The organism is Halorussus salinus (genome assembly GCF_004765815.2).
GTDB classification, from domain to species: Archaea; Halobacteriota; Halobacteria; order Halobacteriales; family Haladaptataceae; genus Halorussus; species Halorussus salinus.
Genome location: NZ_SBIS02000008.1, coordinates 334983 through 391355 on the forward strand (window position 1 = coordinate 334983; position 56373 = coordinate 391355).

Sequence of the window (56373 nt, forward strand, 5' to 3'; positions counted from 1 at the left end):
GCTCAAGTCCGCACCCGCCAAACACGAGGTCCACCCCCTCGACTCGATGGGCGGCCCGGTCGAACTCCCCCGCGTGTGGGCGTTCCAAGCCGACGACCGCGACCCGAGCGTCCCCGGTCCCATCCTCCGAACGACCGAGGGCGAGGACATGGAAGTCACGCTCGACAACACCGACGGCAAGCGACCGCACACCGTCCACTTCCACGGCGTCCAGAAGACGTGGAAGAACGACGGCGTGCCCACGACGACCGGCATCACGGTCGAACCCGGCGAGAAACACACCTACCAGATTCCCGCGAACGTGCCCGGCACCCACCTCTATCACTGCCACTTCCAGACGCCGCGGCACATCGAGATGGGGATGTTCGGCATCCTGCGCGTGGACCCGAAGGGGTACGAACCCGCCGACAAGGAGTACTTCATGACGGTGAAAGAGTGGGACTCGTCGCTCTCCCGGATGATGGCCGGACAGAGCGCGAGCTACAACCCGCGCAAGCGCAACCCCGACGTGTTCACCGTCAACGGGAAGTCCGCTCCTCGGACGCTCCACCCCGAGGACGGCTCGCCCATCATCGTCAAACAGGGCGAGACGGTGCGCCTGCACCTCGTCAACGGCGGGTACATGTCCCACCCGATGCACATCCACAACCACCGCTTCGAGCGGGTCGAGAAGGACGGCGGCCGGATTCCGGAGGCCGCCCGTCACGGCATGGACGTGACCAACATCGCGCCCGCCGAGCGCCACACCATCGAGTTCGAGGCCAACGCCGACCCCGGCATCTACCTGATGCACTGTCACAAAGTCAACCACGTCATGAACGGCCGGAGCTACCCCGGCGGGATGCTCAACGGCGTCGTCTACGAGGAGGCCATGGACACGGACATCTTCAAGCAACTGATGCAGTACGCCGGATACGAGGGGTGAGACGATGACCACTACTGACGAAACGATGGCAGACGGAGAGGCGACGCGACCGACCGCGACGAGACGGACCGTACTGAAAGCGGGCGCGGCGGCGACGGCGACGGCGGCCGGGACCGCCGGACTCGCCGGGTCGGCGAGCGCCCAGTCCGGTCTCGGTTCGTGGTTCGAGAACGTGTCGAACTACGACGGCGTGGTCGATAAGACCGGCAACAGCGAGGTGACGATAGAAGTCGGCGCGACGGGCAACCAAGGCAACTTCGCGTTCGGTCCCGCGGCGGTCCGCGTTGACCCCGGCACGACGGTCGTCTGGAAGTGGACCGGGAAAGGCGGGTCGCACAACGTCGTCGCCGAGGACGGTTCGTTCGAGAGCCAGATGACGGGCAGTTCGGGCCACACCTTCGAGCAAACCTTCGACGAGGAGGGCGTCACGAAGTACGCCTGCACGCCTCACAAGACGATGGGCATGAAGGGTGCCGTCGTCGTCGGGAGCGCCGGAGCGTCCGCGGGCGGCGAGTCGAGCCACGGGATTTCGCTCTCGGCCGACGAGTACGCCGTCGGCGGGAGCGTTCTCCTCGGTCTGCTGTCGCCCATCGCGTTCGGCGCGGTGCTGTTCGGACGCGACCCGGACGGCGACCTCCGTCGGCCGTGAGAGCGGAGCGTCGCGGGCGATAGTCGTGTTTGGGTTGGGTATTCGGTTCGGGTTCTCCTCTCTCGGTTTGAGATATGTTCATCAGTGTTAGGAGTGGTTGTGGATATTTTGTAGCAGTGTATAAGTACCTCAAAGATAGAAATAGTAGTGCTACCAGAATACGGTAGAAATTGAATCGAAGCGAACTACTGCCGACTCAAAGGAGTCCGCCCTACAGCACTGCAACAGCCTCACACCTCCCCAACCGATTGCGTTGCTCGCTTCGCTGCGCGACTCATCCCTCGCGCGCCTAGGCGCGCTCACGAGAGAGCGCGCCCCACGCGCCGGTCGAAAAAGAGTCACGGAGCGCGCCCAAAACCAAACACGTCCGAAAATCAGTGAGCCGAAATCCGGCTCAGTAGCCCGTCGCGTTGCCGTCCTTGCGCGGTTCGGTCGCGCCCGAGAGGACCGGCTCGCCCGAGTCGAGACCTTCGATGCGGCTAATCTGGGCACCGCCGAACATCACCGGCGGGAGGACGCGCACGTCGTGGCCCTTCCGGGCGAGTTTCGACTGCGTGGCCCCGTCGAGTCGCCCCTCGACCGCCAACTCGCCCGACTCGCGGTAGCGCCAGCGCGGGTGGTCGAGCGCGGCCTGCAGGGGCATGTCGTAATCCACGATATTCGAAATTAGTTGGACGTGGCCCTGCGGTTGCATGTACCCGCCCATCACGCCGAAGGCCGCCCAGTCGTCGTCGCCGAACTTCGCGAGGCCCGGAATCAGCGTGTGGAACGGGCGTTTGCCCGGTTCGAGGCTGTTGGGGTGGTCGGGGTCCAGCGAGAAGGAGGCCCCGCGGTTCTGCAACGCGATGCCGGTGTCGCCCGCGACGAGTCCCGACCCGAAGCCAGCGAACCGCGAGTTGATGAACGAGACCAGATTCCCCTCGCTGTCGGCGACGGTCAACAGCACCGTGTCGGCGTCCTCGGCGTGGGCGTCGGGCACGCCGAACGTCACGTCGTCGTCGGCCGTCTCGCCGATGCCCGCCGCGCGCTCCTCGGCCCACGATTCGGACGCGAGGGGCGGAATCTCCTCGTATTCGGGGTCGGTGATGTAGCGGTGGCCGTCGTGGAACGCCCGCTTCATCGCTTCCGCGAAGTAGTGGATGCGCTCGGGCGAGTCGAGCGGGTAGTCGCCAGCGCCGACCTCCTCGGCGACGTTGAGGGCTTCGAGCGCGACGAGACCCTGATTGTTCGGCGGGAGTTCGTAGATTTCCGCGCCGTTGTAGGTCGTCGAGACCGGGTCGAGGAACTCCGGTTCGAAGTCGGCCAAGTCCTCGACGGTCATGAACCCGCCCTGCGCTTGGACTTCATGGGCGATTTTCTCCGCGATTTCGCCCTCGTACACCACGTCCGCGCCCTCCTCGGCGATTTTGCGCATCGACTCGCCGAGTCGTGGGAGGGCCATCCGCTCGCCGACCTCCGGCGCGCGACCGTCTTTGAGGTACGCCTCGCGGGCGTGGTCGTCGGTGAACAACTCCTCCGCGCCGGTCCAGTGAGACGCGATGATTTCGGAGACGGGGTACCCCTCGGTCGCGTACTCGATTGCTGGCTGGAGTGCGTCGGCGAGCGACAACTCGCCCAACTCCTGCACGGTGGCCTCCCACCCGCGGGCCGTGCCGGGCACCGTGACCGCGTGGGGACCGAGGAACGGCATCCCCGCGTCGGCATCGGCGTCGGTCGCGTAGCCCCGCGATTCGGGGTAGTACTCGGCGGCGTCAGCGTCGGCCTCCAGCGCCGCCTCGACGTTCTCGATGGTCGCCTCCGCGGGCGCGCCGCCGCAGGAGCGCATCGCGCCGACCTCGCCGTCGGCGGTCCGGTAGAGCGCGAACACGTCGCCGCCGAGGCCGGTACTGGTCGGTTCCACGACGTTGAGCGCCGCGGCGGTCGCCACCGCGGCGTCGAAGGCGTTGCCGCCCTCGCGCAACAACTGGACGCCCGCCTCGGCGGCGAGCGGTTGGCTGGTGGCGACGAGTCCGTTCGGCGCGTGGACGGTCGAGCGTCGGGACGTGAAGCGGTCGGGGTCCGGGTCCGAGTCGGTCATGGTTCGGGATTGCGTGGCGGGGGTCAAAAACGACCGGGAAGGGGCAGGACAGGACCGTTTTCTGCGGCCGGTTCCGGAACCGCGACTCGAACCGCTCGCACGGCGTCGCCGCACTCAGTTCCGAACGACGCCCTCCGGCCCGCGCGCAAGATACTCCCGGCCGCCTTTCTCGACCTGCAACTCGCCGTCCTCCACGACGACCTCGCCGCCGACGATGGTGTGAGTCGGGAGACCGGTTAGCTCCTCGCCGTGGAACGTCGAGTAGCGCGGTTCCATCGTGTGGTAGAAATCGTCGTCCACGACCGCGGACTTTTCGAGGTCCACCAGCACCATGTCGGCGTCCGACCCCTCGACCAGCGCGCCCTTCCGGGGGTAGAGACCCCACCGCCGGGCGTTGTTCTCGCAGGCGACTTCCACGAGACGCTCCATCGAGATGCGGTTTCTGTTGACGCCCTCGCTCATCATCACCGGCAGGAAGTACTCGATGCCGTTGTTGTCGCCGGGAATCGCGTCCCACACGTCGCCGTGCTTGCCCTCGCCCTTCTCCTTGAACTCGATTTTGTGCGGGCAGTGGTCGGTCCCGAGGTACTCGACGGTACCGGTTCGCAGGCCCTCCCAGAGGCGCTTCCTGCTCTCCTCGCCCCGGAGCGGCGGCGAAATCTTCCCCCAGACGCCCAACTCGTCGTCGTCTTTCGTGTGGCTGAGGAACGCGGGCAGGGTCTCGGCGTGGAGGTTGACGCCCCGCTCCTGAAACCGCTCGCAGATATCCACGCCCTCGCCCGTGGACATGTGGACGATGTACGCCCGCGAGTCGGTGTACTCCGTGAGGCGGCCGATCTGCTCTATCTGCATCGCCTCGCAGATGTTGGGTGCAGATTCCGACCACGCTTCGAGGTCGTTACGCCCCTCGTCCCGTAACTCTTTCCGGCGCTCGACGGCCAAGTCCTCGTTCTCGGCGTGGAACATCACCACGCCGTCGTTAATGTCCGACACTTTGTCGAGGACCTTGTAGACTCGTCCGGCGTCGGAGTGGTCGATGCCCAACTCGGGCGAAGCGTGCTTGTACCAGTTGAAGAATACCTTGAACGAGCGAACGCCCTCGTCGGCGAGGTCGCGTATCTCCTCGACGTGGTGGTCCTGATGCACGATGGCGTGGTACGCGAAGTCGATGTAGGAGTTCTCGCGGCCGACCTCGCGGAAGAAGTCCATGTCGGGCAGGTAGGGTTCGGGCTGGAGGAGAAAGTTGACCACGGTGGTCACGCCGCCGTGGACCGCTCCTCGGGTCTCGGTCTCGAAGTCGTGGGCCAGCCCCTCGTGGTAATCGTACTCGTAGCGCGACAGCCCCCAGTGGACGTGCGGGTCGATGAAGCCGGGAATCAGGTAGTTGCCGTCGGCGTCGATGGTCCGGTCGGCCTCGGGGAGATTCCGGTCGCTCCCGACCGTGACAATTCGGCCGTCTTCGGCCGCGACGCCGCCGTCGATGGTCCCGCTGGGCGTGACGACGCGGGCGTTGGTGACTCGGAGGTCTGCATGAGTATCCATAACATGTGTCACAGACGGCCGGGACTTAGAGTTACGGGTGCGCTAGGGCCGACTCGGGACGAGGAGTGGAATCGTCGGAAGGACCGAAATAGAGATCAGGAGCAAGGAGAATCGAGATGGAGGGACAAAGAGAGTTGAGAGGGAGAAACGAGGAGAATCGAGATGAAGCGAACTGATGCCGACACCACGGAGTCACTGCGCCGCGACCACACGAACCCGCGACCGCGGGCCTCACACCTCCCCAACCTCGTCGGCCGCATCCGCGGCCGACATCCCTCGCGCGGATGGGCGCGCTCACGAGGGAGCGCGCCCGCACGCGCCGGTCGATTAACGCAGTTTCCGGATTCGGTGGACAAACTGGGAAGATTGCTCGGATTTGCTCGTCGCCGGGACTCACGCCGACTCGTCGTCCTCGCGCTCATCGCTCGACTCGATGTCCAGCAGTGGCCGAAGCGCCTCCGCGAAAGCGTCCGTGTCGGCCGGGAAGACGGAAATCGGCTTCGCGCGACCTTCGACCCGGATGCGGACCTTCCCGCGCTTGCGGTACGTCCAGTAGAGGCTGACCGCGCCGAACGCCGCGAACGCGAGTCCGAGGAGCGCGCTTCCTCGAACCGAGTAGAGCCCGTAGCCGACCAACAGGACGCTCAAGACGGCGAGGAAGGTGTCGAACTCCTCGACCGTAACCTCGGCCACGTCGTCCAGCGCGACGCGGGTCAGGTCCGGGTCGTCCGAGTCCGCGTCGGTGACGACCAGCAGGTAGTCGTCGGAGAGCGCGACGGACCCGCCGGTCCGGAGCGACAGGCGCTCGCGGACCGACTCGCCGTCGGGGAGCGCGTCGGAGATGGCAGTCATCGTTTGGGGTTGTAATCGGGGTGGCAAAAAGTGTGGGTTCGCGGTCGCGAGTCAGGAGTGATTTGGAGGTAACCACGAGAGTCCCCGAAGAAGGAGTTTAGAAAGCCCCCCGCTCGCGGTCACTCCGCCCACACAATCGGGTGATCAGTCGAGCGTCTGCCGGTGGTCTGGTCAATCGAGCGTCCGAGAAAGAGGAGAAAAGGTCGAAACGAAGGCTCAGGCCGCTTCCTTTAGCTCCTCGTACTGCTCCTCGAAGCGGGACTTGCACGACGAACAGCAGAACTGGTAGAGGTCGCCGTCGATGCGCGCCGACTCGCCCTCGCTGGTGACGGAGTTGCCACACTCGTCACACTCCAGCGCGAACTCGACGCCGCGGGGGTCGGGGTGCCACGCCGAGTCCGCCAACAGACGGACCTCGTACTCCCGGATGTCGTCGGTGTCCAGCACGTCGTCCAGCAGGGGTTCGACCGCGCCGTCCTGCAGGCGCGCGTGGAAGACGACGTGTCCGTCCGCGGTCACGAAGACGTGTTCGACGCCCTCGATTTTCTCGACGCCGTCCCGGACCGAGGAGACCCGGCCGGGTTCGACGTGGAGGTCCACGAGGACCGCCACGCCCTCCGAGAGGAGCGAGCGGTCCACGTCCACGGTGAATCGCTCCACGACGCCGATTTCGCGCAGTCGGTCGATGCGGTCGGAGACCGTCGGCGGCGAGAGGTTCACCGCGTCGGCGATCTCCTTGTACGGTCGGCGGGCGTCGGCCACGAGGAGTTGCAGGATTTCGAGGTCGGTCTCGTCGAGTTCTCGCATTATCAAACGAGTTGTCTGTCCACGATAGAAACACTTTTCGTCATCTTTCGGCCGCGAACGTACGAAAAAAGTCGCTCGGCGGGTCAGCGGGCGCGCGACGACCGGCCGCCGCTCAGTCGTCGGCGACCGCCGCGTTCGCCTCGGTCTGCGCCTCCGCGATGCGGGCCTGCACGTCCACGGTCCGACCCGTCTCGGCGGCCTCGTAGGCGGCCTCAGTCAGCGCCGTCACCTGCAAGCCGAACGACCCCGGCACCGCGGGGTCCGAGTCTTCTTCGACCGCGCGCACGAAGTCCGAGAGCTTTCGCCGGGTGAGCGCGAGGAAGTCCCTGTCGCCCGAAACCTCGCCCTCGTAGGTCGCGCCCTCCTCGGAGACGGTGAGGCGGTCCTCGTCGTACCGGACGTGGCCCTCGGTGCCCCAGAACACGATTCCCTCGTCGGGGTCGCCGTGGGTGCCGTCGCCGACGACGCCGACGCTGGCCGTGACGAGCGAGAAGGGCAGTCGCTCCTCGCCGTCGCAGTCCTCGTCACTGTGGCCGTCGCGGGCGTCCTCGCGGTCGCCGTTACGGGCGACTCCGGCATCGCGGTCCAGCGTGACCGCCAGCGCAGAGTTCACGTCTACCTCCTCGCCGCGGTCGTCGGTGACTGCGGCGACGCGTCGGGGTTCGGCGTCGAGCGTCCAGAGGAGGGCGTCCAGCAAGTGGCTCCCCGAGTCGTAGAGTTGGCCGCCGCCAGAGAGGTCGGGGGCGGTGCGCCACGTCCCGCGCTGGAGGGCTATCCAGTCCTGCCCGAGGTAGGCGTTGACGGCGTGAACGTCGCCGATTCGACCCGAGGAGACCACGCGCTTGAGTTCCCGGAACAGCGGGTCGAAGTGGCGCTGGTAGCCCACTTGGAGGATTCGGCCCTGCTCGTCGGCCGCGGCGACGAGCGAGACGGCGTTCTCGACGCCGGTCACCATCGGCTTTTCGAGGAACACGTCCGCGCCCGCCGCGAAGCAGTCCATCGCCTGCTCGTAGTGGAGCGTGTGGGGCGTGACGATGCTGACGGCGTCGAGGTCGTGGGCCGCCAGCATCTCGTCGTGGCGCTCGTAGGTCGGCGCGTCGGAGGTCGCGGCGAACTCCTCGCGGGCCTCCTCGGACACGTCCGCGCCCGCGACGACTTCCACGTCGTCCATCTCGTCGTACAATTCGAGTTCGATGCTCCCGAGACCGCCCAACCCGACGGCCCCCAGTCGTACTGTCATACCGTCCGCGGGGTAGTTCTTCAATGTAAATCCGTCGATTTAAATTAGTTGCCGGTGATAAAGCGTTCGCGCTGTCAACCCGAACGGCTAACGGTCTCCGGCGTCGCGTCACTTTCCGACAATACGTTCGTCGCGTTATACCCGCTCGTACCCGGCCGGTGACGTATCGCGCTTCGCCCAGAATGCCTAACTTCGGCCGGGCGTTGGTTCTCACAGGAGACCGATACGATGGGGGAAATTGCCGTTATTCATATGGATCTGATGTCCAAAGGGGGTGGCGAAGCGGTCGCGATGAACGTCTTGGAGGCACTACAGGACGACCACGACCTGACGGTCCTAACGCTGACCGACCCCGACCTCCGGGAGTTGAACGACTACTTCGACACCGACGTTGACCCCGCGGCCCTGAGCGTCGAACGGGCGGGCCTCCTCGCGCCGTGGCTCAACGACGAGTTCGGCCTCAAATACTACGTCCTCCAGAACGCCCTGTTGGGTCGCTACGCCCGGCGGCACGGCGACGAGTACGACCTCCTCGTCAGCACCATCAACGAGTTGGGACTCGAATCGAACTCGGTCCAGTACGTCCACTTCCCGTTCGACTGGACGGTGAGTAGCGACGAGCGAGACCACATCTTCCACCCGACCGTCGAGGAGGACTCCCTCTACGAGCGACTGGCGACGCGGGTCGCTGGCGTCGAGCGCGAGGACATCCAGCAGAACGCCCTGCTGGCCAACTCCGGGTGGACCGCCGACGTGGTCGAAGACGCCTACGGAACCCGGCCCGAGGTCCTGCACCCGCCGATAGACACCCGCGAATTCGAGGAGCGACCGTGGGACGACCGCGAGGAGGGCATCGTCACGGTCGGGCGAATCGAGCGGAGCAAGCGCATCAAGGAACTGATTCGAATTACCGAAGGCGTCCGCGAGCGCGGTCACGACCTCCACCTGCACGTCATCGGGCCGACCGTGGACGACGAGTACCGCCGCGAGGTACAAGCCCTCGCGTCGGGCCGCGAGTACGTCGAGTTGGAGGGCGAGGTGCCCCGCGACGAGTTGGTCGAGCGCATCTGCACCCACAAGTACGGCATCCACGGCAAGGAGTACGAACACTTCGGGATGGCCGTCGCGGAACTGGCCGCGGGCGGGGCGATTCCGTTCGTGCCGAACGAGGGCAGTCAGCACGCCATCGTGGACGACCGCGAGGAGTTACTCTACGGGAGCGTCGAGGACGCGAAAGCGAAAATCGCTGAGGTGGCCGCGGACCCCGACCTCCAGCGCGAGTTGCGCGAACCGATGGGTCCCGAGGCGATTCGCCGCCGGTTCGGCCGCGAGCGGTTCCAGCGCCGGATTCGGAAGGTCGTCGCGGAAGCGATGGACCGGCCCGCCGGACGGGTCTCGGAGACGCCGACCGACGCGCCCGCGGAACGACCGGCCAGCGGGGACTGATTTCTCAGACGAGTTCGCGGTACGTCGCTTCCAGCGCGTCGGCCGTCGAGTCCCACGTGTAGTTCTCGCGAGCGTGGTCGCGGCAGGCCCGACCCGCGGCCGCGCGCTCGGCGGGCGCGAGCGCGGCCCACGCTCGCATGCGCTCGGCCAGCGCGTCGGCCGTGACCGATTCGACGACCTGCTCGGTCGGCACCCTGTCGTCGTCCGACAGTCCGGCCAAAATCTCGGTCGTGCCGCCGACCGGCGTGGCGACGACCGGCGTGCCCGACGCGAGGGCTTCGAGCGTCGCGAGACCGAACCCCTCCAACTCGCGGGTCGGCAGGACGAAGCAGTCGGCCGTGGCGTACGCTCGGGGCAGGTCCTCGTCGGGCACGTAGCCCAAGAAGGTCACGTCGTCGGCGATACCGAGCGTCGCGGCCTTCTGTTCTAGCTCCTCGCGGAGCGGCCCGTCGCCCGCGACGTAGAGGTGGGGTCGGTGGTCGGAGGCGCGCGACTCCTCGGCGCAATCGGCGAGGACGCGCTCGAACGCCTCCAAGAGCATCCCGTGGCCCATCCGAGGAGCGAGGCGTCGGACCGTCAGGAAGTCGGTTGGACTCGCCGGGCCGCCGTCGGCCGCCGCGTCGGGGGTCGCGGGGTCGCGCTCGACCATCGGGTCGTAGACGCCCGCGTCGGGGCGGTAGCGGTCCGCATCGACGCCGCCGGGGACGACGGCGGGGTCGGGAATCCCGGCGTCGGCGGCCGGGCCGTGGACCGCCCGGAGTTTCCCGGCCATGAACTCGCTCAGGGCGAGGACCTGCTGGCAGTCGGCGAGGACCGACCGCTCGATTCGCTCGCGGAGCGCGGCGTTGAGGCGTCGGCGCGGGGCCGAGAGCGCGGCGTCGTCCGGACCGGCGGGGTCCGTCGCGGGACCGGTCTCGTCCGCCACGTCGTCGGCGCGGTCGGCCGCGTGGCCCGCGCGGATTCGGTACTCGGTCGGCCACGGGCTGTGGAAGGTGGCGCTCCGGGGCACGCCATCGGACACGAGGAGGTCCGCCAGCGGGTCGGTGACGGTCCCCTGAAGGCTCAGGAGGTCGGGGTCGGGCAGGGCCGCGAGGAGGTCCCGGACTTCCCGGACGGCGCTCGGGAGTTGGCGGGCGATTGCCGGTGCCGAACGCTCGGCGATGTCGAGGTCGTAGCGCGCGACACGGACTCCCGCAATCGTCTCCCGGCGGGGGACCTCGCCCCGGCGGCGCGTCAGGACCGACACGTCGTGGCCCCGCGACGCGAGGCGGCGGGCGGTCTCGTGGACGTACCGGCCGGTGCCGCCGGAACCGGGGTCGGGGTAGAAGTCGTGCGCCGCCACGACGAGGTGCATGGAGGAGCAACGCCGGAGGCGGCCAAATGCTCGGCGGCCGGAGCGGGAGTACGATTTATCCGTCGGGAGTGAGACGCGCTCGATATGCTATCGTCCCCGAAGCGGTTGGCCCTCGAAGCCCTCCCGGTCGCCGGAATACTGCTGTTCTGGAACCTGCTCGCTGGCATCGCGCACTTTCAGAACGTCGGCGGTTCGGTCGGGAGCGCGGGCGTCGTGATGGCCGCGCTCTACGTCGTGGTGCGCGGCGTGGCGCTGGCGTCGGACGTGCTACCTCCGGCGACCGACAACGTGGCCACGATTCTCTACCAGAACGCCCTCCTCGCGCTCCCGGCCGGAGCGTGGTTCGTCGCCGCGATGGTCGTCGGCGCGGTCGAGGCGTACGTCTACGAGTTCACGTGGGTCCTCGCGTCGGTCAAGACCGCGCTCGGCGGCGCTGGCCTCGGCGTCGTCGGTCTCTACGCCGTCGCGGCCGGGCACCGCGAACTCGTCGGCGAGGAGCCAACGGGCGGGCGACCGTCGCCGGACCGGGAGGGCGCGGACGGCGAATCGAGGAGCGGAGGCTCCTCGGCCGACGACTGAACGGTGCCGATTTCGCGCGTGTTCGTCCCTTAGCGGTCGCACAAACCGTCGCTTTCCACCGGTCGCGGGGACCGCAGACCGCCACGGGACGCGCCGCGCCCGAGCGAGCGAAGCGAGCGGCGGCGCGGCGGGGAGGTACGGGGCGCGGTCCGCGGTGCGGCGCTGTCGCGGTCGGCGGCGCTGTCGCGGTCCGATAGGCGTCGGCGATGGTTCACGATGCGGACGCGGTTCGCAGGCGACGGGGCCGCCGTCCGGTCACGGGTGACGCCATCGAGGCAAAGACAACTCTACAATTCCATCGAAATTCTATAGAGACGTTACGAGATTACGAAGGTATGTCTGAAGATTACATATCGTTCTCGGAGTCCCGTCGGTAGTCGTCCAGCCACGGCGGCGCGGACCGGCCGCCCGACCACTCGAACACGTCGCGCTTCTCGTTGGCGTAGTAGCGCCGGTAGGCCTCCACGTAGTCGTCGGCGGTCCACTCGCCGGTCACCTGCGGCGGGTCGCTCGGCTCGCCCGGCCAGTCGAGGTCGGCCAGAAGCGACTCGTCCAGCGATTCGACCGTCGCCCAACTGCCGTGGGTCTCCTCGGGCGGGTGGTCCCACCGGTAGCGCCACTCGTCGTGAGCCGCCGCGGTGTAGGCGTAGAGGAGGTCCCAGTTGTCGCGGTGCGCGGCGGCCCACCGCGTGAGCGGGTGGTCGGCGTGAGTGTAGTAAAGGTCGTCAGATTCCGGGTAGCCGTTCAGTTGGACCGCCGTCGTCAGGACCATCGCGTTCTCGAACACCGACGAGAGGACGTGCGGGTCCGCGAGCCACCGCGCCGTCCGGTCCAAATCCCGGTCCAGCCAGAAGGCGTTGACCATGAAGCGAGGAGGCATCCGAGCGGCTTAGGCACGGCGGCGTCAGTCCGCGCCGGACGGCGCGGACCGACCGAACTCCGCGGGCGAGTGGTCGTCGCCGGTCTCGTCCCGACCGTCCGTAGCATCGAGCGCGTCGATGTTGGCGAACAGGAAGCCAGCGAAGCCGACTCGAATCAACAGGGCGATGTACTGGTTGAGGACGTTCCCGCCGAACGTCGTGAACAGCCCCGTCAGCGAGAGGAAGGCGAAGGCGATGAGCATCCCGATGAGGAACAACAGGAGGTTGCGCGACTTCCAGTGGAGCAGTCGCCGCTCGTCGGGGAGCGCCTGCGCGGTCCGCCAGACGGGACCCACGAACAGGTACGCGACGACGAGATGGCCGCCGATGACGACCACCGTCGAGACGAGAGCTATCAGCCCGCCCATCGGAGTGCCGAACTGGAACGCCACGACCTGCACGAACGGGAGCGCCGTGACGACGGCGAGCATCCGACGCGAGACCCCCGCCAGCATCGCGGTGACGAACCACAGCACCGAGTAGGCGACGACATCGTTGACGAAGGTCGGGAGGAGGACCGTCTGCCCGCCGACCGCGACCCCGCCGAGTCCCGCGGCCGCGAGGAAGCTGGTCGCCCCGCCGAGACCGACCACGAGCAACAGGAGGTGGCAGTATCGCCGGAGCCGGTCCGGCACGCTCCGAGTCCGCAGGAGCAACACGACGAACGTCAGGACGTACACGCCGCCCGAAATCGAGTGCAGCGCCGAGACGCTAATCATCGTCACCACCCCCGACGCCGCCGGGAGCGGTCCGAGGAGGCCCGGCGCTGGTACCGTCGTCCCGGTCGAGGCGCGTCGGTTCCTCGTCCCGGTCGAGGCGGGCGGTCCCGTCGCCCGTCGCGTCGTCGCGCGTCTCGAACGCGGTCAGCATCGAACGCAGGTCCTCGGTGCGGTCGGCGAGCGCGTCGGCGCGCTCGCGCACGTCGCCCATCGTCTCGACGGTCTCGTCGGCCGTCCGCGCGAGTTCGTGAGACCGGTCGGCGACGTTCGTCGCGGCCTCGCGGACCGTCTCGACGGTCGCGGCGACCTCCTCGGTCGCGGCCGCGCCGTCGTCGGTCGCGCGACTGATCTCCGACATGGCGTCGTCCACCTCGCCGACCGTCGTGGTCAGGTCCTGAAGCGTCTCGCCGGTACCGGTCACCGTCTCGACGCTCGTGTCGATTCGGGACCTCGTGACGGCCATCTCGTCGGTCACGTCGGTCACGTCGGCGCGAGCCCCCTCGATTATCGCGTCGATCTCGTCTATTGCGTTCTGCGTCTCGGTCGCGAGGGCCTTCACCTCGTCCGCGACGACGGCGAACCCGTCGCCGTCGGCGTCCGCGTGGGCGGCCTCGATGTTGGCGTTCAGCGCGAGCATGTTGGTCTGTTCGGCGATGTCGTCGATGAGACCAGTCGTCGAACCCACCTCGTCCATGCGGTCGTCGAGTTCGTCCACCAACTCGGCGAGCCCCGCGACGGCCTCCTCGATCTGCTCGATGGCCTCGATGGCCTCGGTCGCGCGTTCCGCGCCCGTCTCGCCGACCTCGGCCGCGGCGGCCGCGTCCGTCGCCACTTGGTCGGTCGTCGAGGCGACCTCCTCGATGGTGGCCGAGAGGTCGTTGGCCTCCTCGGCGACGTTCGCGAGCTGGTCGGTCTGGTCGGTGATGGCGTCCGCGAGTTCGCGGATGTCGTCCGCGAGCGCCTCGTGGGACTTCTCGACCGCGGCGGCGTCGTCCGCGACGGCGTTGCTGGCGCGTTCGACCTCGGCGGCGAAGTCGAGAATCTCCTCGATGGTGGCCGAGAGCGACACCGCCATCTCGTCGTACGCGCCGCCGATTCGGTCTATCGCCTCGATTTCGCCGTCCGTGTTCAGTTCGGTCGTGAAGTCGCCGTCCGCCGCCGCCGACATCGCGTCGCCGATCTCCGCGGCGCGGTCGAGGAGCAGTTCGTTTCGCTCCTCGGCCCGGCGCTTGGCGCGTTCGGCCTCCGTGCGAGCCGACTCCGCGCGTTCGCGCTCGTTCTGGGCCTCGGCTCTGGCGGCCTCCGACTCCTCGAACGCCTCGTCGAGCGACCGCCGCATGGTGTCGAACGACGACGCGAGCCGTCCGAACTCGTCGGCCCGCTCGCTCTCCGGTGCCACGTCGAGGTTCCCCTCCTCGATGGCCTCGGCGGCGTCGGTCAGGTCCCGGAGTTCCACCCCGACGCTACCGCCGAGGACGATGCCGAGGAGTCCGACGTGAAGCGCGACGACGAACAGCGTTCCGGCGACTGCTTGGACGGCGTTACCCCCAGTCCGTGCCGCGTCCATCGCAAAGAGGACGCCGAAGGCGATAGTCACCGCGAGCGTGACGCCGAGCGTAGCCCCGATTCGACGACTGTACTTTCGTAAGACCCACCGAAGTGGCGACCGTAGCTCCATCGACAGTCGCTTTTTGACAATTGTATTTATAATCCACGGACGACTTATCACGCGATATAACATCGGTTTCAAGCCCCTGAAAACGCGTTTTCTGGCGGATGCCGAGCTAGTTCCAGTCCAGTAATATTAATTTGCCTTAATTATAGTGTGGGTAACAAACAGTTTGCGCGGAACTGGTGCGTGGACGACGAAGGGACCGAGAGCGTCCCGACCGGCGGCCGACGGCGAACAGCGTTTTACCCGTCGCTATCGTGCATCTGCAGGAGACTATGGCGGAGTACGACTTCGACGGACGGGTAGCGTTCGTCACGGGAGCGGCGCGGGGACAGGGGCGCTCGCACGCCGTCCACTACGCCGAGAACGGGGCCGACGTGGTGTGTGCCGACATCTGCGAGACCGCCGACGAATCGACCTACGAGTTGGGCGACGAGACCGAACTGGACGAGACCGTGCGCGCGGTCGAAGAGCGCGGCCAGTCGGCCCTCGGCGTCCAGATGGACGTGGCCGACGAGGCCGAGGTCGAGGCGGGCGTCGAGACGGCCCTCGCGGAGTTCGGTCGCATCGACATTCTGGCGAACAACGCCGGAGTCGCGCCGGTCTCGGGGCTGATGGAGTTGGACGAGGAGACGTGGGACCACGCCCTCGACGTGAACCTCAAGGGGATGTGGCTCTGCGCGAAACACGTCGGCCAGCACATGGTAGAGCGCGGCGAAGGCGGGCGCATCGTCAACACCTCCTCGACCGCCGGGATGGTCGCCTCGCCGGGGTTGGGCCACTACACCGCCGCGAAACACGGCGTCTTGGGCCTGACGAAGACGCTGGCGATGGAGTTGGCCCGGTACGACGTGACGGTCAACGCGGTCTGCCCCACGGCGGTCGATACCGCGATGACCGGCGGCATCGTCGAGTCCATCGGCGAGGAGATGGCCGAAGTCGCCGAGCAGTCCGGCCCGGACAACGTGCTGGGCGAAATCGTCCAACCCGAAGACGTGAGCGCGGCGTTCATGTGGCTGTCGAGCGACGACGCCCGGTTCGTCACCGGCATCGCCTTACCCGTGGCCGCGGGGGCGACCGCGATTTGACCGACTCCGACCCGACAGGGAGGCATCATCCGTGAACTGGAACGAATTCATCGACTACGACCGGAATCGAATCGCGTGGTGGCTCTACCTGCTGGTGCTGGCGGTCGGCGTCGTCTACGTCGGCTACTCGTTCGTCGGGATGTTCGTGCTGGGCGTGTTCCTCTACTACGCCTCGCGGCCCGTCTGCGACCGCGTGAGCAGTCACGTGGACAACGACGGTCTGGCCGCGGGCCTGACGCTGGCGGGCATCGTGACGCCGATACTTCTCGTCGTGGGCTACGTCCTCTTGGCGGGACTGCGCGACGCGGCAACGCTGTCGGGAATGCCGGGAAGCGGCCTACTCGCTCCGTTGCTAAACGTGGACCAACTCACGACGAACCAGCAGAGCCTCGTCCAGACGCTCGTGGAGAACCCGTCGAGAGTGGGGTCGCTGGGTACCGACCGAATCAGACAGGTGGCGACCGCCGCGACGACCGCGCTCGGTGCGGTGTTCGGAACGCTCGTCCTCCTGTCGCTATCCTTCGGGTTGGCGTTCTTCCTCCTGCGGGACGACGACCGCATCGCGGCGTGGTTCCGCGACGAGGTGGCCTCGCCGGGGTCGGCGGCCCACGCCTACGCCTACGCGGTGGACGACGAACTGGAGACGGTCTTCTTCGGGAACGTGCTGTTCGTGGCCACGATGGCGATTCTGGCGGCGGTCGTCTACTACGGATTCAACTTCATCGCGCCGCCCGCACTGACCATCCCCTTCGCCATCCTGCTCGCGCTGCTGACAGGGGTCGCCAGCCTCGTCCCGCTCGTGGTCGGGAAAATCGTCTACGTGCCGGTGGTCGGCTACCTCGCGTGGGTCGCGGCCGGGAGCGGGAGCGCGTCGATGATATACCCCGTCGGTCTGCTGGTGGTGTCGTTTCTCGTCCTCGACATCCTGCCCCAGACGTTCCTCCAGCCCTACATCTCGGGCAACGAGATTCACATGGGCATCATGATGTTCGCGTACCTCCTCGGGCCGATGCTGTTCGGGTGGTACGGGTTCTTCCTGCTTCCCCTCTTCTTCGTGCTAGTGATTCAGGCGGTCCGCATCGTCGTGACCGACCTCATCCACGCCGACGAGTTGACGCCGGACGTAGACGCCGCGCCCTCGCTCGGCGAGCGCGACCTCGGTGACTTGGGCGACGAGGACGACGAGGACACCGACGACTCGTCGGAGGGTGCCTCGTCGGCGTCGTCGTAGCGTCTCGCCGACGCGGACGAACTTCTCTCTCCGACGCTACGGCAGGACGAACACTGGCGTCCCCGGATTCCCGGCGTCCCGGTACCCGAGCGACCGGAGCGCGTACACGAGGTCCGCCAGCGCGTAGTCTCGGCGCTCTGTCGCCGGGTTCCCCGCGTCGGTGAACTCGGCGGTGCGCGCGCGGAGCGCGTCCAAGTCCACGGTACGAGGGCGCTCGCTCGCGGACTCGTCGGCGGGCGCGTCCCCCGACGGTGTGTCGCCCGACAGCGCGTCAAGCGCGGAGCGAACGGGCGCGTCCGCGGCGTCGAGGTCGTACCGGTCGCGTTTCCGTTCGACGCGCGCACGGAGGTCGTCGTGAGTCCGACGCGAGGAGGCTTCGGGGTCCCGGACCTCCTCGACATGGGCGACGAGTCGGCGGTTCTCCTCGACCGCTTCGGTCCAGTTCTCGACCGCTTCGACCGCGAGGTCCCCCAAATCGTCCGCGTCGCCAGCGAACCGGTACTCGTCGGGCACGCAGTCGTAAATCCACGGCTCGTCGCGCACCACGAGGACCTGCCCGCTGGCGGCCTGCTCGAAGGGCGTCCGGGCCAGCGTCTCGTACTCGCTGGCACAGACCGCGAGGTCGCCGCGAGCGAGGGCCTCGTCGTAGGTCTCGCGGTCGGCCTCGGGGTACGCCTCGACCCACGGCAGGTCGGCGTAGGCGTCGGGAATCGGCTCCATGCTGGTCAGCAGGGTCTCGACGCCGAACTCGTCGTTGAGGCGCTCGCCGACCGCCAGTAGCCTGTCGGCGTGCTTCTTCTCCCAGAGCGACCCCGCGAGGTGGAGCAGTCGCGGTTCGTCGGCGTAGGACTCGGAGAACGCCGAGGAGTCGATGGGACTGCCAGTCTCGATTGCATCTTCGAGCGCGGCATCGACGACTTCGGGTCGCAGGACCTCGGTCGCGTACTCGCGGAGTCGGTCGGCGTCCACGCCCGCTTTGAACCAGATGCCGTCGGTGAAGACGCTACTGGCCATCTCCATCCGGCTCTGGAACGCGTCGCGGTGGTCGCAGTAGCGGTACTTGAACGGCACCTGCAGGTCGTGGACGTTGGCGATGACCGCGAACGGAGCCACGTCGGCCGCCCAGCGGTCGGTCTGGCGACACAGCCACTTGCGCAGGTCGAACCGGCCGGTCCGGCGCTGGTCGATGACGGCGTCGAGGTAGGCTCCTCGGTCGTAGATTTCCCGCTCGACGGCGGCGAGTTCGGCCCAACTGTAGCCGCCCTCGGTGAAGAGGTCGGCCGCGTCGGTGGCGGCCGCATCGTCGGCCGAGGAGTCCCCGTCGGGACCGAACGGCTCGGCTCGAATCGCGGTGACGCGCTGGCGGTCGGCCGCGATTGCGTCGTCGGGCACGCTCGGCGGGACCAGCCAGTAGACGTGCATCGAGGAGTCGCGGTCGAGCCACCCCCGGACCCACGTCACCGCGTCGGACAGCGTGCCGTTGGCGCTCGGGTCGTCGGGGCGATAGAGTTCCGGGATGACGAGGACGCGCATGGTGGAGCAGTCGGGTCCGCGGACGGGGAAGACGGGAGCCAGCGGTTTGTAAATCTCGGCCGGTGCGTCGGAGTTGCAGTCGGGGGCGAGAGGACATTCAAGATTCGAGTGCGAGAAGACTTTCAAGATTCGAGTGTGAGCAGGCGTTCGAAGGGAGAGAGAAGCGGGCTACTGCCGACTCCAAGGAGTCACCGCACAGCTACCGCGAGCCTCGCGCCTCCCCAACCGCCTGTGCTACTCGCTCCGCTGCGTTGCTCGTCCCTCGCACGAGTTGGCGCGCCACGGAGGGCGCGCCAGCGCGCGCCGGGTGGAGAAGTTCATCGGATGATACTGCGAGATGGTACCACCGCGATACGAGTCCCGACTTCGGAGTCCGGGACGGTAGCCCGTCGCGGACCTGATTCCGAAACCCTTAGCCACCGGAGCGCCAAGCCCGAGCCAATGAGCGACCTACTGGTCCGCGCCGCCCGAGGAGAGCGAACCGAGCGACCGCCGGTCTGGCTGATGCGACAGGCGGGACGCTACATCCCCGAGTACCGCGAGATTCGGGAGGACTACACGTTCAAGGAGGCCATCTCGACGCCCGAAGTCGCAGAGCGAATCACCCTTCTTCCGTGGGACATCTTCGAGCCGGACGGTCTCGTTATGTTCTCGGACATCCTGACGGTGCTGGAACCGCTCGGACTGGACTACCACATCGAGAGCGGGACCGGCCCGGTCATCGAGAACCCCGTGACCCGGCCCTCCGAAGTGCCGGAGGACCACACCGACGTGCGCGAGGAGCTAGATTACGTGGGGGCACTCCTCGAACGCCTCCAAGAGAGCGTCGGCGACCGGACCTCCATAATCGGCTTCGCTGGCGGTCCCTTCACCCTCGCGGCCTACGCCGTCGCTGGCCAGCCAGCGGGCAAGAAACAGAAGCCCATCCGGCGCTTCCGCGTCGAGTACCCCGAAGCGTTCCGGAGCCTGCTCGAACGCTTCGCCGATGTAGTGGTCGAGTACGTCGAGTATCAGGTCGAGGCGGGCGCGGACGTGATTCAACTGTTCGACACCTACGCCGGACTGCTGACGCCCGACGACTACCGGGAGTTCGTCCAACCGCTCCACCAGCGCATCTTCGAGGCCTGCGACGTGCCGGGCATCGTCTTCGCCCGGAATCCCGGCGGAAAGCTCGACCTGCTGGCGAACTCGGGCGCGGACGTAGTGAGCCTCGACTGGACGATGGACATGGCCGAGGCCCGCGACCAGTTGGGCGAGATGCCGGTACAGGGCAACCTCGACCCGAGCTATCTGCTGGGCGACGACGAGTTCGTCCGCGAGCAGACCGAGCGCGTCATCGAGAAGGCCGGGCCGGAGGGCCACATCCTCAATCTCGGCCACGGCATCGACCGGGAGACGCCCGTCGAGAACGCGAAGGCGTTCGTGGAGACGGCGAAGAACTGGGAGTGGTAGGGGCACGGGGAGTCGTAGGAGCAGAAGACTGACGACACCGCCAGTCACCAGCGGACGACCGTTACCGGAGCGCGTACAGCGCGCCGTTGCGACCGCTCTCGGAGACGTTTTCCGTCGCGACGAACACGGTCCGGCCGACCGACGCGACTCCTCGGACCGCGCCCCCGGCGTCGAACGACCACCGCTCGCGCCCATCGAGCGCGAACCCGAGGAGTCGATTCCGTGCCTCGCCCGGCGTGTCGGGGTCGGCGGACGTGCCCACGAGGACCGTCTCGCCGCCGACTGCGACGGCAGTGACCCAGTCGCCAGTCTCGACGCGCCAGCGTTCGGTCCCGTCGGAAAGGGAGTGGGCGACGACGGCGTGGTATCGCTCGCTGTCCTGACCGCGGCGAAGTGACGAGAAACACTGCCTGCCACGGACTGCGGGCGACCCGACCGCGACGGGAGCCTCGTCGTCCGTGACATCGACCGCGCTCCACTGGCGTTCGCCCGCGTCGGCGCGGAACGACGAGAGCGCGCCCTCCTCGGGCGCTTGTGAGTAGCTTTCCGACCCGACGAGGACGCGGCCCTCGGCGACGACCGGGGAACGCGTGAACCCCGAAATCTCGGCCCGCCAGTCCGTCGGCGGCGAACTGCCGGTGAGTACGTTGCTGACTCGTCTGGGACTGTACCGATGGAGGTCGTACGTATCCGTCACAAACAGCGACCCGTCGGCGATTGCAGGATGGGCTTGAGGGCCGCCGTCACCGGTCCAGCGTACCCGACCCGAGTCGGCGTCTAGCGCGGCGGAGTCGGGGTTTCCGCCAGCGAACACAGTCCCGTCGGCGACGGCGACGCCGTGTACGTCGCCGACCGAGGAGCGCCAGCGTCGCTCGCCGGTCGCGGCATCGAGTGCGGTGAGATCGGTCGAGTTACCCCAGCGCGCCCCGGCGTAGAGCGTGTCGCGGTGGAGGGCCAACGTCTCGCCGCCGACGCTCGCGGTCCACTCGACGCGGCCCTCCTCGGGGTCGAGCGCCGCGACGCCCTTCCCGCCAGCGTGGATTTCGCCGCCGACGTAGACGCGCTCGGGACCGACGACGACGCACTCGGGTTTTTCGACCGGGCGGGCGCGCCACGCGACCGCGGGGTCGGTCGGCGGGTCGGCGTGGCGATTCGCGGCGCGATTCCGGAGGTCGTAGCGGTCGCGGGGCCACGTGCCGAACGAGGGCCGCCCCGTCTCGATGGAACCGATACCGACGAGCATGCTGGCACCGCCGAGCGCGACGACGCCGACACCCGAGGCGAGGAGGCGGCGGCGAGAGCAGTCGGAGGGCATCGTTCGGCGTGAGACGGAACTGCGGGAAAGAGCCTTCGGTTCGCCAACAGGAAAAGGCATCAAGGGACTATGGAAAACACATGTAGAAAGCCATTGAGTGAAATCGTATAAAAAATATTGACTAATATAATATAAATCATTAACTCTCCGGTGGTATCGAGTCATCTGAATCTTTTTTCTTTGTTGTTGCTATCAATTGTAGAACTTCGTTAACTCCTGCCACAAGGAGCCGGTCAGAAAAACCAGCAACAAATGCAACCGCAAGTATAAATCCAGTAGTCATAAACCGGGTAGACAAAATTCCGGACATAATCACAATATAAAAGAACATAGCTGCGACGCCTCCGACAAGAATTCTAGCTGTTACAAGACGGAAAGCTATACTCAATTGTGGAGAACCAAAATCAGGGCTGATTTCGAAAACTTGATTTGACCATGTGCGTATATTATTTACGACCGATCCTAATAGCCCAAATAAGAATACTAAAACGAAAAATATATTATTATTTAATAGAGGCGAATAATTTAGGTTTGGTGGGCAGTTCTCTAAACCACTCGTTCCAATTATACAACTTAAATCATTAAATCGTTGAGGAGCAGCTAAAATAAGTAGAAAAAACGAAGATATAAATAAAGTAAGTAATATTATAAAGATTGAGAGAAGAGATTTAATTGTTGTAATTGCTTCTAGCTCATGAACAACCGGTTCGTAAGCTCGTTGATATTTTGACCTAAGTTCCTCGGGCGAAATATCGTCTTTAAGCTCTCCAGAGTTGAATAAACTTTCAGTTAGTTCTTTAACCTCGTCCTTATCATAATATGCAGCTGCAATTTGTGGAACTTGCTTGGCAAACGACTCTAATTTTGAATGATCTTCTATTATTTTCTCATCTAGATATTTAAATATGTATACTTTTTCTTCTGTTGACTTATAGAAATATCTAAGCGAAGACAAATAATCACCGGATTCCAGTGCAGCATCTGCCCATCGAAGAAAGCGCCTTGCCGTTTCTATAGCATTTTTTGCTTTTTCTTTAGAAGAATTATCTTGGTTATTGTCAAGTAGAACCTCATATCGCCTCAGCTCCTGTCGGTAAGAAATAATTGATGTTTCTAAATGTCTTCCTAGCCGTTGATCGCTCTTTAGTATTTCATGTTCTCGTGGCTCTTGCTCAGAGGTTTCATTATCCAATAGGGAGTCTAAGAGTTTATCCAGTAATTGAGTAGAGCCATTTCCACCATTTGATTGGTCATCTGTCATTCTTCATCTGTGAAAAGGACAACTTTTTCCAACTATTTTCTTTCGGTTGGGGTCATCCCCCCACGATATTATTTGAACTAATTTATATTTTTATTATTTATACTATCCGCGAGGAGTTCGGCTTCTCGAAGCCGACTCGGGACGCCCATCCGGGCGGTGTAGTTGGTCGCCAGTCGGACGCCTTCGGGCAACTCGACGCGCTCGATTGCGTCCCACGAGGAGTCGTAGGCCGGGAACCCCCGGCGGTGGTGAGCCACGTCCACGACCTCGGCTCGCGCGCCGGTGACCTGCTCGAACTCCTCGGCCGCAATCTCGCCCATCGTCTCGTCGCTCTCGTCCAGAATCTCGGGGTCGTGCATCCCGCCGAGGAACGCCGTGACGACGCCGCGGTCGAACATGCTCGCGTTCCACGAGACGCCCAGCGTCCGGAGGTCGGCGTCGAAGCCGACCTGATAGCCGAGTGCTGGCTCGACGCCCGCCGCGTCGAGGTCGGTTTCGAGGTAGACCATCGCCAGCGGATTGTAGTTCAGTTCGCGGAGCGCGTCCGCCGCGTCCGGTGCGAGGTCGCTCACGAGGTCGGCCGTGAGGTCCGCGGGCGTCGTGAGGACGATGCGGTCGAACTCGTCGGTCCCGTCGGGCGTGTCCAGTTCGTAGGTCGGGGGCTCCTCGCCGTCGCCCTCGTTGCCGTCCTCGTCACCGGTCTCTCCCTCTCGAATCGCCGTCACGGGCGTCTCGAAGCGGACGTTCCCGGCGTGGGCCTCGGCAAGCGCTTCCGGAAGTCGTTGGAGACCGGCGTCGAACGAGATGGCCGGGGGCGTGTCGCGCCCGCCCGCGGTCCGGTGGATGGCGGCCTTCAGCAGACTGCCGTATCGCTGTTCGAGTTTCACGAAGCCAGCGAGCGCGTGGGCAACCGGCATCTCCGCGGGGTCCGAGCCGTAGATGCCGCCGAAGAGGGGACCGAGCAAGTTCCGGTAGGTCTCCTCGCCGAACTTACGGGTGAACAGTTCGGCGGCGGACTCCTCGGGGTCGGCGGGGTCGGTGAACGGCTCCGCGAGGACCTGCCGCTTGGCCTCCGCCGACAGCAGGTCGGTCTCGCCGAACTCGGTCGGGGAGAACGGCGCTGGTCGAATCGCGCCGTCGGCGTAGACGCAGATGGGGAGGTCGGGGTCCGCGGTGCGGACCGCCGATTCGAGGTCGAGGTCCCGAATCAGCGCGTCGATGCGCTCGGTGCGCCGGACCCGCTGTGGCCCCCACTCCACGACGTGGCCGTCGATGCGGTCGCTCCGAATCACGCCGCCGGGTTCGGCCGCGGCCTCGAAGACGGTAAACTCGACGCCGCGGTCGGCGAGGTAGTGGGCCAGCGTCAGGCCGGTGATGCCAGCGCCGACGATTCCGACTGAGGTTTCCAACGGTTCGGCGACCGACGCGTCGTCGCCGTCGGTTCCGTTCTCGCCGGTCGTCATATCCGTTCGACGGGGGCGTTCAGGCACATCGCGTCGGGCGAGTCCGAACACTGACACTGGCGGTACTGGTAGTAGCCGGGGTCGAACTCGCCGACGAACGGTTCCACGAGGTCGCCCAGCACGGACCGGAATCGGTCGTCGTCGTGCGGGACCGGCACGCGGTAGAAGTCGAGGCCGACCGCTTCGGCCTCCTCGCGGAGTTCGTCGTCCAGTTCCGAGAGGGTCTCGCTCTGCTCGTGCATGAAGCTGATGGGTTCGACCACGATGCGCTCCACGGAGTCGTCCTCGCCGAGTTCTTCCACGACCTCCTCGACCTCGGGTTCGGTCCACGGGATGTCGCGGTTCTCGTGGTTCTGGTAGCCCAGCGAGTAGTCCTCGACGCCGAGTTTCCGCCCGACGACTTCGCAGAACTCCTCGACGTAGGTGTCGTAGCGGCTCCCCTCGTTCAGGTAGTGGCGCGGCGTGCCGTGGGCGGAGTAGACGAGTTCGGTGCCTTCGTCGTGGAGGTCCACCCCGTGGGCGTCGGCGAAGCGTCGGACGTTGTCGGCCCGAATCGCGTTGTACTGGGGGTGGCGGTGCCAGCCCGTAATCTCGGCGACGGGCACGTCCCAGTCGAGGTCGTCGGCCGCGTTCCGAAGCTCCTCGTTGGCCGCGATGGTCGTGGAGGCACCGCAGAGCGGGTAGATGGGCAGGGCGACGAGTTGGTCCACGCCGTCGTCGTGGGCCGCTTCCACGGCGTCGGCGATGAACGGCTCGGTGAACTGCATCCCGAGGTACGTCTCCACGTCGTAGCCCCGGTCGAGGAGTTCGTCGGCCAGCGCGTCGGCTTGGGCCTTCGCCTGCGGGTCGAGCGGGGAGCCGCCGATCTCCTCGTACTCCTCGATGAGACCGGGCGCGCGGCGTTCGGCGAGTTGGCGGGCGCGCTCGCGCTTCTCTTCTTCGGTGTCGGCCTCCTCCAGCGAGGCGTTGTTGAGGAAGATGCGTTCGAGGTAGGCGACGACGTTCTCGCGGGTCGGTTCCGCAGGCTCACCGAAGTTGAGCAAGACGACTCCTGTGGTCATAATCGGGTCTTAGGACAGTGCAATGTAATAGCTGTCGCTTGCGGAGAAGGCGTCGCGATTCGGCGCGATTATCAATCGGCTCACGGACGTATCACTTTTAATACCCCTCGGTCTAAGCTACTGTGTAGACCATCGAATGACACTCTCGGCGATTATCGAGGAGGTAACCGGAACCGAGCGAACCCTGCGGGTGTACGACCCCAGCGACGGGCGGGCCGTCTCGGAACTCGAACGTCACTTCGAGGTACAGAACGTCGCAGTCGAGGAGACCGCGCTCCCCGAGGGACCCGACGACTTCGTGGTGTTACAGGACGGCGACGAGTTCCTCGCGGCGGCCGACCTCGAAACGCTCCGGCGAGCGGTCACGTTCGAGGCGGGCCTCCTCGACGCGACCGACTTCGAGGAGACCCGAGTGCCGGACGTACTCAAGCACGTCAACGACACCACGTTCACGGCGTACGGGAAACAGCGGATGATTTTGGCCTCCCGCGAAATCGAGGAGCGGGCGTATCGCACCCGCGAGGGCGAACTCCACTCGGGGTTCCAGCGACTGTCGCTGTTGTGCGACCAGTGGGACCTCTACAATCGCATCGCCGACCGCGGCGTGGACGTTCACGTCTACGGCGTGCCCGACTGGCGACCGCCGGAGACCGACTGGCTGACCGTCCACGCCGAGGAGACCGACGAGATACGCGAGGCGTGGTTCGTGGCGTTCGACGCGCCGGAAAACGGCGACTGCGCGCTCGTCGCGGCCGAGGAGGACGACGACGAGTTCGAGGGGTTCTGGACTTACGATTCGGCGCTCACCGGCGACGTGTTGGGCTACCTGCGCGACGAGTACGGGACCGCTCGGTAGCTCTCGGGAGTGTTCTGATTCGCCGGGAGGGGAACGTACCGGTCGGAATCGGGTTTCAAGGGCGTGGCGCGTCTACGTCGGGATATGTCCACCGACGACCAGTCGCGGCGACCGACCGAGGTGCCGGACCGACGCGAGGGCGGCGCTCACTCCCGCGACCCGCTCGCCCGACCGCGCGAGGAGACCGACGTAACCGACGGCGCGCGTCACGAGGACCGAGAGGCGGCGCGACCGCCGTCGGGCGGTCGCGCCGGACGGTCGGGCGACCGCCGGGTGACGCGACCCGACGACGAGACCATCGACCGACTCCTCGGGTCGCTCCCGACGGTCCGCGTCTCGCGATTGTTCGAGGACCGCAACCGGTAGCGACCGTCGTCGTTTAACGAGTTCTGTGTTTGTGTTCCACAGAGAGAGAGAATCTATAGAAATATTTTTACGGTTCGAAGCAATCTATATGTGTCTTCGAATCGAACCCGGTACGCTCGAAGAGCAGGAACGGAGCGACGTACCGACACGGAGACCGGCGCTACGTATCGGAAGGGGACCTGAAAGTTACGTCGAATCGCGAAAAATTCGACGGCCAGTCGTCGGCTAAACTGCCTTCGACGACCGCGAGACGCCACAATCGACCGGGCACCGAAGTGTTTAGACACGTTCTTTTTAAGTCGGTCCGCCGTCGGTCGGGTCGAATGACAAGACATTTTAGTTAGTTAGCTCAGAGCTAGGTTAATTTCCGGAGTCAAAAAGAAGAAACTATGCAAGCTACACTGGATTATCGAACGAATCGGGACCTGTTCTCGAACTACTATCTCGACGAACACCTCCCGGAGACCGACGACTGGACCGCGGCCGACGAAGCCGAGGTCCGGGCGGCATACGACGAGATTCGGGACCGCTATCGGCGCGAGTCCGACCTCGTGGACGACTACAACGAGCGCCAACTCCGCGAGAACCTGCTCGACCCCGTCTTCGAGACGCTGGGACTGACGACCGCGGTCGAGGAGTCCGTCGATGGCGAGCGCCTCCGGCCGGACTACACCCTGTTCGGAAGCGAGCGCGCCAGAGCCGACGCCTTCGAGCGCCGCCGGGACGGCCGGTCGTTCCACGCGAACGCGCTCGCGGTCGCCGACGCCAAGCGGTGGGACCAGTCGCTCGACGGCGGCACGGACCGCGATTTCACCAACCCGAGCTATCAGATTCACGTCTACCTCGACGCGACGGGGCTGAACCGGGGCATCCTCACGAACGGCCGGAAGTGGCGACTCTACTACGGGCCGACCAGCCACCGCCTCGATTCGTACTACGAAATCGACCTGCCGACCCTGCTGGAGACCGGCGACCGGGAGGCGTTCAAGTACTTCTACCTGTTCTTCCGCCGGGAGGCGTTCGTCGGCGGAGGCGGCGGACAGAGCGGGACTGGCGGGGGCGGCCGGAGCGCGACCGCCGGAGACGGAACCGGCGGGCGGGCGAGCGACGCGAGCGCCGGGGCGACGGCCGCGGGTCGCCTCGCCGCGAACCGCCCGTTCGTCGAGCGCGTCCACCGCGAGAGCAACCTCTTCGCCGAGGAGTTGAGCGAAGACCTCCGGGAGAACGTCTACGACGCGCTGGCCCTCCTCGCGCAGGGGTTCGTTGAGGGGAGCGACGACGTGACCGACGACGACCTCGACACGGTGTACGAGGCGTCGCTGACCTACCTCTATCGGCTCATCTTCGTCCTCTACGCCGAGAGCGACGGCCGGGACCTGCTCGACACCGACAACGAGGTCTACCGCAAGCGATACAGCCTCAACGCGCTCAAGCGCCGCGTCGCCGACGAACTCGACAGTCCGGACCCCATCTATCGGTCGTGGCAGACGACCCTCTGGGACCGACTGGAGAAGCTGTTCGCGCTCGTGGACCGCGGGAGCGAGTCCCAAGGCATCCCCCGCGAAGACCTCTACGTCCCGGCGTACAACGGCGGCCTGTTCGACTCCGACCCGGAGTCGGGTGAGGCGACGGCCCTCCTCGATTCGCACGCGGTCGGGGACACCTACCTCGCGCGAGTGCTGGAACTGCTCACCCGACGGGAGAGCGCGCGCGGCGACGGCCGGGTGTTCGTGGACTACTCGTCGCTCGACGTGCGCCACCTCGGGAGCATCTACGAGGGTCTGCTGGAGTACGACCTCGAAATCGCGGACCGACCGCTCGCGGCGGTCCGAGACGAGGGCGAGCAGGTGTGGGTCCCCGCCGAGGAGGCCCCGGCAGACGGGACAATCGAGCGCGTCGAGGAGGGCGAGGTCTATCTCTCGACGGACGCGGGCAAGCGCAAGGCCACGGGGTCGTACTACACGCCGGAGTTCGTCGTGGAGTACGTCGTCGAGCGCACGCTCGAACCGCTACTGGACGAGATTCGCGCCGACTTGGACCCCGCGGACCCCGACTACCCCGACCGGTTCGCCGAGCGCGTGTTCGACCTGTCGGTGCTGGACCCCGCGATGGGAAGCGGCCACTTCCTCGTCAAGACCGTCGAGTACCTCGCCAGAGCGGTCGTGGAGGCCCATCAGGAGTGCGTCGAGCGTGCGACCGAACGCGACGATACGGCGAGGAACGGCGATACGGCGAGGAACGGCGATGCGGCGAGAGACGGCGATGCGGCGAGAGACGAGAAGGTCGGCGATCCGCCGGACGTTCACTGGGCGCGCAGGCAGGTCGCCCAGCAGTGCATCTACGGCGCGGACGAGAACGGGATGGCCGTGGAGTTGGCGAAGGTGTCGCTGTGGCTCCGGACGCTCGCGGCCGAACAACCGCTGGCGTTCTTGGACCACCACCTCGTGCGGGGCGACTCGCTGGCCGGGACCGACGTGGCCGAGGTCGAGGAGATGGCCCGTGACACCGGCCCGAACGCCAGCCTCGCGGCGTTCGGCGCGACCCGAGCCGACGCAATCGGCGACCTGATGGCGGCCTACCGGGAGTTTCTGGCCATCGAGAACGAGAGCCTCGCGGACGTGAAGGAGATGGAACGGCGCTACGCCGAGATTCGACGCGACGACCTGCGGCGGCGACTCACCGCGATGGCGAACGTCCACGCCGCCGAGCGGTTCGGCGTGCGAGTCCCCGACGACGCCTACGAGCGCATGGGTCGGGCGTTGGACGACGCCGACGACTGGGCCGCCCTCGAAGCGCAGTCGTGGTTCGCGGCGGCACAGCGAGTCGCCGACGAGCGCGACTTCCTCCACTGGAAACTCGCGTTCCCCGAGGTGTTCTACGACGCCGAGGGGTCGCCGCTGGCCGAGCGCGAGGCCGGGTTCGACGCGGTGGTCGGCAACCCGCCCTACGTCCGGAGCCGGAACCTCCCCGACGACCGCAAGGAGTACTACCGCGAGGAGTTCGACACCGCGCGAGGAGCCTACGACCTCTACGTTCCATTCGCGGAACTCGCCGGGGACCTCGGCCGCCGGGTCTCGCTGGTCGTCCCGAACAAGTGGACGACGACCGACTACGGCCGGGCGCTCCGGGACCGACTCTTGGACGACGACGGACTCCGGGAGATTCTGGACGCCTCGAACCTCGACGTGTTCCCGGACGCCGATATCTACCCCGTCGTCGTCACCTACGGCGAGTCGCCCGCCCCGAAGGCTGGCGGCTCGTCGTCGCGGACCGGCGAGTCGCCGTCCGGGACGGACGGCGACGACTGCGAGGAGACCGTCCGAATCCGCCACCCCGACGCGGACCGCGACCTCGCGGCCGCCGACGCCACCGCGGTCCCCCGGTCGCTCGTGGACCGACTCGGCGGCCAGGTGATACCCCTCGACGCGGCTCCGGAGTTCGCCGAGTTGGCGGCCGACGTGCTGGCCGACTGCGACCGACTCGGCGACCACGTGACGATGACCGAGGGCGTCCACACCGGGAACGTCCGCGAGAAACTGCTGGTCGATGGCGAAGCCGACGGAAGCGGAGAGGGCGCTCGCGGGTCCGACGACGAGACCGACCGGCCGAGAGTCGTGGACGGGAAGTCGGTCGGCCGGTACCGCCTCGACTGGGACGGGACGCGACTCCGGTACGACGAGTCGCTGGTCGGCGACGGCGAGTACGCCGACCTCCGGAGTCCCGGCCATTTCGAGGGCGAGAAGTTGCTCGTCCGGGACATCAGCGACCGACCGGTCGCGGTCTACGACGACGACGAGTTCTACGCGCTCAACACCCTCTACAGCGTCCAGTCGCGCGAAGAGTCGGACCTCGACCTGCGCTACCTCCTCGGCGTCTTCAACTCGTCGTTCGTGGCGACCTACTACCGACAACTGTACGGCGGCACCCACGTCAGCGGCGACTACCTCCGGTTCAAGCCGATGTTCGCCGAGGAGATACCGGTCCCCGACCCCGCCGAGGCCCCGGTCGATGGCGACGACGTGGCGGAAGTCTTGGCGGCCTGCGAGGTCGAAGACGCGCTGGAAGACGCCACGGCGGCCGCCGAGTCGGACCCCGAGTCCGCGATGGCGACGCTGACCGAGCGCGTCCGCGAGGCCCGCGACGAGCGTGCCGCGCTGAACTGCGACGTGTTGGACTACCTCGGGACGGGCGCGGGGGCTGACGAGGCCGGAGGACCGACCCTCGGCGAGGTCTCGGTCCCGGCCGAGGGCGTCGGCGACTCGATTCTCGCGGAGACGACGACCGACCGCGATGGACTCCGAATCGGCGAGGTCCGCGTCCGCGAGGACGAGCGCGGTACCCTCGCGCTCGCCGCGACCGCGCGCTACAAGCCCGGCGACGGCGAGCGCACCGAGCGCACCGACCCCGAGCGGCGAGACCACCCCGACCGCGAGACCGACCGCTGGGGCTACGTCGAGACCGACCCCGTGACCGCACTGCGGGTGCCGGACGCGACCGAGACCGAGCGCACGCTCTTGGAGGCGTTCGTCCCGGCCGCCGCCGAGCGCGCCGAGGGGTTCGCGGGGTTCCGCGAGTGCGCGACGAAGACCAACTCCTTGCTAGACCGACTGCGCGCGCTAACCCTGCCCGACCCCGAGCGCGTCGCCGACGAGACGGCGCGCTACCGGGAGGTCCGGGCGCGGGCCGCAAAACTGGACGACAGAATCGCCGCGCTGGAGGAGGCCATCGACCGACTCGCGTACCGGCTGTACGGAGTCGACGAGATAGAAACGCTTACCTGACGTAGCTCTCGACGGTCGGTGTGACCCGACGAACGCCCGACGACTCGCTCACCGTCCCCGACGCGCTCTCGTCGCTCGGCCGCGAACTGCTCGCGCTCGACCTCGAACTCCTCGGCGTCCACCTCGTGGCGACGTGCGTCGCGGTGTACTTCGCGGTCAGGTTCGACGTGGGCGCGTGGCGCGGCTTCGTCGTCGGACTGGTCGCGTATCTGGTCGCGCTGTTGCGGCATCCGGAGAGAAGTCGGTCGTAGCCCGCGTCGGCTCACTCGTCCGGCACGTACGGGTCGAACACGTCGGCTCGCAGGCTCCCGTGGACGTGTTCGAGGAGGTCCCGCAAATTCTCGGTGTCCTCGCGGTTGTACTTCACGAGGCGGTCGAGCGCGGCGTCGTCCTCGTTGCGGTCGTAGCGGTGCCAGAGGCGGACCGCCTCGCGGCCGTCCACGTCGTCGTCGGCGCGGTCGATGCCGACCTCGCGCTCGACGTTCTTCAGGCCGCCGGAGAGACCGATTTGCTTGCAGGTGTACATCAAATCGAGGTGGGGCGTCGTCACGTCGAGTTCGAAACTGTCCTCCAAGAACGGCTGGTCGAACCGTTTGCCGTTGAACGAGACCAGCATGCTCGACTCGGCGAACTCGTCGCGAAGCGCCTCGGCGGTGAGGTCTCTCCCCTGCACGTAGGTCCGGGTGTCGCCGCCGCGGTGGAGGCTGACCGTGGTCACGTCGTGGCGCGCGCTGTCGAGGCCGGTGGTCTCGATGTCGAAGAAACAGACGCTATCCGCGAAGTTGTCGTAGGCCCGCCAGAGGCTCCCGCTGGGAAGGTTCTGGCCGAAGAAGTCGGCGTCCCCGGCGTCGAGTCGGTCGCGCGCGGCGTCGATGAACTCTCGGACGTTCCGCCCCGTTTTGGGGCCGAGGAGGTCCTCCTCGAAGTCGTCCCAGTGGGTGACGCCCCGTTTCCAGAGCTTCTGCTCGGTCTTCTCGCCCACCCCGCTCGCGGCGATGAAGGAGTTCTGGAGTTTCATTGGGGAGTCGGTTGGCGGGAAGGCTCTTAATCGTAGGTGATTCGGGGGCGGCGGAGTGGCTGGCGGTCGGAGGCGAGCGTGACTATCGGCGGGCGGTGGGACGGCAAACGACGGGTCGAACTACGCCTCGACGCGGATGCTGGCGCGACAGATCGGACAGTGGTAGTCGTCGCCGCTCCGGTCGAGTTTCGATTCGGTCCCGGTCCAACCGCAATCGGGGCAGAGGTAGGTGTCGCTCCCCATGTGCGGGCCTTCGAGACTACTGACAGAAAAGTGTGGGGTACTGCGAGCGGCGAGGACCGCGACGGGAGCGACGAGTGCGGAGACGGAGGTCAGTCGGCGCGCTGTGCCGGGTCGTCGGCGTCCGAGGAGCGCCGGTCGAGGAACGACTGGAACTCGCCGTCGTCCTCGGTCAGGTCCGCCCACGCGGTCAGGCCGCGCTCCTCGCGGGTGCCGGGGATGGTGTTGTCGAGGAAGAACGCGACGATGCCGCCGACCGCCATCCCGGTGCCGCCGATGACGAAGATGGTGGTCGAAACCACGTCGGTCCCGAGAACCGGACCGAGGAGCGGCACGGAGGCCAGTCCCTGCTGGAACGCGGCGGAGGCCGACATCTCCATGCCAGCGCCGACGTTGGACATGTAGCCCGGAATCGCGAGGCCCGCGAACAGCGCGAACCCGACGATGAAGACGTTGCGGTTGGCGTCCAAGTCCACGTACTTCAACTGCGAGAGGCCGACCGCGGCGATTTGGCCGAACATCACGATGTAGAGACCCCCGATGATGGGTGCCGGAATCGTGGCGAACAGCGCGCCGACCGGGCCGAAGTAGCCGACGAGAATCATCACCGCGGCCCCGATTTGGACGACGTAGCGCGAGGCGACGCCCGTGATGCCTATCGCGCCGACGTTCTCGGTGTAGGAGGTCGAACCGTTCCCGGTGCCCATGATACCCGCGAAGGTGTTACCCAGTCCCTCCATGCCGATGCCGTGGTCGATGCGCTTGGCGTTGGGCGCGCCGCGTCCGGCCATCCGGGCGACGGCGTGGTAGTCGCCGAAACTCTCGATGGCAGAGGCGAGCATCCCCGCGACCATCCCGATGATGAAACCCGGCGTGAACAGTGGCATGCCCCACTGGAAGGGGTAGATTGGCTGAAGCAAGGGCGCGCTGGCGACCGACCCGAGGTTCACGTAGCTGACCGACCCCGAGGCGAAGACGCCCATCACCGAGAGGAGCGCGGCTATCGACCACGCCGACGCGATGCCGAGCAGGACCGGGAAGAGTCGGAACGACCGGTGGTAGCGGTCGAGGTACTGGGAGAACGCGACGATGAGCGCCATCGTCAGCCCCAACAGCCACCAGTTCTGCCCGGTGCCGGGCGCGCCGAAGTTCGGGTTCTGAATCTGGGGGACGTTGAACAGCGCCAGTCCGATGAGCGCGATGACCGGCGCGATGACCACCGGTCCCATGTGGCGCTTGAGCCAACCCATGACGCCGAAGTAGCCTATCAACACCTCCACCAACCCGGCGACGATGACCGCGCCCATGAGTTCGCGTATCATTATCTCCCACCCGCCGCCGTTCGACGCGATGACGCCGATGATGGCGAGACCGGGCGCGAGCATCGAGAACGTCCCGCCCTGCACGATGGGGTAGCGGTTCCCGATGGTCGTCTGGGCCAGCGTGCCGATGCCCGAGACGACGAAGAACGTGCCGATGAGCCGCGCGGTCGTGCCGCCGGGCATCCCCATCGCGCCCGCCAGCGCGAGGGGAATCGCCACCGTTGCACCGATCATCGTCAGGTAATGCTGGAAGCCCAACAGCACCGACTCGGCGAGGGGCGGCTTGTCGTCGATGCCGTAGGCGATGTCCACCGAGGCCTCGGCGTCCGCGCTCGCCGACGGCCCCTCGGGCGCGAAGTCTTTCTCTACCTCCTCGAAGTCGTCGGACCCGCTCATCGAGTCTCACCCGCGGTTCGGTCGTCGTGTAGTTCATGTGACGTGATAACGGTGCGCACGAGCAGCATAGCTACCAATGCATAAACAGGTGGCATAAATATACCGGTAAATTTTTCGGGTTCTACGGCCGGAAGACTCGGATTCGAGGAGAACCGCGAAATCGACCTCCTCGGTCGTCGCTCCCGACGGTCGCGGGGCAATCTATTTGGCCGTGCCTCGAAAGTGTGGGGTATGGTCTCACGACCCACTTACGGCGTCCACGCCGACCTGAACGTCCCCGTCGAGACCCGCGACGGCGTGGCGCTGGCGACCGACGTGTACCGGCCCGCCGACCCCCAATCCGGCGAGCCGATAGCCGAGCCGAAACCGGCCCTGCTCGACCGCACGCCGTACGGGAAACGCGGCCGGATGGAGCGCCACGGCGAGTGGTTCGCCGAGCGGGGCTACGTCGTGGCGATTCAGGACTGCCGGGGCCGGTTCGATAGCGACGGCGACTACTACATCTTCGCCAACGAGGCCGAGGACGGTCACGACGCCGTGGAGTGGCTCGGCGAGCGCGACTACTGCGACGGGCAGGTCGGGACCGTCGGCACCTCCTACGGCGCGTGGGTCCAGTCGGCGCTCGCCACTCAGGACCCCGACCACCTCGCGGCGATGTTCGTGAATCAGGGCGCGTCGAACGGCCGCGAGGCGACGTTTCGGCACAACGGGGCCTTCGAGTTGCGGTGGCTCTGCTGGGCGCTGACCTTGGGCGGCGGGTTCGCCGAGCGCGCGCTGGACGATTCGAGTATCCAACAGCGACTCGCCAACGTGGACGTGCGCGAGGTGCTGGCCGACGGCCCGGTCCACCGCGGGCAGTCGCCGCTTCGCCACGTCCCCGAGTACGAGGAGTGGCTGTTCGACATCGCGGAGTCGGGCGACGCGGAAGACGACCTCTGGCAGTCGCCCGGAATCAACTTCGAGCGATTCCGCGACGAGAGCGCGGACGTGCCGACGGTGTACGCCGGGGCGTGGTACGACTCGTACACCAAGGCGACCTGCGACAACTTTGAGGAGTTGGCCGCGGCGAAGGAGGCCGACCACTTCTTGCTCCTCGGGCCGTGGACTCACGGCTGGAACGCCTACCCCCTGCCGTCGTGGAACAAGCCCTACTCGGGCGAGTTGGCGTTCGGCGAGGCGGCCCTGCGGGACTACCAAGAGACGCGTCTCCGATTCTTCGACCACTACCTGAAAGGCGAGGAGACGTGGAGCGACCAGCCGACGGTCGAGTACTTCCGGATGGGCGCGACTGGCGGAGCGGAGGCAGAAAAGGACCAGAAGCCGAAAGGAAGCCAGACCGGCGAGGGCCGCCTGTTCCACGGTGGGCGGTGGGCCGAGGCCGACGAGTGGCCACTGCCGGGCACGAAGTTCACGAAGTACTTCGCGCACGGAGACGGGACGCTCGCGCCCGAGAAGCCGGACGCCGACGAGTCGGCGACGACCTACGAGTTCGACCCGAAGAATCCGGTGCCGACGCTCGGGGGCAACTGCTCGTCGTACATCAGCTACGAACCCCGCGACGAGTCGATTCTGGAGTACCCCCTCGCGGAGCGCAAACTGCTGGACATGACCGGCCGAGGAGGCTTCGACCAGCGCACCCGCGAGGACACCTACTTCGCGGACCCGCCGTACCGGCCCCTCGAAGAGCGCGACGACGTGTTGGTGTTCCGGACGCCGCCGCTTTCCGAGGCGGTCGAAATCGCCGGGCCGATTCGGGTCCGGGTGTTCGGTTCGACCGACGCGCCCGACACGGACTTCACGGCGAAACTCATCGACGAGTATCCGCCGAGTAGCGAGTTCCCGGACGGGTTCGCGCTCAACCTCTCAGACTCCATCTGTCGGGCGCGCTACCGGGGGTATCGGGACCACCCGGACTTCGTGGAACCGGGCGCAGTCTACGAGTTCTACATGGAACCGTACCCGACCGCGAACGTCTTCGGCGAGGGCCACCGGATTCGGCTCGACATCTCGTCTTCGAACTTCCCGCGCTACGACGTGAACCACAACACAGGCGGGCCGTTGTACGGCGACCGGGAGTATCAGGTAGCGAAGAACACGGTGTACCACGAAGCGGACAACCCGACCCACGTCGAGTTGCCGATTCGACCACGGGAGTGACTTCGTCCGATTCGACCGCGGGAGCGACGAGTCGGCCCCGAGACTACGAGAGGTGGGCGGTCACGTCCGTCGAGGAGACCATCCCCACGTAGCCGTCGTCCACGACCGGGAGGTGTTTGATGCCGTAGGTGGTCATCATCGCGGCGACCTCCTCCATGTAGAGGTCCGGCGTCGCGGTTTCGACATCGGTCGTCATCACGTCCGAGACCCGTAACTCCGAGGTGTCGCGTCCGTCGGCCACGGCGTCGAGAACGTCCGTACTGCTGACGATCGCCCGCGGCGTGGTCGGGACGACCAGCGCGCTGATGTCCTCCTCGCGCATCCGCTGGGCGGCTTCCATCACCGTCGCGTCCTTCGAAATCGTCTCCAGTGGCGAAGACATTACGTCGCCGACGGTCGGCCTGTCGTTGGAACTCATACCCGCAAAACGGGAGGGACGGACAAGGGAGTTTCCATAGCGTCAGTATCTCTGGCGATTGTTCCGGCGACCTACCCCGACGAGAGTCGGTACACGGTCGCCTCGTAGGGCCGCAGGTCGAGCGCGGTAGGGTCCGCTGGCGTGTCGTCGTAGTTGCTCGCCAGCAGTCGCGGGTCGCCGACCGCCACCTCGTCGGGCAACTCGAAGCGAGCGGATTCTTCGGACCAGTTCAGGACGACGAGTGCGCGCTCGGCGTCAGTGCGCTCGCCGGTGGTTCGGCCGTCTGCTCGGTCTTCATCCGCCAGTGTCCGCGTGTAGGCGTAAATCTGCTCGTGGTCAGGGAACAGCAGGTCGTAGTCGCCGTAGACCAGCACCTCCTCGTCGCCGCGCAACTCGATGAGTTCCCGGTAGTAGTGCCAGACCGACTCGGAGTCGGCGCGGGCCTCCTCGACGTTGATGCGGTCGGCGTCGTCGTTGACTTTTATCCACGGCTCGCCCTCGGTGAAGCCCGCGGTCTCGTCGGCGGACCACTGGACCGGCGTGCGGGCGTTGTCCCGGCTTCGGTGGGTCACGACCGACGAGATGTCCTCGAAGTCGCAGTCGTACCGGTCCATCAGTTTCCGGGCGTGGCCGACGGCCTCCACGTCGCGGCACTCTTCGAGCGACTCCCACTCGACGTTCGTCATGCCGATTTCGTCGCCCTGATAGACGAACGGCGTCGCGCGCATCGTCAGGAGGAACGTGGCGATGAGCGTGGCGGACTCGCGGTGGTACTCGCCGTCGTCGCCGAACCGCGAGACGACGCGCGCTTGGTCGTGGCTGCCCAGATAGAGGCTGTTCCAGCCCTCGGATTCGAGGCCGTCCTGCCACTTACCCATCACCTCCTTGAGGTCCCGGAGGTCCCACTCGTCTAGCAGGTCGCCGGGGTCGTCGCTCGCCGCGAGCGCGTCGAGGTCGAGGTGGTCGATGCTCCACTTGCCGCCCGGCCCGTACGTAACGTCCATGTGGTCGAAGTGGACGAGCATGTCCATCCCGTCGCGGCTGTACTCGCGGGCCTGCTCCATCGTCACGCCCGGCGTCTCGCCGATGGTCACGCAGTCGTAGTCCGAAAGAGCCTCGTCGTAGAGTTCCCGGATGTACTCGTGAATTCGCGGGCCGTTGAAGAACTCCGCGCCGAACCAGTCGGTTTCGAGGTCGGTGTCGGGCAGGCCCTCCTCCTTCGAGATGAGACTGATGGCGTCCATCCGCCAGCCGTCCACGCCCTTCTCCATCCACCAGCGAATCGTCTCGTAGATTCGCTCGCGGACCTCGGGATTGCGCCAGTTGAGGTCGGGTTGGCTCTCGTCGAACAGGTGGAGGTAGTACTGGTCGCGCTCGTCGTCGTAGGTCCACGCCGACCCGCCGAACAGCGAAATCCAGTTGTTCGGCGGGTCGCCGTTCTCGTCGGGGTCGCGCCAGTAGTAGAACTCGTCGTAACCCTCGTCGCGCCGCCGGGACTTCTGGAACCACTCGTGTTGGGAACTCGTGTGGTTGACCACGAGGTCCATCACGAGTCGCATGCCTCGCTCGTGGAGCGCGTCCCGAAGGTCCTCCCAGTCGGCCATCGTGCCCATCTCGTCGGCGATGGCCCGGTAGTCGCGGATGTCGTAGCCGTTGTCGTGCATCGGCGAGTCGTACACCGGCGAGAGCCACAGGATATCGACGCCGAGGTCGTCCAGATACGGCACCTTCTCGACCACGCCGCGCAGGTCGCCCACGCCGTCGCCGTCCGAGTCGTTGAAACTCCGCGGATAGACTTGGTAGACGACGGCCTCTTTCCACCACGCCCGGTCGGGGTCCGTCGAGTCCGAATTGTCCGTCACGCCTCGGAGGAGACGCGAAGCGCGATAATAAGCGTGTCCGACTTCGAGAAAATCGCCGGAGGTCCCCCAAAGTCGATTCGACTGTCCGGAAAGGAGACGCGCGCGCCGGTCGTCACTTCTCGCCGTAGCCCGCCAACGGCGTTCGTTCGAGACCGACGGCGTCGTAATCCTTCTCGCTCGACAGCACACGACCCTCACTGGTTGCGACGACCCCGGCATGGAGTGCATCGAACGGTGTCAAATCGTACTCGTCCAGAAAGGCGGCCGCGGCGAGAACGGCCTCTTCGTGTTCGTCGGGCCTGATGGGAACCAACTCAAGTAAGTTAGAGATGGCCCGCAGTGCGTCGATTTCGTACTCGGACCGTCCGCGGTCGTAGAACAACACCAGTACTTCGGCGTACGCCAGAATCGACGTGTGAACGTCGTCGCGTTCTTCGAGCGCTCGAATCGCGGGTTCGCGGAGCCAATCGTCGTCTTTCACCAACGCCGTCAGGAAATCCGTCTCGACGTACATCGGTCACTCCTCGGTCTTCGTTCGACTCTCGGCTTCCTCTTGGACTTCCCGAGTGATAGCCTCGCGCGTCTCTCGTTTCAAGTCGGCTGCGTCGGCTCCCTCGAACGCGTCGCCGACCGCGTCTCGAAGCCCTTCCAACGGGTCTTCGTCTACGGGGAAGAGAGCGACGTGGCTGGGGAGTTCGACTATTCGGTATCGCTCGCCGAACCGCTTACGTACTTCCTTCGGGAGATAGATGCGACCGCGTTCGTCCGTCGATTTCGACATGACCGTTCGTAGTACGGGAAAAACCTAAAGTCTTCCCGTATCACGAAACGGAGTCGAAAGTCGAGTTACGTCTCTTCGAACGCCACGCACCGACAGACCGAGGATTCCCCGCCGCGGAACCGCCACGGGAAGGTGCCGATTTGGACGCGCTCGTTCAGTAACTCCTCGGGGACTTGGGCGTTCTCGACGTGGACGATGCCCTCGGGGAACAACTCGGTGTGCATCAGTTGGTAGCCCTCCGGCGGGAAAATCTCGTCCAAGTCGTCCACGCCGTGTTTCTCGCGGGCCTCGCGGGCCAACTCGGGGCGCACGTCCCGAATCACGGTGTTCATGGGGTGGTCGGCGCTCCCGCAGTCCAACAGGAGGTAGTTCAAATTCTTTTCCTTGCACCAGTCGGCGAACTCCTGATTCGGGCCGGGATGCTTGCAGAAGAAGGCGTGTGGGTCGGCCTCCTCGCGGTGCCACGCGTACTTCTGGTAGCCCGTGTGGACGAAGAGGATGTCGCCCTCGCGCACGTCCACCGCGTCTTCTATCATGTCGCTGGTGTAGACATCGTAGTCGCCCACCTCGTCGGAGATGTCCGCGATTACCGCGTCGCCGACCAACTCGTCCAACCCCATCGACTCGATGTCCCGCCCGCTGGCGACGAAGTGCTTCTCGCCGTCGAGGTGGGTGCCGGTGTGATTCATGAACTCTATCTTCTGACCGTTGACCTTCTCGGTGTCGAGCGATTTCTCGTACCACACCTTCGGGTTGTCGTAGGTCGGCCACGCGGGCGTGTCTTGGGACCACGGCTGAGTCAGGTCGTGCATCTGGTATCCATCTAACATTCGGGGGTCTCCTCTGTCCGTGCGAACAGTCGCGGAAGGGTCTTAAAGATTGGCAGAGGATAACACACATTGGACATGGTAATACACACCAAGGTTTATGAGGAGCCTACGTGATAGTTCCGTATCCGCTCGACCCCCGACTAAACCCCCGAACGACACTCGACAAATCAGGCACATGAAACCGGCCCCGTTCGAATACCACAGACCGACGACCGTCGCCGAAGCCGCCGACCTGCTGGCCGAGCATTCGGACGCCGAACTGCTCGCTGGCAACCAGTCGCTGGGCATCGTGATGGCGAACCGACTGGCGACGCCCGACCTCCTCGTTGACTTGAACACCGTCGAAGACTTGGAGTACGTCGAGGAGCGCGAGGACGCGATCGCAATCGGCGCGATGACCACCCATCGAACTATCGAGCGTTCCGAGTTGCTGGCCGAGAAACTGCCGATGCTCCCCGAGGCCGCCGAGCAGATAGCCGGGCCGAGCGTCCGGAACCGCGGGACGTTGGGCGGGAGTCTGGGCGAGGCCGACCCCGCGGGGAACTACCCCGCCGCGCTGGTGGCGCTCGACGCGACGCTCGAAGTCGTCTCGGCCGACGACGAGCGCGAACTCCCCGTCTCGGACTACTTTATCGCGTACATGTTCACCGACCTCGCGGAGGACGAGATTATCACCGCCGCCGAGGTGCCGACCGACCCGTTCCCGCCCGAGCGCACCGGGATGGCGTTCCTCGAACTCAAGCCGACCGCCCAGACGTGGCCGACCGTCAGCGCCGCGACGGCGATTCGGGTGGACGACCCCGACGCCGAGGAGTCAGAAATCGAGGAGGCCCGCCTCGCGCTGGCGAACGCCGCGGACGTGCCCCTGCGGGTCGAGGAGGCCGAGCGAGCGGTCGAAGGCGAACCGCTCTCCGAGGAGACGCTGGCGGCCGCGGCGGAGGCGGCGACGGCGGCGGCCAGCCCCGAGGACGAGATGCACGCCGACAGCGAGTTCAAAGTCGAGGTCGCGGGCGAGTACGCGCGGCGCTCGCTGTCACTATCCTACGACCGAGCGACCGGCGCGGAGACCGACACCCCCACCGACCACCACCCATGATGCAATTCGAAGGCGAGTTCGAGTCAGACCTGCCCCGAGACGAACTGTGGAACTACTTCACCGACCCGGACGTACTCGCGGCGTGCGCGCCGGGCACCGACTCCATCACGCTGGAGTCGCCCCACGAGGTCACGGCGACCATCGCGGTCGGCGTCGGGAGCGTCAAGCCCACCTTCGACGTGGAGATGGTCGTGACCGAGACCGACCGGCCCTCGGTCCTGAAGATGCAGATGGACGGCAACGCCTCGCGCAACGCCTTCGACGCGGTGGCCGAGATGAATCTGGTCGAGAACGGCGACGGCGGCACGACCGCCGAGTGGTCGGCTTCGACCGACGTGTCGGGGATGATAGCGAGCATGGGCCAGCGCGCGCTCGGGAGCGTGACGAACAAGATGGTCAACGACTTCTTCGCGGACTTGGAGGCGAAAGCCAAGGAGGGCGAACCGGCCGAGTCGAAGTTAGAGGGCAAGCCGGACGCCGAGGCGTCGCTGGAAGACTGACTACTCGTCGTCCGCGTCCGACATCCCGGTCGCGAACGCCGCGCCCATCGCGACCCCGAGCGCGATGCCCGTCGAGAGCCACAGCGCGAGGTCGCCGGTCGCCGCGCCGAACGAGGCCCCGATTGCGGTCCCGACCGCGATGCCCATCGCCATGCCCGTGCCCCAGTCGCGGTTCTCCTCGTCGGTCGCGTCGTCGGCCGCGTCGTCGGTCGCCATAGCCGACACGACGTATGCACCGAATATAAATTGATAGCGAGGGGTTAGCGTTCCGATATTTTTATCCGAAGCGTCGAGAGACGCCCAGCCATGTACCAACTGGTCGGGTACGCGTTCTTCCTGCTGGTCACCGTCACCGTCATCGCCTCCGGAACGTACATCGGCGCGCTGCGGGCGCTCGACGTGTACTTCGGCGGCGAACCGAGCATCTTTCTCTCGAACGACCGACGGGAGGTCGAGTCCCGAGAATGACCCTCCAGACGGTTCAGACGCTCCTCGGGCCGAACCCGTGGGCCGCCGAACTGCTCGCGTTGCTCACGCCGTTCGTCCCGCCGGTGTTGGTGGCGACTGCCGTTTACGTAAACGCAAACGCAAACGACGCCGACCGACCGCTGGCGTGGGCCGTCGGGGCGTTGCTCGCTGGCGTCGGCAACTTCGGGTGGGGAAGTATGATGGTGGGTCTGCTCTACCACACGGTCGGCGAATAGCGAAGTCAGTCCTCGGTCCCTCGCTCCCGAATCCGCTCGCGGACTCGGTTCGGCGTGAACGGGATTCGGTCGGCCGTGACGCCGAGCGGTTCCAGCGCGGCGTTGACGGAACAGGCGATGGCCGCCGGGCCGTCTATCATCCCGCCCTCGCCGGTCCCCTTCGCGCCGGTCGCGGTGAACGGCGAAGGAGTCTCGGTGTGGTCGAGTTCCATCTCGGGCACGTTCTCGATGGACGGCAGTCGGTAGTCGAAGAGGGTGATGGCCTGCGGTTGGCCAGTAGCGTCGTAGGCGAACTCCTCTTGGAGCGCCGCGCCGATGCCCTGCGCGAGGCCGCCGTGGGCTTGCCCCTCCACGATGGTCGGGTTGAGTTGCGTCCCGCAGTCCCGCAGGGAGTAGAACTTGAGGATTTCGACCTCGCCGGTCTTCGCGTCCACCTCCACGATGGGCGCGTTCGCGGCGAACGCGGCGGTCGGGTAGACCGGGAACTTCCGGGCGAGCGCCTCGTCGAACTCGTCGAGTCGGGTCGCCGGGTGTTCGTAGTCGTAGCTCGCGCGAGTCAGTCGCTCGTCGGCGTCGCGGTCCCGGTCTTCACCCGCCAACTCCGAGAGCGAGAGCGAATCGTCACCGTCGCCACCGCCGCCGTCGAGGCGGTAGACCGCGCCGTCGCGGTAGGTCGCGTCCGCGGACTCGCAGTCCCAGATTTCGGCGGCGAGGAGTTCGAGGTTGCCGACTAACTCGTCGCCGAGACCCTGCGCCGCGCCCGAGAGCATGACCGCCATCCGGGACGCCGCGGTGCCGTACTCGGTGGGAGCGTCCACGCTGTCGAGGTAGACCACTTCGATATCGCTTGGCAGGAGGTCGAGTTCGTCGGCCAGCAGTTGTGTGACGAGCGTCTGGTGGCCCTGCCCGGACGAGTCGGTGGCCAGAAACGCTCGGACGGTTCCGTCCTCGCGGACCTCGGCGCGGAGGTGTTCGGGGAGTTCGGCCACGTCGTCGCGGTCCCGGTCGTCTAACTCGTCGCGCTCGGACCGCTGGCGATTCGTCCAGTCCGAACCGGAGACGCCGGGTTCGATGTGAACCGTCGGGCGGACACCTCTGTACTTGCCCTCTTCCCGCTTCGACTCCACGAGGTCGGGGTCCAGCAGACCGCCGTCCCGTTCCTCCTCGATTTTCCCTCGGACGTGGGCGAGCGCCGCGGGGAAGTCCCCCGAGTCGTAGAGGTTCTTCGAGGCGAGTTCGTAGGGCATCTGGTCGGGAGAGACGAGGTTTCGGCGGCGGAGTTCGTCGGGGTCCATACCGAGTTCGCTGGCGGCTTCGTCGACTATCATCTCCAGCGCGTAGAGGTGGGCCGGGACGCCGAACCCGCGGTACGCGGTCTGGCAGGTCTTGTTCGTCAACACGAGGTCGTACTCGTAGCGGGCGTCCTGCACGTCGTAGGCGTTCGTCAGGACCGAGAGGGGCTTGAGAACCTGATTGATGGGGTAGCGCGGCCACGCGCCGAAGTCGTCCACGAACCACACGTCGAGCGCCCGAATCGTGCCGTCGTCGTCCAGCGCGAGTTTCACGTCGTACTCGCGCTCGGTCGAGTGCATGTCCCCGCCCTGTAGGTTCTCGATGCGGTCCTCCACGAAGGCGACCGGGCGGTCCAACTCCTTGCTCGCCATCGCGGCCAGACAGCAGTAGCGGTGGATGGCGATTTTGGTGCCGAAGCTCCCGCCCACGTCGGGGGGCACCTCCAAGTTCACGTCGTCGGGGTCGTAGCCCAGCGTCTCGTAGACCGTATCGTCTACCAAGGTGTGCAACTGGATGTTGCAGTCGATGTCGAACGAGTCGGTGTCCCGGTCGTACTCCGCCACCACGCCCGCGGTTTCGAGGGGCACACCCGAGATGCGGCCCCACGAGTAGGAGCCTTCGACCACGCGGTCGGCGTTCTCGAAGGCGGCGTCGGGGTCGCCGAAGGTCAACTCCTCGTGGTCGCCGACGTTGGTGCCGTGGTCTTCGTGGACCAGCACCTCGTCCTCGCGGGCCTCACGGGGGTCCACGACCGCCTCCTCGGTGTCGTATTTCACGGTCACGAGGTCCACCGCGTCCTCGGCGACGTAGCGGTCGTCGGCGACCACGGCCGCGACGGGTTCCCCGACGTAGCGGGCCTTCCCGTCCGCGAGCGACCACTCCTCGAACCCGAGGAGACCGGCGGGCATCGGGTTGTAGTCGTCCTTCAGGTCGGCGGCGGTCAGCACGAGGTGACAGCCGGGATGGGCCTCGGCCTCGTCGGTGTCGATGGACTCGATGACGGCGTGGGCGTGCATGCTCCGGACGAGCGCGACGTGGAGCGCGTCGTCGGGGGCCTTGTCGTGGACGTACTCGGCCTCGCCGGTGAGGATGCGCCGGTCCTCGACGCGGTTCAGGCCTCGGCCGGTGAACGCCTCGCTGGCGGTTTTGGTCTCGCTCTCGGCCGTCGGTTCGCCGTCGGTCTCGGAGCGGGAACTCATCGGTCTTCTCCATCCGTCTCGGTCTCGTCCAGTTGCTCCCCGTCTCTCTCCCTCCCGTCCATCTTCTCTGCGGCGCGGTTCACCGCGTCGTAGATGTTCTGATAGCCCGTGCATCGACAGACGTTGTCGGCGAGTCCGGCCTCGATTTCGTCGTCGTCGGGGTCGGAGTTCTCCCCGAGGAGTTCCTTGGTCGCCATCACGAACCCGCTGGTGCAGAAGCCACACTGGAGGGCGTGTTCTTCGTGGAACGATTCCTGAATCGGGTGGAGCGAGCCGTCGTCGTCGGCCAAGCCCTCGACGGTCTCGATTTCCGCTCCGTCGGCCTGCACCGCGTAGGTCAGGCAGGACTTGACCGACCGACCGTCCAGCAGGACGGTGCAGGCCCCGCAGACGCCGTGTTCGCACCCGACGCGGACGCCCCGGAGTCCCCGCGCGTCCCGGAGGAAGTCCGAGAGCTTGTGGCGGGGTTCGACCTCGGCGGCGACCGACTCGCCGTTGACCGTCAGCGTTATCTCCTCGGTCGGGCGGTCGAGGGACCCGGATGTGTCGTCGGTACTCATGGTAGATGGTGACATATATCTGGCGAGCGCATAAGCGTTGTCCCGAAATCGGGTATCAACTGTAAGATACGTCGCTCCTCGTCGTGTCTCGGTTCGTCGCGTCTGATACGGCAGGTTCACCCCGTGAATCGTCAGCAATCGTAGCGAATCCTCATCGAGAACACTTCGGTCGGCAGCAGTGAGTTCGAATCGATTACCGCGCTCAGTTGGTGATGAGTTCGGGTGTGACGACCATAATTACGAGCATGCTCACCAGCACGACGAGTGCCGTGAGTCGCAAGACGCCGGCTGCCCGTCGTCGAGGTTCCGGCAGGGACTCGGCAATGCCGGAGAGAGCCATCCCGGCAATCACAAATAGTCCGGCGTAGAACGGTGTCGCCCCTCCGACAATGACGTAGTACCCTTGCTGTCCGGCCATCAGAAGTGCGCCACAGAGGAAAACCAGTCCAACACCTCTGGAGGGTTCGCCGAACACGGTTTCATCAATGATAGAGGGCATCGAGCGTGTTGTCTCCCGCGACGTTCAAATATCGCAGGGGTTCACGTACGTAGTGTGACTGAGTGCAGACTCTTCCGAAGTCACGACTGCTCCGGTTTGTCGAGGAAGCAGTTCAGCAACGTGCCGTAGCTCGATACTTCTCCGTCAATTCAACACTCAAGCGGAACTACGGTACGTTCGCCCGCTCACGACGCTGGTGGAAGCAGTTCCGTGAACTCACTATCACCGGTCTCGTTCGTAACGTAGAGCAATCACTCTGAGCCATTAATACAGACGACCGACACGCCACGAGGGATGATGGTTTAGCAATCAGTTGGTAAGTGACCCGTACAAGGTATAGAGTATAGATTCAGCAATCGACTACGTGCTGGTCGGGCCGTTTGGCTACGTACGCTCTAAGGTGAACGACCGGGAATCGTCAACAGATGATTAGGTCTGTCCTCTGGCTAAATTAGGTCTGTCCTCTGGCTAACTGCCACCCGGCGCGCGCGAGCAACGCGCGCGAGGGCCGAGGACCGCAGTGAAACGAGGACCGCAGGCGGTTGGGGAGGACGTGGTGGGGTGCTGTGCGGTCGCCGTACGGCAGACTCCTCGGTATCGGATTCAGCGCGGTTCGCGGTGACAGGGTGGTACGGAGCGGTCCGGTACGCGGCAGTAGCGGTACAGTTCAGTCGGCAGTCACGAATTCGTAACTGCCTCACTGGCCGAGACTCGGCGTTCGCTCCTCGTCCGTCAGCGAACGCCGACGCCGTAGAACCATCTACAGCCACTCGAAAAGACACCAAATATGTCCCAAAGAAACCCACAGAATCCCGAGGAGTCAGCTTTTTAGGTACCCGAGCGTCACACCTCCGGACGTGATACTCGGCGCGCTCCTCGCGGCCGGAACCGGCTCGCGTTTCGGCGAGGAGAACAAGCTCCTCGCCGACTTCGACGGGAACCCACTCGTCGCGCACGCCGCCAGCACCCTCGTAGACTCGCGCCTCGACGCCGCAGTCGCGGTGGTCGGCCACGACGCCGAGGAGGTCGCCGACGCGCTCCCCGAGGAAATCGAGGCCGTCGAAAATCCCGACTACGAGGAGGGCCAGAGTACGTCGGTCCGGCGCGCGGTCGGGGTCGCCCGCGAGCGCGGGGCCGAGGCGCTCGTCGTCGCGCTCGGCGACATGCCCCGCGTCGAGGGCGAGACGGTGGACGCGCTCTGTCGGGAGTACGACGAGCGACGCGGCGACGCCGACCGACCCGATGACCACGACCGACCCGGCGACCCCAACCGACCCGGCGACCCCGACCGACCCGGCAACCCCGACCGACCCGGCAACCCCGACCGGCCCGCCATCGTCGCGCCACGCTACGGCGGCCAGCGCGGGAATCCGGTGCTGTTCGACGCGCGGTACTTCGACGCGCTGGCGAGCATCGAGGGCGACGTGGGCGGCCGGGGCCTCCTCGAATCAGAACCCGTGGCGTGGGTGGACGTGGCCGACCCCGGCGTTCGCCGGGACGTGGACACCGACGAGGACCTGCGAGAGCTTCAGGCCGAATCGGACCCCGAGCGGGGATGAATCGGCCCCTCGCTGTCGGTCAGCCGACCGCCCGCGCGGTCGTTCGACACCGCCAGCACCTCGCCGACGACCGACAAGGCGATCTGGTACGGTTCGCCGCCGCCCAAGTCCAGCCCCACGGGCGTCCCGACGCGCTCCAGTTCGTCGGCCGAGAGGGGCGACCGGGACTCGGCGACCTCCTCGCGCATCTCCTCGAACCGCTTGCGCGGCCCCATCAGGCCGACGTAGGGCACGTCGGTCTCCAGTAGCGCCTCCACGGCCAGCCTGTCGTCTACGAAGTTGTGGCTCATCACGACCGCGTAGGTCTCGGCCGGGCGCGGAATCGCGTCCGCGATTTCGGACGGTCGAGTGGCGGTGACCTCGTGAGCGGCCGGAAACCGCTCGCCGTCGGCCCGAGCGCCGCGCGCGGTGGCGACGGTCACGCGAAATCCGGCGTCGCGGGCGAGTCGGGAGACGGGGCGCACGTCCGCGCCGTGGCCGAACACCAGCAGTTCCGGCGGGGGTTCGAGACCGTCCACGAACACCCGCGCCGTCCCGCGGTCGGTCTCGACGGTCACGGTGTCCGAGCGCCCGGCCGCGGCGAACTCGCCCGCCCGCTCGCCGACCGCTTCGAGGAGGTCGCCGGGGAGCGCCGGGCGTGAATCGGGCGTCTCCAGAACCGCACCCGAGTCGGCGACGAGCGCCCGCGCGCCGACCGGAGCGTCGGGGTAGCCATCGCGTCCGTCCGACCCCTCGCCGCCGACCATCGTCAGGAGCGCGACGCGTTCGCCGTCCGCGAGCGCGTCGAGCGCGGGCCGAAAGCTCGCGTCCGCGGGTTCGACCAGCACGTCGATGACGCCGTTACAGCCCAGTCCGAAGCCCCACGCGTCGTCGTCGCCCGTGAGGTCGAACCGCTCGCAGACCGGTCCCTCGGAGAGCGCCGTCTCCGCGAGGTCGGCGACTGGGCCTTCCAGACAGCCCGCGGTAATCGCGCCGACCGCGCCCTCCTCGGCGACGAGGCGCTTCGCGCCGGGGCGGCGGTAGGCCGACCCCTCGACCGCGACGACCGTGGTGACGGCCGTCGCCGAGTCCACGGGGTCGGCCTCGGCGTCGGCACGGGCGGCGGCCGCCCGAGAATCGGCGGCGATCTCCTCGCGGAGGCGTTCGCGGACCGACAGCGCGCTGGCGGCCCACGCGTCGGACTCGTCGTTCATGTTTCGTGGTAGCAAATGCGGATATTTAGGTGTTCGCGTGGCCGACCCGCGCTCGCCCGGATCACGACAAATCCTCACAAACCGACCGCAGAAAGCTCGAACGTAAAGATATATCCGTCGCTCCATCGCTACTCCCCGCATGGAGCTTTCAGGGAAGTCGGTCCTCGTAACTGGCGGTGCCGGACTCATCGGCACCCACCTCACCGAGTCGCTCGCCGAGGAGAACGACGTACTCGTCGCGGACAACTGCTCGAAGGGCAACCGCGAGTGGGTGCCCGAGACCGCGGCGTTCGCCGACTGCGACCTCACCGACGAGGAGGACGTGGCCGAAGTCGTCACCTCGGACCTCGACATCGTCTTCCACCTCGGGGCGCTCTCGGACGTGAACCGGGGCGACCACCGGCGCGTCTTCGACCACAACAACGCGATGCTCTACAACATCCTCGAACGCATGGACGAGGTGGGTCTCTCGAAAATCGCGTTCGCGTCCTCGTCGGCGGTGTACGGCGAGGCCCCGCGGCCGACCCCCGAGGACTTCGCGCCGCTCGAACCCGTCAGCACCTACGGCGCGAGCAAGCTGGCTGGCGAGGGTCTCCTCTCGACGTACGCCCACTCCCACGACTTCACGACGTGGATGTTCCGGTTCTCGAACGTCGTGGGTCCCCACCAGCGCAACAACGTCATCTCGGACTTCATCGAGAAACTGCTCGACGACCCCCAAGCCCTCGAAATTCTCGGCGACGGCCGCCAAGAGAAGTCCTACCTCCACGTCGAGGACTGCGTGGCCGGGATGGAACACGTCGTGGAACACACCGACGACCCGACAAACATCTACAATCTGGGCACCAGAACCACCATCTCGGTGACGCGCATCGCCGAGTTGGTCAGCGACGTGGTGGGCTGTGACCCCGAGTTCGAGTACACCGGCGGCGACCGGGGCTGGACCGGCGACGTGCCCAAGATGCGCCTCTCCATCGAGAAGGCCAGCGCAATCGGCTGGTCGCCCGAGCGCGAGAGCGCGCAAGCCGTCCGGACCGCGGCCGAGCAGTTGTACGACGAGTTGGCCTGAGTCGCGCGGCGCGGTTTTCTGATTTCACGCGGTCAGTCACGGGTCACGGACTCCGAATCGTCGTCGGACTCGTCACTCACATCGAGAATCTCCGCTGCGACGGCCGTCACGTGTTGTTGGTGCGAAGCAGATGTCTGGACGCTTTGAGCCGCGTCGAGTTGGTCGTTGACAACCGCATTCTGTTGGGGACCCCACATCTCTGGAGGTTCTGACTCGATGTATTCGACCCAGCACTTGATGGCCTCAATGCGTTGCTCACGGTTCTGTTCGTGCTTTGCGTCGAGGTGTTCACGCGCGTTTGAGTCGCTCATATTCGGTTTCGACATCGAGTCGCGTTACCCATTCTTCGAGGCGGGGCACACTAAGGCTTTCCTCGAAGAGCGTGTAGAGGTGAACTGCATCCTCGATATCCTTCTGCGCACCGAGATGTAGTTTGTAGGCGACCTGAAGCTCTAACGGCCCAATTGGGATTTCTTCGTGACTGATTCGCGCCAGTATAGCGTTTTCGAGAGACGCACGGTCGAACTCGTCGCGTGCGAACTTGACTTCGAGATGCGGTGTAATCTGATCTTCGGGAGCAACCCAGATGTTATCGCCGGTATCGAGCATCTCGTACATCGACGTGAGCGGCATTGCCGGGCCCCAGAAGTCCGCTTTGTCGAGGGCCGTGACGAGTTCGTCCGCAGTATCTTCATCGATTTGCTCGATAAGAACGTCGACATCCTCGGTAGAACGCGCCCGACCAGCGAGAATCGAGACGTAGCCCGCGATATAGACGTGCTCGATGTCGAACTGGTCGAGGAGTTCCGAGAACCCAATCGCCAACTCGTCAAGCTGGTTAGGTTCCCGTTCGACAATCAATGTTTCATTCTGGAATTCGATACCGCCCATGAATATTCGTTATCAGTAGGCGTATAAGTTGTTAGGGATTGTTCGTGAGCAGTGTTCCGGCTTTCCATCGTGAGACGTTCGCACCGCGAATCGAACAAAACCACCGAGTCGGTTGCGAGCCACAGATTGCATTAAGAAACGGTACTACCAACTACTGCTACGATTCGGTGGTCGTCACGAGGTCCCGAGCGACCTGTACGCTGGTCCAGTAGACCTCGCCGTCGTAGCGCAGGAGATAGATGCCGTCGATGCGGCCGGTCCCGCCACTCTCGTCAGCGCCCTCGTCTCCGGCATCCGCGTCTCCGGCACCCTCGTCCGACTCTTCCCACGCGTACCGCACCTCGTCGTGGGGCCGGAATCTGGTCGCCAACTTCAGCGCGGCGTCGGGCGGGTTCTCGTCGGCGGGCACCGAGTAGTCGTCGGGCACGATTGCTTCGTCTAAAATCTCGCGCTCCGCCTCGGAGAGGTCCGAGAGTTCGAAAGCGTACTCCTCGCGGACCTCCGCGCCGAACTGTTCGGCCGAGGAGTGGACCTCCTCGGACTCGTAGCGATACTCCTTCAGGTCGTCCTCGTAGGAGTCGTCCACCTCGAACCGGCCTTTCGTCTCCGGGTCCCAGACGATGACCGAGCGGTCGGGGTCCGGAACGAGCGCGGAGTCGGGAATCTCGCTGTCGAGGTACAACAGCGACGACCCGAACCCGAGGAAGGGGTCGTCGGCCCACCCCCGGTCCGCGAACGTCTCGCGGTCCACCGCGGGTAGCTCCTCGAAGCGAACCGTCTCGCTCTCGGAGACCGAGCCGTCGGCGGGATTCAGCGTGAAGTGGAACGTCGTCGCGTCGGTGGTCTCGACCACCTCGCGGGAGAGTCGATACACCGAATCGCGGTAGACGAACGACCGATTTTCCGGGAAAGGCGGCTCTGTGGCTTCCCGCGCCGCCGACCCGTTCTCGACGGCGTCGGCGACGAGTTCGCGCCGGTCGGAGGAGCCTTCGAGACCGTACGTCACCTCTCGCGCTATCTCGTAGTCGGAAATCGGTTCGAGTCGGAGGGAGGTCGCCGGTGCGCGTGCGCACCCCGTACAGCCGCCAGCGGTGGCGATAGCGAGGGTCGCACCGGAAGCGAGGAACTCGCGGCGGTCCATAGCGCGGGGGTTTCTGACGGGACGTGATAAAACATCTGTAGATTCGGTGAGAAGTGAAGTCGGGCAGGTCAGGCGACGACACTGTTCGCCGTAATCTCGTCGTCGTAGACGCTCACGTCCAATCCGGACGCGTCCGCGTCGGCGCTCTCGTCCCACTCGGCGGTGGCGGTCCGCGAGCCATCGACCGTGATTTCGAGGCGCTTGGTCCCGTCCTGCGAGAAAGGATGGGGAAACTCCCGGTCCTCCTCGGCCGGGAGGTCGAACGACTCGTCTACGACGACCGTTCCGTCGCCGCTCCGGGAGACTTCGAGGGAAATTCGGGCGGTCTCCTCGGTGGCGTTGTAGACCGACAGGTCCGAGACGTTGCCGCCCATGTCGATGCACCCGGCCCCGACCCCGGTTCCAAGGAGGGCCAGCGCAGAGAGGAGGCCGCGGCGCGAGCGTAGTGGCGAGGACATACGTCGTCGCGTGACAGGTGTGCGATAAGTGTTTTGTGGACCGGCGACGCTACGCCCCGCCGCCTTTCCGAGTGTCGGACTCCGCGAGGAGTCGAATCGCCTGCCAGATAGCGAGACCCGCGAACGCGCCGACCACTATCGCGAAGGGGTCTACTCCCCCGTGGCCCGCGTGGAGGGGAACGAACATACGGACGCCTACGACCCGGTTCCTTCTGAACGTTTCGCCCGCGGCACGGACGGCCGACCGAGCGTTTACGCGGCGGAATCGAGAGACAAAAACGAGAGCGACGAGAGGCTTACCGCAGGAAACCGAGCAGTTCGTAGTCGTGGTCCGGCGTGTACCGCCGGAACAGCAGGCTGTTGGTCAGAACGCTCACGCTGGAGAACGCCATCGCGCCCGCGGCCAGCACGGGCTGGAGCAGGCCGAGCGAGGCGAGCGGAATCATCGCGGTGTTGTAGCCGAGCGCCCAGAAGAGGTTCTGCTTTATTTTCGAGAGGGTCCCCTCCGAGACGCGGATGGCCTTCAGCACGTCCGCCGGGTCGTCGCGCATCAGCGTCACGTCGGCGGCCTCGATGGCCACGTCGGTGCCCGACCCGATGGCCGCGCCGACGTACGCCGCGGCGAGCGCGGGCGCGTCGTTCACGCCGTCGCCGACCATCATCGCCCGCCGACCGTCAGACTGAATCGACTCCACGGCGTCGGCCTTGTCCTCGGGCAGGACCTCCGCGCGGACGTTCTCGGGGTCGATGCCCACCTGCTCGGCGACCGCACGGGCGGTCCGCTCGTTGTCGCCGGTGATGAGCATGACCTCGCGGCCGGTCTCGCGGAGTCCGGAGACCGCTTTCTTCGCGCTCTCCTTCACGGTGTCGGCGTCGGCGACGACGCCAGCCAGTTCGCCGTCGATGGCCACGAGCATCGCGGTCTTGCCCTCGCGTTCGAGGCGTTCCATCGGCTCCTCGGCGAGTGAAGCGTCGATTCCCTCGTCGTCCATCAGCTTCCGGTTGCCGACCAGCACCTCGCCGTGAGCGGTCGTCGCCCGGACGCCATGGCCGGGGACGTTCTCGAACTCCTCGGGGTCCTCGACGGTGAGGCCGCGCTCCTCCGCGCCCTCGACGATGGCCTGCGCGAGCGGGTGTTCGCTCCCCTTCTCGGCGCTCGCGGCGGCCGCGAGGAGGACCTCCTCGGCGGTCGCGGCGTCGCTCTCGGGGTCCGTCGGAGCCTCCACCGCGCCGCCGTCCGCCGCGGGTTCGCCGCCGTCCGCGGCAGGGTCGCCGCCGTCGGTGGTGGCGTCGAGGTCGGTTCCGCCGTCCGCGGCCGCGCCGTCGTCCCCGCCAGCGGCGGGGCCAACCGCCACCACGTCGGTCAGGCGCATCTCGCCCTCGGTCAGCGTGCCGGTCTTGTCGAAGACCACGGTGTCAACGTCGCGGACGCGCTCCAGCACGTCGCCGCCCTTGAACAGGACGCCGTTCTGCGCGCCGATGGAGGTCCCGACCATCGTTGCCGCGGGGGTGGCGAGTCCGAGCGCGCAGGGACAGGCGATGAGGACCGCGGAGGCGAACACGACGACCGCGAACTCGAAGGTCGAGACGGTGCCGCCCGCGACGATGGGACCGCCAGCGACCAGCCCCCACATCGGGAGCGACTGGACGAATCCGGCCAGCGCCTCGGGGAAGAGGAACCAGAGCGTCCCCCAGAGCAGGGCGTTCGCGATGACCGCGGGCACGAAGTACGCCGAGATGCGGTCGGCGACCTGCTGAATCTCTGGCTGGCGGCTCTGGGCCTCCTTGACCAACTGGACGATCTGCTGGAGCGCGGTCTCGGAGCCGACCTTGGTCGCTTCGACCTTCAGCACGCCGTTCTCGTTGACGGTCGCGCCGACCGCCTCGTCGCCGGGCGACTTCTCGACGGGCACCGACTCGCCCGTGACCATCGACTCGTCCACCGCGCTCTCGCCCTCGCGGACCACGCCGTCGGTCGGAATCTTCTCGCCGGGCCGGACCACCATCAGGTCGCCGACTTCCACGTCCTCGACCGGAATTTCTTCCTCCTCGTCGCCCCGAATCACGGTCGCGGTGTCGGCCTCCATCTCCAGCAGTTTACGCAGGGCTTCGCTGGCTTGGCCCTTCGACCGGGCTTCGAGGTAGTTCCCGAGCGTGATGAACACCAAGATGAGCGCGGCGGTGTCGAAGTAGAGGCTCCCCGCGAGGAGGTCCAACAGAACCACGACCGAGTAGACGTACGCGGTCGAGGAGCCGAGCGCGATCAGCACGTCCATGTTCGCGGTCCGGTTCTTCACGAGCGCGGTGTAGGAGTTCTCGTAGAACTCCTTGCCGAGGAGGTACTGGACCGGCGTCGCCAGTCCGAACATCACCCAGCCGAGCGGGACGCCGAAGAGGTCGTCGGCGAGCAGGCCGTCGAACAGGAAGTGTTCGAGCAGGAAGAACAGGAGCGGGGCCGACAGAAGCGCGCCGAAGATAGTCAGGTTGCGCTGGCGGCGAATCTCGGCTTGGCGGGCGTCCTCGCGCCGGTCGCCCTCGGTCTCGCCGTCGCCGTCGGACTCGTCTTCCCGAATCGGCTCGTAGCCCGCCGCCTCGATGGCGTCGTAGAGGTCGCCCAAATCGGCGTCCTCGGGGTTGTACCGCACGGTCCCCTCGTCGGTCGCGTAGTTGACCTCGGCGCTCACGACGCCCGGCGTGTCTTCGAGGGCCCGCTCGTTGGCCTCCGAGCAGTTCGCGCAGGACATCCCCGAGATGCCGATGGTCACCTGCTGGGCCACCGGGTCGTACCCGGCCTCCTCGATAGCTCGGTAAATCTCGCCGAGCGAGACCTCCTCGGGGTCGTACTCGACGCTCCCCTCGTCGGTGGCGAAGTTGACGTTCGCCGACTCGATGCCCGCCAACTCGCTCAGGGCCTCCTCGACGGTCCCCGAGCAGTTGGCACAACTCATGCCTCGGATAGCGAGGTGTGCGGTTCGCGCCATAATTCTCTCTCGATAGTATCTACGGGACCTACGTTAATGCGGTTTGTCCCTTACGAACGAAGGTCGGAGGGGAGCCAAGATAGCACCGAGTCGAAAAATATTCGCCCTCTATTTTTGTTTCGAAGCCGTATCGCCGTTCCGGTTCCGGCGAACCGTCGGCGACTGCGGGAGGGAGTGTCGCACCGCTCTTCGGTCGAACGACGAGCGGACTCCCGACCGAACGTATAAATGCGATAACGAGACAATTAGACGACATGCGAAGCGCTTTCCGCGTCCTCGCACTCGCCGTCCTCGTCACGACCGCCGGATGCACCGGCGCGTTCGACGGCGGCCCGGCGACCGACACCGCGAGTCCGCAGACCGACGAGACCGATTCACCGACGACGGAGACGCGAACGCCGGTCGAAGACCGGTCCGTCCCGCCCGGCATGAGCGCCGACGGGCTGGCGGACGCCGACGCGCTCGTGAGCGCCCACGCCGACGCGCTCGCGGGCGAGTCGGTCACGTTCCGCGAGCGCCGCGTCCGGCGGTACGGCAACGAGACCGCGGACCGGCGCTGGAACCGCACAGTCCGAACCGCCGCGAATCGGTCGCGGTTCCGCGTCGTCACCGAGACCGAGAACGTCCCGATATTCGGCGCGAGCGAGGGCCGAGTCGCCGTGTTCGCGGACGGGCGGCGAGCGTACCGACGGGTCGAGACGCCCAACACCTCGTGGTCGAGCGCGGTCCGGACCGCGAGCGGCGACCCCGAATCGCCCCGGAACGTCGCCCCGGACGTGGCCCGAACCGACGACCTTCGGGTCCTGTTGAGCGCCCTCGCGCTGGACAGCGCCGCAAACGCCCGAAAACTAGGTGAGTCGGGGACCTATCGCCTCTCGTCCTCGGAACTCGCAAACCCCGACCTGCTGGCCTCGCATCTCGGCGTTTCGTCGGTTCGGAACGTCTCGTTCGTCGGAATCGTGACGCCGAACGGAACCCTCGCGGAGTACCGGCTGACGTTCGCCGGGGAGGAGGACG

Annotated in this window: 51 protein-coding genes and 2 pseudogenes (2 of these 53 running past the window's edge); 20 read left to right on the plus strand and 33 right to left on the minus strand. The window is 66.2% G+C overall.

Going from position 1 to position 56373, the window contains the following annotated elements; translation table 11 throughout:
* On the plus strand, nt 1-925 hold the 3' portion of the coding sequence (locus EPL00_RS18610) for a multicopper oxidase domain-containing protein (protein WP_135854054.1). It extends 224 nt beyond the left edge of the window; only the last 925 of its 1149 coding nucleotides appear in the window; its start codon lies off the left edge, out of view; its stop codon occupies nt 923-925.
* A gap of 25 nt (nt 926-950) precedes the next feature.
* Nucleotides 951-1445 (plus strand): annotated as a pseudogene (locus EPL00_RS18615) (halocyanin domain-containing protein); the annotation flags it as partial.
* A gap of 523 nt (nt 1446-1968) precedes the next feature.
* Here EPL00_RS18615 and EPL00_RS18620 read toward each other — a convergent pair.
* From EPL00_RS18620 to EPL00_RS18640, 5 genes are all read right to left on the minus strand, one after another.
* Nucleotides 1969-3651, minus strand: coding sequence for a gamma-glutamyltransferase family protein (locus EPL00_RS18620; RefSeq protein WP_135854053.1), 1683 nt, complete (start codon nt 3649-3651; stop codon nt 1969-1971).
* Nucleotides 3652-3765: 114 nt separating this feature from the next.
* The gene (locus EPL00_RS18625; protein ID WP_135854052.1) at nt 3766-5193 is read right to left on the minus strand and encodes a dihydroorotase; all 1428 of its coding nucleotides are present in this window, start codon (nt 5191-5193) and stop codon (nt 3766-3768) included.
* 393 nt (nt 5194-5586) lie between these two features.
* Nucleotides 5587-6045, minus strand: a complete 459-nt coding sequence (locus EPL00_RS18630; protein WP_135854051.1) for a hypothetical protein — start codon at nt 6043-6045, stop codon at nt 5587-5589.
* 216 nt (nt 6046-6261) lie between these two features.
* The gene (locus EPL00_RS18635; protein WP_135854050.1) at nt 6262-6852 is read right to left on the minus strand and encodes an AsnC family transcriptional regulator; all 591 of its coding nucleotides are present in this window, start codon (nt 6850-6852) and stop codon (nt 6262-6264) included.
* Nucleotides 6853-6964: 112 nt separating this feature from the next.
* Entirely contained in the window at nt 6965-8092 is a 1128-nt protein-coding gene (locus EPL00_RS18640; RefSeq protein ID WP_135854049.1) for a Gfo/Idh/MocA family protein, read from the minus strand.
* Nucleotides 8093-8344: 252 nt separating this feature from the next.
* Here EPL00_RS18640 and EPL00_RS18645 point away from each other — a divergent pair, with 252 nt between their 5' ends.
* Nucleotides 8345-9538 (plus strand): glycosyltransferase family 4 protein, encoded by a 1194-nt coding sequence (locus tag EPL00_RS18645; protein ID WP_162224268.1) that lies wholly within the window; start codon nt 8345-8347, stop codon nt 9536-9538.
* Between the two features lie 4 nt (nt 9539-9542).
* Here EPL00_RS18645 and EPL00_RS18650 read toward each other — a convergent pair whose 3' ends face one another.
* Nucleotides 9543-10892: a glycosyltransferase family 4 protein gene (locus tag EPL00_RS18650; RefSeq protein WP_135854047.1), complete on the minus strand. Its 1350-nt coding sequence runs from the start codon at nt 10890-10892 to the stop codon at nt 9543-9545.
* 84 nt (nt 10893-10976) lie between these two features.
* Here EPL00_RS18650 and EPL00_RS18655 point away from each other — a divergent pair, with 84 nt between their 5' ends.
* Nucleotides 10977-11471 (plus strand): hypothetical protein, encoded by a 495-nt coding sequence (locus EPL00_RS18655; protein WP_135854046.1) that lies wholly within the window; start codon nt 10977-10979, stop codon nt 11469-11471.
* 346 nt (nt 11472-11817) lie between these two features.
* On the opposite strand, the gene EPL00_RS18660 is transcribed toward EPL00_RS18655, so the two are convergent.
* From EPL00_RS18660 to EPL00_RS18670, 3 genes are read right to left on the minus strand one after another with little or no spacing between them, the layout of a single operon-like run.
* Entirely contained in the window at nt 11818-12336 is a 519-nt protein-coding gene (locus EPL00_RS18660; RefSeq protein WP_135854045.1) for a hypothetical protein, read from the minus strand.
* Between the two features lie 39 nt (nt 12337-12375).
* A complete protein-coding gene (locus tag EPL00_RS18665; protein WP_135854044.1) occupies nt 12376-13110 on the minus strand; it encodes a G protein-coupled receptor family protein in 735 nt (244 codons plus the stop codon).
* Nucleotides 13103-14788 carry a methyl-accepting chemotaxis protein gene (locus EPL00_RS18670; RefSeq protein WP_135854043.1) on the minus strand — a complete coding sequence of 562 codons (1686 nt, stop codon included), beginning with the start codon at nt 14786-14788 and terminating at the stop codon, nt 13103-13105. The genes EPL00_RS18665 and EPL00_RS18670 overlap by 8 nt, the downstream gene beginning before the upstream one ends.
* Nucleotides 14789-15057: 269 nt before the next feature.
* On the opposite strand from EPL00_RS18670, the gene EPL00_RS18675 reads away from it, so the two are divergent.
* Both EPL00_RS18675 and EPL00_RS18680 read left to right on the plus strand, forming a co-directional pair.
* Complete coding sequence (locus tag EPL00_RS18675) at nt 15058-15870, plus strand: mycofactocin-coupled SDR family oxidoreductase (protein ID WP_135854042.1); 813 nt, start codon at nt 15058-15060, stop codon at nt 15868-15870.
* Between the two features lie 31 nt (nt 15871-15901).
* Nucleotides 15902-17101, plus strand: a complete 1200-nt coding sequence (locus EPL00_RS18680) for an AI-2E family transporter (RefSeq protein WP_135854041.1) — start codon at nt 15902-15904, stop codon at nt 17099-17101.
* Between the two features lie 36 nt (nt 17102-17137).
* On the opposite strand, the gene EPL00_RS18685 is transcribed toward EPL00_RS18680, so the two are convergent.
* Nucleotides 17138-18634: a glycosyltransferase gene (locus EPL00_RS18685; RefSeq protein WP_135854040.1), complete on the minus strand. Its 1497-nt coding sequence runs from the start codon at nt 18632-18634 to the stop codon at nt 17138-17140.
* 441 nt (nt 18635-19075) lie between these two features.
* Here EPL00_RS18685 and hemE point away from each other — a divergent pair, with 441 nt between their 5' ends.
* Nucleotides 19076-20086: a uroporphyrinogen decarboxylase gene (hemE, locus tag EPL00_RS18690; protein WP_135854039.1), complete on the plus strand. Its 1011-nt coding sequence runs from the start codon at nt 19076-19078 to the stop codon at nt 20084-20086.
* Between the two features lie 61 nt (nt 20087-20147).
* Here hemE and EPL00_RS18695 read toward each other — a convergent pair whose 3' ends face one another.
* The 4 genes from EPL00_RS18695 to hemH form a co-directional block, all read right to left on the minus strand.
* Nucleotides 20148-21401, minus strand: coding sequence for an outer membrane protein assembly factor BamB family protein (locus EPL00_RS18695; protein ID WP_162224269.1), 1254 nt, complete (start codon nt 21399-21401; stop codon nt 20148-20150).
* A 139-nt stretch (nt 21402-21540) separates the two neighbouring features.
* Nucleotides 21541-22662: a hypothetical protein gene (locus EPL00_RS18700; protein ID WP_135854037.1), complete on the minus strand. Its 1122-nt coding sequence runs from the start codon at nt 22660-22662 to the stop codon at nt 21541-21543.
* A gap of 77 nt (nt 22663-22739) precedes the next feature.
* Complete coding sequence (gene hemG, locus EPL00_RS18705; RefSeq protein ID WP_135854036.1) at nt 22740-24125, minus strand: protoporphyrinogen oxidase; 1386 nt, start codon at nt 24123-24125, stop codon at nt 22740-22742.
* Nucleotides 24122-25186, minus strand: a complete 1065-nt coding sequence (hemH, locus tag EPL00_RS18710; RefSeq protein WP_135854035.1) for a ferrochelatase — start codon at nt 25184-25186, stop codon at nt 24122-24124. The genes hemG and hemH overlap by 4 nt, the downstream gene beginning before the upstream one ends.
* Before the next feature lie 136 nt (nt 25187-25322).
* Here hemH and EPL00_RS18715 point away from each other — a divergent pair, with 136 nt between their 5' ends.
* The 4 genes from EPL00_RS18715 to EPL00_RS18730 all read left to right on the plus strand — a co-directional run bounded on the left by EPL00_RS18715 (nt 25323) and on the right by EPL00_RS18730 (nt 31440).
* On the plus strand, nt 25323-26042 hold the full coding sequence (locus EPL00_RS18715; protein WP_135854034.1) for a DICT sensory domain-containing protein: 720 nt from the start codon (nt 25323-25325) through the stop codon (nt 26040-26042).
* A gap of 84 nt (nt 26043-26126) precedes the next feature.
* Nucleotides 26127-26408 (plus strand): hypothetical protein, encoded by a 282-nt coding sequence (locus EPL00_RS18720; RefSeq protein ID WP_135854033.1) that lies wholly within the window; start codon nt 26127-26129, stop codon nt 26406-26408.
* 389 nt (nt 26409-26797) lie between these two features.
* Nucleotides 26798-31189, plus strand: a complete 4392-nt coding sequence (locus EPL00_RS18725) for an Eco57I restriction-modification methylase domain-containing protein (RefSeq protein ID WP_135854032.1) — start codon at nt 26798-26800, stop codon at nt 31187-31189.
* 20 nt (nt 31190-31209) lie between these two features.
* The gene (locus EPL00_RS18730; RefSeq protein WP_135854031.1) at nt 31210-31440 is read left to right on the plus strand and encodes a hypothetical protein; all 231 of its coding nucleotides are present in this window, start codon (nt 31210-31212) and stop codon (nt 31438-31440) included.
* 11 nt (nt 31441-31451) lie between these two features.
* Here the strand turns inward: EPL00_RS18730 and EPL00_RS18735 are convergent, their stop codons facing one another.
* The 3 genes from EPL00_RS18735 to EPL00_RS18740 all read right to left on the minus strand — a co-directional run bounded on the left by EPL00_RS18735 (nt 31452) and on the right by EPL00_RS18740 (nt 34165).
* Nucleotides 31452-32207, minus strand: a complete 756-nt coding sequence (locus tag EPL00_RS18735) for a ribonuclease H-like domain-containing protein (protein WP_135854030.1) — start codon at nt 32205-32207, stop codon at nt 31452-31454.
* A gap of 120 nt (nt 32208-32327) precedes the next feature.
* Nucleotides 32328-32450 carry a DUF7836 family putative zinc-binding protein gene (locus tag EPL00_RS24120; RefSeq protein ID WP_274381010.1) on the minus strand — a complete coding sequence of 41 codons (123 nt, stop codon included), beginning with the start codon at nt 32448-32450 and terminating at the stop codon, nt 32328-32330.
* A gap of 89 nt (nt 32451-32539) precedes the next feature.
* Complete coding sequence (locus tag EPL00_RS18740) at nt 32540-34165, minus strand: uracil-xanthine permease family protein (RefSeq protein WP_135854029.1); 1626 nt, start codon at nt 34163-34165, stop codon at nt 32540-32542.
* Between the two features lie 231 nt (nt 34166-34396).
* Between EPL00_RS18740 and EPL00_RS18745 the strand changes: the two genes are divergently transcribed.
* Nucleotides 34397-36322 carry a CocE/NonD family hydrolase gene (locus EPL00_RS18745; protein WP_135854028.1) on the plus strand — a complete coding sequence of 642 codons (1926 nt, stop codon included), beginning with the start codon at nt 34397-34399 and terminating at the stop codon, nt 36320-36322.
* 43 nt (nt 36323-36365) lie between these two features.
* Here EPL00_RS18745 and EPL00_RS18750 read toward each other — a convergent pair whose 3' ends face one another.
* The 5 genes from EPL00_RS18750 to EPL00_RS18770 all read right to left on the minus strand — a co-directional run bounded on the left by EPL00_RS18750 (nt 36366) and on the right by EPL00_RS18770 (nt 40213).
* Nucleotides 36366-36740 carry a CBS domain-containing protein gene (locus EPL00_RS18750; protein WP_202932693.1) on the minus strand — a complete coding sequence of 125 codons (375 nt, stop codon included), beginning with the start codon at nt 36738-36740 and terminating at the stop codon, nt 36366-36368.
* Nucleotides 36741-36811: 71 nt separating this feature from the next.
* Complete coding sequence (locus EPL00_RS18755) at nt 36812-38602, minus strand: glycoside hydrolase family 13 protein (RefSeq protein ID WP_238398250.1); 1791 nt, start codon at nt 38600-38602, stop codon at nt 36812-36814.
* Nucleotides 38603-38714: 112 nt separating this feature from the next.
* Nucleotides 38715-39116, minus strand: a complete 402-nt coding sequence (locus EPL00_RS18760; protein ID WP_135854026.1) for a type II toxin-antitoxin system VapC family toxin — start codon at nt 39114-39116, stop codon at nt 38715-38717.
* A gap of 3 nt (nt 39117-39119) precedes the next feature.
* On the minus strand, nt 39120-39383 hold the full coding sequence (locus tag EPL00_RS18765; protein ID WP_135854025.1) for an AbrB/MazE/SpoVT family DNA-binding domain-containing protein: 264 nt from the start codon (nt 39381-39383) through the stop codon (nt 39120-39122).
* 65 nt (nt 39384-39448) lie between these two features.
* Nucleotides 39449-40213, minus strand: coding sequence for a cyclase family protein (locus EPL00_RS18770; RefSeq protein ID WP_135854024.1), 765 nt, complete (start codon nt 40211-40213; stop codon nt 39449-39451).
* 175 nt (nt 40214-40388) lie between these two features.
* Between EPL00_RS18770 and EPL00_RS18775 the strand changes: the two genes are divergently transcribed.
* The gene (locus EPL00_RS18775; RefSeq protein ID WP_135854023.1) at nt 40389-41309 is read left to right on the plus strand and encodes an FAD binding domain-containing protein; all 921 of its coding nucleotides are present in this window, start codon (nt 40389-40391) and stop codon (nt 41307-41309) included.
* Nucleotides 41306-41809, plus strand: a complete 504-nt coding sequence (locus EPL00_RS18780; protein WP_202932694.1) for a CoxG family protein — start codon at nt 41306-41308, stop codon at nt 41807-41809. Before EPL00_RS18775 ends, EPL00_RS18780 begins: the two co-directional genes overlap by 4 nt.
* Here the strand turns inward: EPL00_RS18780 and EPL00_RS18785 are convergent, their stop codons facing one another.
* Complete coding sequence (locus tag EPL00_RS18785) at nt 41810-42025, minus strand: hypothetical protein (RefSeq protein ID WP_135854022.1); 216 nt, start codon at nt 42023-42025, stop codon at nt 41810-41812.
* Between the two features lie 90 nt (nt 42026-42115).
* On the opposite strand from EPL00_RS18785, the gene EPL00_RS23665 reads away from it, so the two are divergent.
* Entirely contained in the window at nt 42116-42277 is a 162-nt protein-coding gene (locus EPL00_RS23665; protein ID WP_202932695.1) for a hypothetical protein, read from the plus strand.
* Nucleotides 42274-42513: a hypothetical protein gene (locus EPL00_RS18790; protein WP_135854021.1), complete on the plus strand. Its 240-nt coding sequence runs from the start codon at nt 42274-42276 to the stop codon at nt 42511-42513. Before EPL00_RS23665 ends, EPL00_RS18790 begins: the two co-directional genes overlap by 4 nt.
* A gap of 5 nt (nt 42514-42518) precedes the next feature.
* On the opposite strand, the gene EPL00_RS18795 is transcribed toward EPL00_RS18790, so the two are convergent.
* From EPL00_RS18795 to EPL00_RS18805, 3 genes are all read right to left on the minus strand, one after another.
* Nucleotides 42519-45005: a xanthine dehydrogenase family protein molybdopterin-binding subunit gene (locus tag EPL00_RS18795; protein WP_135854020.1), complete on the minus strand. Its 2487-nt coding sequence runs from the start codon at nt 45003-45005 to the stop codon at nt 42519-42521.
* Nucleotides 45002-45565, minus strand: coding sequence for a (2Fe-2S)-binding protein (locus tag EPL00_RS18800; protein WP_135854019.1), 564 nt, complete (start codon nt 45563-45565; stop codon nt 45002-45004). The genes EPL00_RS18795 and EPL00_RS18800 overlap by 4 nt, the downstream gene beginning before the upstream one ends.
* A gap of 202 nt (nt 45566-45767) precedes the next feature.
* Nucleotides 45768-46064, minus strand: a complete 297-nt coding sequence (locus tag EPL00_RS18805) for a hypothetical protein (protein WP_135854018.1) — start codon at nt 46062-46064, stop codon at nt 45768-45770.
* A 140-nt stretch (nt 46065-46204) separates the two neighbouring features.
* Here EPL00_RS18805 and EPL00_RS18810 point away from each other — a divergent pair.
* Nucleotides 46205-46324 (plus strand): annotated as a pseudogene (locus EPL00_RS18810) (IS5/IS1182 family transposase); the annotation flags it as partial.
* Nucleotides 46325-46921: 597 nt separating this feature from the next.
* Nucleotides 46922-47623: a nucleotidyltransferase family protein gene (locus tag EPL00_RS18815; RefSeq protein ID WP_162224270.1), complete on the plus strand. Its 702-nt coding sequence runs from the start codon at nt 46922-46924 to the stop codon at nt 47621-47623.
* Here the strand turns inward: EPL00_RS18815 and EPL00_RS18820 are convergent.
* On the minus strand, nt 47593-48816 hold the full coding sequence (locus EPL00_RS18820) for an XdhC family protein (protein WP_135854016.1): 1224 nt from the start codon (nt 48814-48816) through the stop codon (nt 47593-47595). The genes EPL00_RS18815 and EPL00_RS18820 overlap by 31 nt on opposite strands.
* Before the next feature lie 139 nt (nt 48817-48955).
* On the opposite strand from EPL00_RS18820, the gene EPL00_RS18825 reads away from it, so the two are divergent.
* On the plus strand, nt 48956-49885 hold the full coding sequence (locus tag EPL00_RS18825; RefSeq protein WP_135854015.1) for an NAD-dependent epimerase/dehydratase family protein: 930 nt from the start codon (nt 48956-48958) through the stop codon (nt 49883-49885).
* Nucleotides 49886-49917: 32 nt separating this feature from the next.
* Here the strand turns inward: EPL00_RS18825 and EPL00_RS18830 are convergent, their stop codons facing one another.
* The 6 genes from EPL00_RS18830 to EPL00_RS18855 form a co-directional block, all read right to left on the minus strand.
* Nucleotides 49918-50196, minus strand: a complete 279-nt coding sequence (locus EPL00_RS18830) for a hypothetical protein (protein WP_135854014.1) — start codon at nt 50194-50196, stop codon at nt 49918-49920.
* Complete coding sequence (locus tag EPL00_RS18835) at nt 50174-50776, minus strand: hypothetical protein (protein ID WP_135854013.1); 603 nt, start codon at nt 50774-50776, stop codon at nt 50174-50176. Before EPL00_RS18835 ends, EPL00_RS18830 begins: the two co-directional genes overlap by 23 nt.
* Before the next feature lie 157 nt (nt 50777-50933).
* A complete protein-coding gene (locus EPL00_RS18840) occupies nt 50934-51917 on the minus strand; it encodes a hypothetical protein (RefSeq protein WP_135854012.1) in 984 nt (327 codons plus the stop codon).
* Nucleotides 51918-51985: 68 nt separating this feature from the next.
* Nucleotides 51986-52375, minus strand: a complete 390-nt coding sequence (locus tag EPL00_RS18845) for a hypothetical protein (RefSeq protein ID WP_135854011.1) — start codon at nt 52373-52375, stop codon at nt 51986-51988.
* A 49-nt stretch (nt 52376-52424) separates the two neighbouring features.
* A complete protein-coding gene (locus tag EPL00_RS18850) occupies nt 52425-52562 on the minus strand; it encodes a hypothetical protein (RefSeq protein WP_162224271.1) in 138 nt (45 codons plus the stop codon).
* Between the two features lie 109 nt (nt 52563-52671).
* Nucleotides 52672-55359, minus strand: a complete 2688-nt coding sequence (locus EPL00_RS18855) for a heavy metal translocating P-type ATPase (protein WP_135854010.1) — start codon at nt 55357-55359, stop codon at nt 52672-52674.
* Nucleotides 55360-55610: 251 nt separating this feature from the next.
* Here EPL00_RS18855 and EPL00_RS18860 point away from each other — a divergent pair, with 251 nt between their 5' ends.
* A protein-coding gene (locus tag EPL00_RS18860) for a hypothetical protein (protein WP_135854009.1) crosses the window boundary here: on the plus strand, nt 55611-56373 show its 5' portion. The gene runs 218 nt beyond the window's last position; 763 of the gene's 981 nt are visible here — the first part of the coding sequence; the start codon lies at nt 55611-55613; the stop codon falls past the right edge of the window.

Bases quoted from the DNA above. Each gene is read 5' to 3' on its own strand.
- EPL00_RS18665 (WP_135854044.1), bottom strand. From the start codon at position 13,110: ATGATTAGCGTCTCGGCGCTGCACTCGATTTCGGGCGGCGTGTACGTC.
- EPL00_RS18675 (WP_135854042.1), top strand. From the start codon at position 15,058: ATGGCGGAGTACGACTTCGACGGACGGGTAGCGTTCGTCACGGGAGCG.
- EPL00_RS18785 (WP_135854022.1), bottom strand. From the start codon at position 42,025: ATGGCGACCGACGACGCGGCCGACGACGCGACCGACGAGGAGAACCGC.
- EPL00_RS18850 (WP_162224271.1), bottom strand. From the start codon at position 52,562: ATGTTCGTTCCCCTCCACGCGGGCCACGGGGGAGTAGACCCCTTCGCG.
- hemH (WP_135854035.1), bottom strand. From the start codon at position 25,186: ATGACCACAGGAGTCGTCTTGCTCAACTTCGGTGAGCCTGCGGAACCG.
- EPL00_RS23665 (WP_202932695.1), top strand. From the start codon at position 42,116: ATGTACCAACTGGTCGGGTACGCGTTCTTCCTGCTGGTCACCGTCACC.
- EPL00_RS18820 (WP_135854016.1), bottom strand. From the start codon at position 48,816: ATGAACGACGAGTCCGACGCGTGGGCCGCCAGCGCGCTGTCGGTCCGC.
- EPL00_RS18825 (WP_135854015.1), top strand. From the start codon at position 48,956: ATGGAGCTTTCAGGGAAGTCGGTCCTCGTAACTGGCGGTGCCGGACTC.
- EPL00_RS18670 (WP_135854043.1), bottom strand. From the start codon at position 14,788: ATGGAGCTACGGTCGCCACTTCGGTGGGTCTTACGAAAGTACAGTCGT.
- EPL00_RS18645 (WP_162224268.1), top strand. From the start codon at position 8,345: ATGGATCTGATGTCCAAAGGGGGTGGCGAAGCGGTCGCGATGAACGTC.
- EPL00_RS18630 (WP_135854051.1), bottom strand. From the start codon at position 6,045: ATGACTGCCATCTCCGACGCGCTCCCCGACGGCGAGTCGGTCCGCGAG.
- EPL00_RS18760 (WP_135854026.1), bottom strand. From the start codon at position 39,116: ATGTACGTCGAGACGGATTTCCTGACGGCGTTGGTGAAAGACGACGAT.
- EPL00_RS18745 (WP_135854028.1), top strand. From the start codon at position 34,397: ATGGTCTCACGACCCACTTACGGCGTCCACGCCGACCTGAACGTCCCC.
- EPL00_RS18685 (WP_135854040.1), bottom strand. From the start codon at position 18,634: ATGCGCGTCCTCGTCATCCCGGAACTCTATCGCCCCGACGACCCGAGC.
- EPL00_RS18650 (WP_135854047.1), bottom strand. From the start codon at position 10,892: ATGCACCTCGTCGTGGCGGCGCACGACTTCTACCCCGACCCCGGTTCC.
- EPL00_RS18725 (WP_135854032.1), top strand. From the start codon at position 26,798: ATGCAAGCTACACTGGATTATCGAACGAATCGGGACCTGTTCTCGAAC.
- EPL00_RS18695 (WP_162224269.1), bottom strand. From the start codon at position 21,401: ATGCCCTCCGACTGCTCTCGCCGCCGCCTCCTCGCCTCGGGTGTCGGC.
- EPL00_RS18845 (WP_135854011.1), bottom strand. From the start codon at position 52,375: ATGTCCTCGCCACTACGCTCGCGCCGCGGCCTCCTCTCTGCGCTGGCC.
- EPL00_RS18700 (WP_135854037.1), bottom strand. From the start codon at position 22,662: ATGACAGATGACCAATCAAATGGTGGAAATGGCTCTACTCAATTACTG.
- EPL00_RS18655 (WP_135854046.1), top strand. From the start codon at position 10,977: ATGCTATCGTCCCCGAAGCGGTTGGCCCTCGAAGCCCTCCCGGTCGCC.
- EPL00_RS18770 (WP_135854024.1), bottom strand. From the start codon at position 40,213: ATGTTAGATGGATACCAGATGCACGACCTGACTCAGCCGTGGTCCCAA.
- EPL00_RS18660 (WP_135854045.1), bottom strand. From the start codon at position 12,336: ATGGTCAACGCCTTCTGGCTGGACCGGGATTTGGACCGGACGGCGCGG.
- EPL00_RS18640 (WP_135854049.1), bottom strand. From the start codon at position 8,092: ATGACAGTACGACTGGGGGCCGTCGGGTTGGGCGGTCTCGGGAGCATC.
- EPL00_RS18840 (WP_135854012.1), bottom strand. From the start codon at position 51,917: ATGGACCGCCGCGAGTTCCTCGCTTCCGGTGCGACCCTCGCTATCGCC.
- EPL00_RS18805 (WP_135854018.1), bottom strand. From the start codon at position 46,064: ATGCCCTCTATCATTGATGAAACCGTGTTCGGCGAACCCTCCAGAGGT.
- EPL00_RS18790 (WP_135854021.1), top strand. From the start codon at position 42,274: ATGACCCTCCAGACGGTTCAGACGCTCCTCGGGCCGAACCCGTGGGCC.
- hemG (WP_135854036.1), bottom strand. From the start codon at position 24,125: ATGACGACCGGCGAGAACGGAACCGACGGCGACGACGCGTCGGTCGCC.
- EPL00_RS18750 (WP_202932693.1), bottom strand. From the start codon at position 36,740: ATGAGTTCCAACGACAGGCCGACCGTCGGCGACGTAATGTCTTCGCCA.
- EPL00_RS18775 (WP_135854023.1), top strand. From the start codon at position 40,389: ATGAAACCGGCCCCGTTCGAATACCACAGACCGACGACCGTCGCCGAA.
- EPL00_RS18740 (WP_135854029.1), bottom strand. From the start codon at position 34,165: ATGAGCGGGTCCGACGACTTCGAGGAGGTAGAGAAAGACTTCGCGCCC.
- EPL00_RS18625 (WP_135854052.1), bottom strand. From the start codon at position 5,193: ATGGATACTCATGCAGACCTCCGAGTCACCAACGCCCGCGTCGTCACG.
- EPL00_RS18835 (WP_135854013.1), bottom strand. From the start codon at position 50,776: ATGGGCGGTATCGAATTCCAGAATGAAACATTGATTGTCGAACGGGAA.
- EPL00_RS18780 (WP_202932694.1), top strand. From the start codon at position 41,306: ATGATGCAATTCGAAGGCGAGTTCGAGTCAGACCTGCCCCGAGACGAA.
- EPL00_RS18620 (WP_135854053.1), bottom strand. From the start codon at position 3,651: ATGACCGACTCGGACCCGGACCCCGACCGCTTCACGTCCCGACGCTCG.
- EPL00_RS18830 (WP_135854014.1), bottom strand. From the start codon at position 50,196: ATGAGCGACTCAAACGCGCGTGAACACCTCGACGCAAAGCACGAACAG.
- EPL00_RS18715 (WP_135854034.1), top strand. From the start codon at position 25,323: ATGACACTCTCGGCGATTATCGAGGAGGTAACCGGAACCGAGCGAACC.
- EPL00_RS18635 (WP_135854050.1), bottom strand. From the start codon at position 6,852: ATGCGAGAACTCGACGAGACCGACCTCGAAATCCTGCAACTCCTCGTG.
- hemE (WP_135854039.1), top strand. From the start codon at position 19,076: ATGAGCGACCTACTGGTCCGCGCCGCCCGAGGAGAGCGAACCGAGCGA.
- EPL00_RS18735 (WP_135854030.1), bottom strand. From the start codon at position 32,207: ATGAAACTCCAGAACTCCTTCATCGCCGCGAGCGGGGTGGGCGAGAAG.
- EPL00_RS18795 (WP_135854020.1), bottom strand. From the start codon at position 45,005: ATGAGTTCCCGCTCCGAGACCGACGGCGAACCGACGGCCGAGAGCGAG.
- EPL00_RS18765 (WP_135854025.1), bottom strand. From the start codon at position 39,383: ATGTCGAAATCGACGGACGAACGCGGTCGCATCTATCTCCCGAAGGAA.
- EPL00_RS24120 (WP_274381010.1), bottom strand. From the start codon at position 32,450: ATGGGGAGCGACACCTACCTCTGCCCCGATTGCGGTTGGACCGGGACC.
- EPL00_RS18800 (WP_135854019.1), bottom strand. From the start codon at position 45,565: ATGAGTACCGACGACACATCCGGGTCCCTCGACCGCCCGACCGAGGAG.
- EPL00_RS18720 (WP_135854033.1), top strand. From the start codon at position 26,127: ATGTCCACCGACGACCAGTCGCGGCGACCGACCGAGGTGCCGGACCGA.